At 63.5% G+C, this 57443-nt stretch carries 48 protein-coding genes and 1 riboswitch (1 of these 49 running past the window's edge); of the genes, 25 read left to right on the top strand and 23 right to left on the bottom strand.

Annotated features, from left to right (window positions below):
- On the bottom strand, positions 1 to 3774 hold the 5' portion of the coding sequence (locus IAE33_RS05420; protein ID WP_201162714.1) for an NAD-glutamate dehydrogenase. 1092 nt of this gene lie to the left of the window's left edge; 3774 of the gene's 4866 nt are visible here — the first part of the coding sequence; the start codon lies at positions 3772 to 3774; its stop codon lies beyond the left edge, outside the window.
- Between the two features lie 274 nt (positions 3775 to 4048).
- Between IAE33_RS05420 and IAE33_RS05415 the strand changes: the two genes are divergently transcribed.
- A complete protein-coding gene (locus IAE33_RS05415; protein ID WP_201162712.1) occupies positions 4049 to 4402 on the top strand; it encodes a hypothetical protein in 354 nt (117 codons plus the stop codon).
- A 3-nt stretch (positions 4403 to 4405) separates the two neighbouring features.
- Here the strand turns inward: IAE33_RS05415 and IAE33_RS05410 are convergent, their stop codons facing one another.
- Positions 4406 to 5311 carry a LysR family transcriptional regulator gene (locus IAE33_RS05410; RefSeq protein ID WP_201162710.1) on the bottom strand — a complete coding sequence of 302 codons (906 nt, stop codon included), beginning with the start codon at positions 5309 to 5311 and terminating at the stop codon, positions 4406 to 4408.
- 123 nt (positions 5312 to 5434) lie between these two features.
- Here IAE33_RS05410 and lysA point away from each other — a divergent pair, with 123 nt between their 5' ends.
- From lysA to IAE33_RS05385, 5 genes are all read left to right on the top strand, one after another.
- A complete protein-coding gene (gene lysA, locus IAE33_RS05405; RefSeq protein ID WP_201162708.1) occupies positions 5435 to 6670 on the top strand; it encodes a diaminopimelate decarboxylase in 1236 nt (411 codons plus the stop codon).
- A 189-nt stretch (positions 6671 to 6859) separates the two neighbouring features.
- Positions 6860 to 7582 (top strand): AraC family transcriptional regulator, encoded by a 723-nt coding sequence (locus tag IAE33_RS05400; protein WP_201162706.1) that lies wholly within the window; start codon positions 6860 to 6862, stop codon positions 7580 to 7582.
- Positions 7583 to 7663: 81 nt separating this feature from the next.
- On the top strand, positions 7664 to 9079 hold the full coding sequence (locus IAE33_RS05395) for a TolC family protein (RefSeq protein ID WP_201162704.1): 1416 nt from the start codon (positions 7664 to 7666) through the stop codon (positions 9077 to 9079).
- Between the two features lie 66 nt (positions 9080 to 9145).
- Positions 9146 to 10288, top strand: a complete 1143-nt coding sequence (locus IAE33_RS05390; RefSeq protein WP_201162702.1) for an HlyD family secretion protein — start codon at positions 9146 to 9148, stop codon at positions 10286 to 10288.
- Positions 10278 to 11792, top strand: coding sequence for a DHA2 family efflux MFS transporter permease subunit (locus IAE33_RS05385; protein ID WP_201162700.1), 1515 nt, complete (start codon positions 10278 to 10280; stop codon positions 11790 to 11792). The genes IAE33_RS05390 and IAE33_RS05385 overlap by 11 nt, the downstream gene beginning before the upstream one ends.
- 47 nt (positions 11793 to 11839) lie before the next feature.
- Here IAE33_RS05385 and IAE33_RS05380 read toward each other — a convergent pair whose 3' ends face one another.
- On the bottom strand, positions 11840 to 13141 hold the full coding sequence (locus IAE33_RS05380; RefSeq protein WP_201162698.1) for a cation:dicarboxylate symporter family transporter: 1302 nt from the start codon (positions 13139 to 13141) through the stop codon (positions 11840 to 11842).
- Positions 13142 to 13208: 67 nt separating this feature from the next.
- On the bottom strand, positions 13209 to 14564 hold the full coding sequence (locus IAE33_RS05375) for a class-II fumarase/aspartase family protein (RefSeq protein ID WP_201162696.1): 1356 nt from the start codon (positions 14562 to 14564) through the stop codon (positions 13209 to 13211).
- A gap of 118 nt (positions 14565 to 14682) precedes the next feature.
- Here IAE33_RS05375 and IAE33_RS05370 point away from each other — a divergent pair, with 118 nt between their 5' ends.
- From IAE33_RS05370 to IAE33_RS05360, 3 genes are all read left to right on the top strand, one after another.
- Positions 14683 to 15429 (top strand): GntR family transcriptional regulator, encoded by a 747-nt coding sequence (locus IAE33_RS05370; RefSeq protein ID WP_201162694.1) that lies wholly within the window; start codon positions 14683 to 14685, stop codon positions 15427 to 15429.
- A 17-nt stretch (positions 15430 to 15446) separates the two neighbouring features.
- Positions 15447 to 15902, top strand: a complete 456-nt coding sequence (soxR, locus tag IAE33_RS05365) for a redox-sensitive transcriptional activator SoxR (protein ID WP_201162692.1) — start codon at positions 15447 to 15449, stop codon at positions 15900 to 15902.
- Positions 15903 to 16015: 113 nt separating this feature from the next.
- On the top strand, positions 16016 to 16264 hold the full coding sequence (locus tag IAE33_RS05360; RefSeq protein ID WP_028632405.1) for a CsbD family protein: 249 nt from the start codon (positions 16016 to 16018) through the stop codon (positions 16262 to 16264).
- A 44-nt stretch (positions 16265 to 16308) separates the two neighbouring features.
- On the opposite strand, the gene IAE33_RS05355 is transcribed toward IAE33_RS05360, so the two are convergent.
- The 3 genes from IAE33_RS05355 to IAE33_RS05345 form a co-directional block, all read right to left on the bottom strand.
- Entirely contained in the window at positions 16309 to 16581 is a 273-nt protein-coding gene (locus tag IAE33_RS05355) for a PepSY domain-containing protein (RefSeq protein ID WP_028632404.1), read from the bottom strand.
- Positions 16582 to 16663: 82 nt separating this feature from the next.
- Complete coding sequence (locus IAE33_RS05350) at positions 16664 to 17890, bottom strand: MFS transporter (RefSeq protein WP_201162690.1); 1227 nt, start codon at positions 17888 to 17890, stop codon at positions 16664 to 16666.
- A gap of 171 nt (positions 17891 to 18061) precedes the next feature.
- Positions 18062 to 19363 carry a T6SS phospholipase effector Tle1-like catalytic domain-containing protein gene (locus IAE33_RS05345; protein WP_201162688.1) on the bottom strand — a complete coding sequence of 434 codons (1302 nt, stop codon included), beginning with the start codon at positions 19361 to 19363 and terminating at the stop codon, positions 18062 to 18064.
- 228 nt (positions 19364 to 19591) lie between these two features.
- Here IAE33_RS05345 and IAE33_RS05340 point away from each other — a divergent pair, with 228 nt between their 5' ends.
- From IAE33_RS05340 to IAE33_RS05305, 8 genes are all read left to right on the top strand, one after another.
- A complete protein-coding gene (locus IAE33_RS05340; RefSeq protein ID WP_003247242.1) occupies positions 19592 to 20551 on the top strand; it encodes an AAA family ATPase in 960 nt (319 codons plus the stop codon).
- Between the two features lie 3 nt (positions 20552 to 20554).
- Positions 20555 to 21499: a DUF58 domain-containing protein gene (locus IAE33_RS05335; RefSeq protein WP_201162686.1), complete on the top strand. Its 945-nt coding sequence runs from the start codon at positions 20555 to 20557 to the stop codon at positions 21497 to 21499.
- Positions 21496 to 21990: a DUF4381 domain-containing protein gene (locus IAE33_RS05330; RefSeq protein WP_060482136.1), complete on the top strand. Its 495-nt coding sequence runs from the start codon at positions 21496 to 21498 to the stop codon at positions 21988 to 21990. The genes IAE33_RS05335 and IAE33_RS05330 overlap by 4 nt, the downstream gene beginning before the upstream one ends.
- Positions 21983 to 23059, top strand: coding sequence for a vWA domain-containing protein (locus IAE33_RS05325; RefSeq protein ID WP_060482135.1), 1077 nt, complete (start codon positions 21983 to 21985; stop codon positions 23057 to 23059). The genes IAE33_RS05330 and IAE33_RS05325 overlap by 8 nt, the downstream gene beginning before the upstream one ends.
- Complete coding sequence (locus IAE33_RS05320; protein WP_201162684.1) at positions 23056 to 24777, top strand: tetratricopeptide repeat protein; 1722 nt, start codon at positions 23056 to 23058, stop codon at positions 24775 to 24777. The genes IAE33_RS05325 and IAE33_RS05320 overlap by 4 nt, the downstream gene beginning before the upstream one ends.
- Positions 24774 to 26402, top strand: coding sequence for a BatD family protein (locus IAE33_RS05315; RefSeq protein WP_201162682.1), 1629 nt, complete (start codon positions 24774 to 24776; stop codon positions 26400 to 26402). The genes IAE33_RS05320 and IAE33_RS05315 overlap by 4 nt, the downstream gene beginning before the upstream one ends.
- Positions 26403 to 26525: 123 nt before the next feature.
- Positions 26526 to 27764, top strand: coding sequence for an exonuclease SbcCD subunit D C-terminal domain-containing protein (locus IAE33_RS05310; RefSeq protein WP_060482133.1), 1239 nt, complete (start codon positions 26526 to 26528; stop codon positions 27762 to 27764).
- On the top strand, positions 27761 to 31405 hold the full coding sequence (locus IAE33_RS05305) for an AAA family ATPase (RefSeq protein ID WP_201162680.1): 3645 nt from the start codon (positions 27761 to 27763) through the stop codon (positions 31403 to 31405). Before IAE33_RS05310 ends, IAE33_RS05305 begins: the two co-directional genes overlap by 4 nt.
- 3 nt (positions 31406 to 31408) lie before the next feature.
- Here the strand turns inward: IAE33_RS05305 and IAE33_RS05300 are convergent, their stop codons facing one another.
- The 3 genes from IAE33_RS05300 to mntP all read right to left on the bottom strand — a co-directional run bounded on the left by IAE33_RS05300 (position 31409) and on the right by mntP (position 33457).
- Entirely contained in the window at positions 31409 to 32539 is a 1131-nt protein-coding gene (locus IAE33_RS05300; RefSeq protein WP_201162678.1) for a lactonase family protein, read from the bottom strand.
- Positions 32505 to 32795 (bottom strand): DUF5629 family protein, encoded by a 291-nt coding sequence (locus IAE33_RS05295; RefSeq protein ID WP_201162676.1) that lies wholly within the window; start codon positions 32793 to 32795, stop codon positions 32505 to 32507. The genes IAE33_RS05300 and IAE33_RS05295 overlap by 35 nt, the downstream gene beginning before the upstream one ends.
- A gap of 95 nt (positions 32796 to 32890) precedes the next feature.
- Entirely contained in the window at positions 32891 to 33457 is a 567-nt protein-coding gene (gene mntP, locus IAE33_RS05290) for a manganese efflux pump MntP (RefSeq protein WP_201162674.1), read from the bottom strand.
- A gap of 7 nt (positions 33458 to 33464) precedes the next feature.
- Positions 33465 to 33635: riboswitch (yybP-ykoY riboswitch) on the bottom strand.
- A 249-nt stretch (positions 33636 to 33884) separates the two neighbouring features.
- Between mntP and IAE33_RS05285 the strand changes: the two genes are divergently transcribed.
- Genes IAE33_RS05285 through IAE33_RS05270 form a run of 4 tightly spaced genes read left to right on the top strand, consistent with a single transcriptional unit; the run spans position 33885 to position 38122 of the window.
- Entirely contained in the window at positions 33885 to 34160 is a 276-nt protein-coding gene (locus IAE33_RS05285) for a PepSY domain-containing protein (RefSeq protein ID WP_201162672.1), read from the top strand.
- Between the two features lie 10 nt (positions 34161 to 34170).
- Positions 34171 to 35445 carry a sialidase family protein gene (locus IAE33_RS05280; RefSeq protein ID WP_201162670.1) on the top strand — a complete coding sequence of 425 codons (1275 nt, stop codon included), beginning with the start codon at positions 34171 to 34173 and terminating at the stop codon, positions 35443 to 35445.
- Complete coding sequence (locus tag IAE33_RS05275; protein WP_201162668.1) at positions 35442 to 36089, top strand: hypothetical protein; 648 nt, start codon at positions 35442 to 35444, stop codon at positions 36087 to 36089. Before IAE33_RS05280 ends, IAE33_RS05275 begins: the two co-directional genes overlap by 4 nt.
- Positions 36086 to 38122 carry an LTA synthase family protein gene (locus IAE33_RS05270; RefSeq protein WP_201162666.1) on the top strand — a complete coding sequence of 679 codons (2037 nt, stop codon included), beginning with the start codon at positions 36086 to 36088 and terminating at the stop codon, positions 38120 to 38122. The genes IAE33_RS05275 and IAE33_RS05270 overlap by 4 nt, the downstream gene beginning before the upstream one ends.
- Before the next feature lie 64 nt (positions 38123 to 38186).
- Here IAE33_RS05270 and IAE33_RS05265 read toward each other — a convergent pair whose 3' ends face one another.
- The 8 genes from IAE33_RS05265 to IAE33_RS05230 form a co-directional block, all read right to left on the bottom strand.
- Positions 38187 to 40562 (bottom strand): efflux RND transporter permease subunit, encoded by a 2376-nt coding sequence (locus tag IAE33_RS05265; protein ID WP_201162775.1) that lies wholly within the window; start codon positions 40560 to 40562, stop codon positions 38187 to 38189.
- 20 nt (positions 40563 to 40582) lie between these two features.
- The gene (locus IAE33_RS05260) at positions 40583 to 41551 is read right to left on the bottom strand and encodes a WD40/YVTN/BNR-like repeat-containing protein (protein WP_236403754.1); all 969 of its coding nucleotides are present in this window, start codon (positions 41549 to 41551) and stop codon (positions 40583 to 40585) included.
- A gap of 245 nt (positions 41552 to 41796) precedes the next feature.
- A complete protein-coding gene (pepN, locus tag IAE33_RS05255; RefSeq protein ID WP_201162662.1) occupies positions 41797 to 44454 on the bottom strand; it encodes an aminopeptidase N in 2658 nt (885 codons plus the stop codon).
- Between the two features lie 13 nt (positions 44455 to 44467).
- On the bottom strand, positions 44468 to 45298 hold the full coding sequence (locus IAE33_RS05250; protein WP_201162660.1) for a DUF2797 domain-containing protein: 831 nt from the start codon (positions 45296 to 45298) through the stop codon (positions 44468 to 44470).
- Positions 45295 to 45555 (bottom strand): YeaC family protein, encoded by a 261-nt coding sequence (locus tag IAE33_RS05245; RefSeq protein ID WP_028632388.1) that lies wholly within the window; start codon positions 45553 to 45555, stop codon positions 45295 to 45297. Before IAE33_RS05245 ends, IAE33_RS05250 begins: the two co-directional genes overlap by 4 nt.
- Before the next feature lie 13 nt (positions 45556 to 45568).
- The gene (locus IAE33_RS05240) at positions 45569 to 46456 is read right to left on the bottom strand and encodes a rhomboid family intramembrane serine protease (RefSeq protein WP_201162658.1); all 888 of its coding nucleotides are present in this window, start codon (positions 46454 to 46456) and stop codon (positions 45569 to 45571) included.
- On the bottom strand, positions 46453 to 47424 hold the full coding sequence (locus tag IAE33_RS05235) for a metallophosphoesterase (RefSeq protein WP_028632386.1): 972 nt from the start codon (positions 47422 to 47424) through the stop codon (positions 46453 to 46455). The genes IAE33_RS05240 and IAE33_RS05235 overlap by 4 nt, the downstream gene beginning before the upstream one ends.
- The gene (locus tag IAE33_RS05230; RefSeq protein ID WP_028632385.1) at positions 47424 to 48314 is read right to left on the bottom strand and encodes an NAD(+) kinase; all 891 of its coding nucleotides are present in this window, start codon (positions 48312 to 48314) and stop codon (positions 47424 to 47426) included. Before IAE33_RS05230 ends, IAE33_RS05235 begins: the two co-directional genes overlap by 1 nt.
- 43 nt (positions 48315 to 48357) lie before the next feature.
- On the opposite strand from IAE33_RS05230, the gene IAE33_RS05225 reads away from it, so the two are divergent.
- Together IAE33_RS05225 and IAE33_RS05220 are read left to right on the top strand one after the other, a co-directional pair.
- Positions 48358 to 49335: a DUF1853 family protein gene (locus IAE33_RS05225; protein ID WP_201162656.1), complete on the top strand. Its 978-nt coding sequence runs from the start codon at positions 48358 to 48360 to the stop codon at positions 49333 to 49335.
- A 123-nt stretch (positions 49336 to 49458) separates the two neighbouring features.
- The gene (locus IAE33_RS05220) at positions 49459 to 50004 is read left to right on the top strand and encodes a cytochrome b (RefSeq protein ID WP_028632383.1); all 546 of its coding nucleotides are present in this window, start codon (positions 49459 to 49461) and stop codon (positions 50002 to 50004) included.
- On the opposite strand, the gene IAE33_RS05215 is transcribed toward IAE33_RS05220, so the two are convergent.
- The 4 genes from IAE33_RS05215 to IAE33_RS05200 form a co-directional block, all read right to left on the bottom strand.
- Complete coding sequence (locus tag IAE33_RS05215; protein ID WP_201162654.1) at positions 49995 to 50885, bottom strand: 1-aminocyclopropane-1-carboxylate deaminase/D-cysteine desulfhydrase; 891 nt, start codon at positions 50883 to 50885, stop codon at positions 49995 to 49997. The two genes, IAE33_RS05220 and IAE33_RS05215, sit on opposite strands and share 10 nt — an antisense overlap.
- 39 nt (positions 50886 to 50924) lie before the next feature.
- Positions 50925 to 51236, bottom strand: a complete 312-nt coding sequence (locus tag IAE33_RS05210) for an XRE family transcriptional regulator (protein ID WP_201162652.1) — start codon at positions 51234 to 51236, stop codon at positions 50925 to 50927.
- Entirely contained in the window at positions 51233 to 51589 is a 357-nt protein-coding gene (locus tag IAE33_RS05205) for a type II toxin-antitoxin system RelE/ParE family toxin (RefSeq protein ID WP_201162649.1), read from the bottom strand. Before IAE33_RS05205 ends, IAE33_RS05210 begins: the two co-directional genes overlap by 4 nt.
- Before the next feature lie 129 nt (positions 51590 to 51718).
- On the bottom strand, positions 51719 to 53755 hold the full coding sequence (locus tag IAE33_RS05200; RefSeq protein ID WP_201162647.1) for an NADPH-dependent 2,4-dienoyl-CoA reductase: 2037 nt from the start codon (positions 53753 to 53755) through the stop codon (positions 51719 to 51721).
- Positions 53756 to 53938: 183 nt separating this feature from the next.
- On the opposite strand from IAE33_RS05200, the gene IAE33_RS05195 reads away from it, so the two are divergent.
- Positions 53939 to 55057 carry a nitrilase-related carbon-nitrogen hydrolase gene (locus IAE33_RS05195; RefSeq protein ID WP_201162645.1) on the top strand — a complete coding sequence of 373 codons (1119 nt, stop codon included), beginning with the start codon at positions 53939 to 53941 and terminating at the stop codon, positions 55055 to 55057.
- A gap of 4 nt (positions 55058 to 55061) precedes the next feature.
- Complete coding sequence (locus IAE33_RS05190; RefSeq protein WP_201162643.1) at positions 55062 to 56102, top strand: AraC family transcriptional regulator; 1041 nt, start codon at positions 55062 to 55064, stop codon at positions 56100 to 56102.
- 264 nt (positions 56103 to 56366) lie between these two features.
- On the opposite strand, the gene IAE33_RS05185 is transcribed toward IAE33_RS05190, so the two are convergent.
- The gene (locus tag IAE33_RS05185) at positions 56367 to 57197 is read right to left on the bottom strand and encodes a DUF2242 domain-containing protein (RefSeq protein ID WP_201162642.1); all 831 of its coding nucleotides are present in this window, start codon (positions 57195 to 57197) and stop codon (positions 56367 to 56369) included.
- Positions 57198 to 57443 lie beyond the last annotated feature (246 nt).

Raw genomic sequence — 57443 nt, 5'->3', positions numbered from 1 at the left:
CAGGAACTCGATGGCGCGGTCCAGCTTGCCCCGGGCTTCCAGGTCTGCCATCAGGCGCTTGTATTCGGCAATGCGCTCGCGCACCCGGCGGGCCGCCAGCGACAGCGCCTGGGTCTGCTTGTAGTTGTTGCCCAGCACCAGGGCGCCCACTTCGTCAGTCATGCTGCCCAGCAGCTGGTTGCGCTGCTTCTCGGTCATGTCGCCACCCTGCACCACTTCGTTGAGCAGGATCTTGATGTTGACCTCGTGGTCGGAGCAGTCCACGCCGCCGGCGTTGTCGATGAAGTCGGTGTTGGTAGCACCGCCGTGCAGGCCGAATTCCACCCGGCCAAGCTGGGTCATGCCCAGGTTGCCGCCCTCGCCTACTACCTTGCAGCGCAGCTCGTTACCGTTGACCCGCAGTGCATCGTTGGCTTTGTCGCCAACGTCGGCATGGCTTTCACTGCTGGCCTTGACGTAGGTGCCGATGCCGCCGTTCCACAGCAGGTCCACTGGCGCCTTGAGCAGGGCGTTCAGCAGCTCGGTGGGGGTCAGCCGGTCGGCTTCGATGGCGAAACGCTCCTTCATCTGCGGGCTGATGGCAATGCTCTTGGCACTGCGGGGGAAGATGCCGCCGCCTTCGGACATGATGCTGGTGTCGTAGTCGGTCCAGGCCGAGCGCGGCAGCTCGAACAGGCGCTTGCGCTCGACAAAGCTGGAGGCCGGCTCCGGGTTGGGGTCGATGAAGATATGCAGGTGGTTGAACGCGGCCACCAGTTGCAGCTTGTCAGACATCAGCAAACCGTTGCCGAACACGTCGCCGGCCATGTCGCCCACGCCGATGACAGTAACCGGGTCTTTCTGCACATCAATGCCGCGCTCACGGAAGTGGCGCTGCACACCCACCCAGGCACCCCGGGCGGTAATACCCATTTTCTTGTGGTCGTAGCCGGCCGAGCCGCCCGACGCAAAGGCGTCGCCGAGCCAGAAGCCGTAGTCGATGGCAATGCCGTTGGCGATGTCCGAGAAGGTGGCCGTGCCCTTGTCGGCCGCCACCACCAGGTAGGGGTCATCGTCGTCGTGGCGCACCACGTTGGCAGGCGGCACCACGCCACCGTCCTTGAGGTTGTCGGTGATGTCCAGCAGGCCGGAGATAAAGATGCGGTAGCACGCCACGCCTTCGGCGGCGATTTCGTCACGGCTGCCACCCAACGGCAGGCGCCGGGGCAGGAAGCCGCCTTTGGCACCCACCGGCACGATGACCGAGTTCTTCACCTGCTGCGCCTTCACCAGGCCCAGCACTTCGGTGCGGTAGTCTTCTTCACGGTCCGACCAGCGCAGGCCACCGCGGGCCACGTTGCCGAAGCGCAGGTGCACGCCTTCAACACGGGGGGAATAGACGAAAATCTCGAACTTGGGCACCGGTTTGGGCAACTCGGGCACCAGCCTCGGGTTGAACTTGAAGCTGAAGTAGGCCTTGTTCTGGCCGTTGGCGTCGGTCTGGTAGAAGTTGGTGCGCAAGGTGGCCTTGATCAGGTCCAGGTAGCGCCGCAGGATGCGGTCTTCGTTGAGCACCTGCACGTCATCCAGTGCGCTCAGGATGGCCTGCTCGAGGCGCTGCTGCTTGTCATCCAGGTCGTCCAGGGTGAGCTTGCGCGCCAGGTAGAAGCGCGTCTTGAACAGCCGGGTGAGCTCCCGCGCGATATCGGTGTGGTTATTCAGCGTGCTGGCGATGTAGCCCAGGTCGAAGCCCAGGCGAATCTGCTTCATGTAACGGGCGTAGGCACGCAGCAATGCCACGTCACGCCATGGCAGGCCGGCAGTCAGCACCAGGCGGTTGAAGGCGTCGTTCTCGGCATCGCCGCCAACGATGTGGATAAAGGCATCCTGGAAAGTATCGTTGAGCTGCTGGATATCCAGGCTCAGGCCTTCGCTGTAGGTGAAGGCAAAGTCGTGGATCCAGTACTCGCGGCCATTGGCATGGCGCAGGCGGTACGGGAATTCACCCAGCACGCGCAGGCCGAGGTTCTCCAGGATCGGCAGCACGTCGGACAGCGCCAGCGGGGTGTCCGCGTGGTACAGCTTGCAGTGCAAGGTGCGCTCGCCCACCCGGGTCAGCGGCTGGTAGAAGCTCATGGCCAGCGGCTTGCTTTCAGACAAGGCCAGCACGTGCTGCAGGTCGACCACTGCCGAATGCGCGGCGAAGCGTTCACGGTAACCCGCCGGGAACCCTTTGGGGAAATCGGCAAGGATGTTGGTGCCCTGGGCCTCGCCGAAGTTTTCCACCACCAGCGCAGAGAAGTCGTCCTGCCACGAACGGCAGGCCTGCACCACTTCGCGCTCAAGCTGCTGCGGGTCGATGTCGATGCGGTTTTTCGGGTCCACCCGCAGGATCAGCTGCACACGGGCCAGTACCGACTCGGAGAAGAACGTCCAGAACTCGCAGTCGCTGGCCTTCAGGCGCTCCATCAGCACCTGCTGGATCTTCTGCCGCACTTCGGTGGAGTACACCTCGCGGGGGACGTAGGCCAGGCAGTAACAGAAGCGCCCATAAGGGTCCTTGCGCAGGAACACGCGGATCTTGTTGCGCTCCTGGATCTGCACGATGGCCATGACCGTGCTGAACAGCTCATCGATCGGGGTCTGGAACAGGTCGTCACGGGGCAGCACTTCCAGTACCTGGGCCAGCTCCTTGCCCAGGTGTGCCTTGGCGTCGAAACCGGAACGGCGCTCCACTTCGGCAACCTTGCCGCGGATGTAGGGGATGGCATGCACGCTCTCGCCATACACCGACGAGGTGTACAGGCCCATGAAGCGGTGCTCCTTGAGCACCCGGCCGTCGGCGTTCAGCTGGCGGATGGACACATAGTCCGGGTACGCCGGGCGGTGCACACGGCTAGGCAGGGCAGCCTTGGCGAACGACAACAGCAACGGCTCGTTCAGGTAGGCTACCGCGTAGTCTTCAATGCGCAGCTCTTCGGCCGTGAGGCCCACCCGCAGGCGCCGGGGCAGGCCCAGGAACGACTGTTCGTCATACACCATCTGGCCGCCATCGGCGGTTTGCTGGACGGTGAACTCTTCGTAGCCCAGGAAGGTGAAGTGGTTGTCCAGCAGCCATTCGAGAAACGCCGTTACCTCGGCTTTTTCGTGCTGTGCAGGCCCGAACGCGGTCTGCTCGACCTGGGCAACCACCTCACGCAACTTGGCCTTCATCGGCTCGAAGTCGGCCACCGCAACGCGCACTTCAGCCAGCACCTGCTCTATCTCGCGGGCCAAGACATTCAGCTCGGCGGCGTTCGCGCAGCGGTCAATCTCCAGGTACATCAGCGACTCGTGGCCAACGCCTTCGCCCTGGCTGCCTTTTGGCAGCAGTTCGAGCAGTTCGCCCTTGGCGCCACGGCGCACGCTCAGCACGGTGGTTTGCAGGGTATGAATGCTGTAGCCGCGGCGGTTGAGCTCGGTGCGTACCGAATCCACCAGGAACGGCAGGTCGTCGTGCAACACCTCGACCACGGTATGGGTCGATTGCCAGCCATTGCGTTCGTATTCGGGGTTGTACACGCGCACCACGGGCTGGGCGGGGTCGAACCGCTCGATGACGCGCCAGGCCGAGAGGGTGCAGCCGGCCAGGTCGGAAAGCCTGCGCTGGGTGAGTTCGTCCAGTGAGATGATGCCGAAGAACTGCTCGGCGAACAGCGCCACTTGTGGCAGGGACTGTTCGCTGATGTGCTGCGCCAGGGCCGCTTGCAGTTGATGCTGGAAGTCGGCTTTGCTGGCTGCGGTGAAGAACGCCATCTGTGGTACTCCGCTTGGGCTTTGTAGTAGTTGAAGCGTCGCTGCGTGCGCCATGCACGGGTCTACCATAGCCAACCCGTGCCAAGGCGAACGGTGAAATCAGGCGTTGAACGTGCGCAGGCACGCCCAGGGCTGGGCGAAGCTTACCGACTGACCGGTCATCAAGGCTTGCAGCGCTGCGACAATTTCGTTCAAGGGGCGGTAACTTTACGTTTATGCCTACCAGCAAGACTGTCAGAATTCCCTTCCGTTTCCTTTGATCCGAGCCCTTGCCATGCAAATCGATACCGCCCTGCTGTTCGCTACCCCTTGCGATGACGAGGAAGACAACATGGCTACCCTGTGCTGCCACAGTGACAAGGGCCAGATGTTCCTGCTGACCCGCTACCCGGACGAAGACACGGTGGACCTCACCCTGGACGACGAGCCATCGACCCTCGATGGGCTGAAAGTGACCCTGAGCGCCCGACGCCTGCTGATCGAAGTGGCCGCCGGCGACCGCGATGCCCTGAAGGGCGATGAGGTGCTGCAGATCAACCTGACCAGTGAGTTGAGCGACCTGGATGAGGTCAGGCAGACCCTGGAAAACATCCTGGATGGCACCGGTACGTTTGTCTGCGACCTTTGATGCCTAGCGCAGGGCAAGCTGCATCTGCCGGGCCTGCTCGCGCAAGGCTTCGCAGAACGGCGCCACGGCTGTGGAGGCCGGGCGGTGGTCTGGCCGGATCAACATGACCTTGTAGGGCACTTGCACCTGTAACCTTCTGATCGGCAACCCAGCCTGCGCCGCCTCCAACCCGCTCAACGGGTTGATGATCGCCACGCCCAGGCCTTGCCTGACCATCGCGCACACGGATGCCGCACTGGTGGTTTCGATCACCGTACGCCGGTTTACCCCGGCCGCGCGGAACTGCTGGTCCAGGCGCTGGCGGTACGTGTCGAGGCTGGCCAGGTTGATGAAGTCGACCTCGTGGAAGTCACTGAGCGCGAGCTCGGCCTTGGCCTGCAGCGGGTGATGCTCGGGCAGCACGCACACCATGCTGGCGCTGAACAGCAACTCGCCATACGCGCCACGGGGCACCTGCTCGATTTCTGTCAGGCCAAGATCGTGCTGCTGGGCAACCAGTGACTCCTCCAGCAGCGGTGACTCCTGCGCCAGGATGCTCACGCTGACGCCCCGGTGCTGCTGATGAAAGCGCTGGCAGGCTCGGGGCAATAACGTTTGCGAGAACAGGGGCAGGCAAGTGATGGCCAGCCGGCCTTGCTCGAAGTTGCGGATGGCCTGGGCGAAGCGATCGATCCGCTCCAGCCCCACATACGCCCGCTCCACCTCCTGGATCAACAACAGCGCCTGGGCAGTGGCTACCAGCCGGCCACTTTCCCGCTCGAACAGGTGCAGCCCCGAAACCTGCTCCAGGCGAGCAAGCTCGCGGCTGACAGTAGGCTGCGACGTGAACAGCAGCCGCGCGGCGCCCGTGACGCTGCCGGCAGTCATGATGGCGCGAAACACTTCGATGTGGCGGGCATTGAGTGGCATGGCAATCCCGGGAGTAATAGACGGGCATATCCAAAATGAATGATTAACAAAAGAAAAGCTATTTTTATGAATTGAAGGTTTCGCCCATGCTGCTTACCTTTGCCACCTATGAAGAACCTGACCATGACTGCACCCTTCACCCTGCTTGCCGACGCCGTTCGCCAGCATGGCTCGCCGCTTTGGGCCTATGACGCCGCCGCCATCGCCGAGCGCGTCAACCAGTTGCAGGTGTTCGACACCGTGCGCTTTGCCCAAAAGGCCAACCCCAACCTGCATGTACTGCGCCTGATGCGTGCCCACGGGCTGGTGCTGGATGCCGTATCACTGGGTGAAATGGAACGCGCCTTTGCCGCGGGCGCTCGCGTGGATGGCGAACCTGCCGGGGTGGTGCTGACCTGCGATGCACTGGACCGGGCCACCCTCGAGCGCGTGGTGGCCGAGCACATCGAGGTGAATGCAGGCTCCATCGACATGCTGCGCCAGTTGGGGGAACGTTCCCCAGGGCACCGGGTGTGGATCCGCATCAACCCGGGTTACGGGCATGGGCACAGCCGCAAGACCAATACCGGCGGTGAGAACAGCAAGCACGGTATCTGGCACGAAGAACTGGACGAGGCACTGGCGTGTATCCGCGCCTACGGTTTGCACCTGGTGGGCGTGCACATGCACATCGGCTCCGGGGTGGATTACCAGCACCTGGAGCAGGTGGCCAGGTCGATGATCGAGCTCGTGGGCCGCCTGGGCACCGATATCGAGGCGTTTTCCATCGGCGGCGGGCTGTCCACGCCGTACCGCAGCACGGACAAACCGGTTGACCTGCAGCGCTATGCGCAAACCTGGGCCGTTGCCCGCAAGGAAGTCGAAGCCATGCTGGGCCACCCCGTGCGCATGGAAATAGAACCCGGGCGCTTTCTGGTAGCCGAGTCCGGTTACCTGGTGGCTGAGGTGCGCGCCGTGAAGCAGGTGGGGCGCAACACGTTCGTCATGATCGACGCCGGCTTCAACGACTTGATGCGCCCGGCCATGTACGGGGCCTACCACCGCATGACGCTGCTGGACGCAAACGGCCAGCCCGTGGAGCGCCCACGGCAACCGACGGTCGTCGCCGGGCCGCTCTGCGAATCGGGTGACGTATTCACCCAGGACGAGCACGAGCTGACGCCACAGGACCTGCCCCAGGCCCAGGTGGGCGACCTGCTGGTCATTCATGATGCCGGCGCTTACGGGGCGTCCATGTCGTCCAACTACAACAGCCGGCCGCTGCTGCCAGAGTTCCTGATCGAAGCCGGCACGTTGCGGATGATTCGACGCAGGCAGACCCTCGAGGATCTGCTCAAACTGGAATCTGAATGCCACTAAACGCTTTGGGCGAACGCGTAGGCGGTTCGCCCAGCCTTGCTTGAACAGTGCGCAGCCAAGCAATTGAACATCACTGATCGCTCCATTGAAGCGATATTTGATCAATAAACCCTACGTATCAGACATTCTGAGCAATCTTGAGCAGCTTTGACAGGCTTACAATTGGATCCATTATTGAGGATCCCCTGCATGCAAACGCTTGAAATGGACTACACCCACGGCGATGTCGTCGCCAGTCACTGCCACGCCCATGACCAGTTGATCTACGCGGCCAGTGGCGTGGTGCATGTCAGCAGCGAGCGCGGCAACTGGGTGATTCAGGGCGGCCATGCGCTATGGATGCCAGCCGGGGTCAGCCATGGCATTCGCACGGAGGGCGTGGTGTCCATGCGGTCCCTGTTGCTTGAAGCGCAGGTCGAAACCTGCCAAGTAATCGTGGTATCAGGCCTGCTGCGCGAACTGATACTCGCCGCCTCGCGCATGCTGGGCGTACAGGATGGCGACCACGTGCGGGCGCTGATCCTGGCCGAACTGGCCGGTGCCGTGCGCGTCGATACCTTCATCCCAATGCCCCGTCATGCACGCCTGCGCACCTGGTGCGAACGCTTCCTGCAGGCCCCCGCCCAGGACCTCACCCTGGAGCAGTGCGGCCAGCAGTTGAACATGAGTGCGCGCAACGTGGCCCGGCTGTTCCAGCGTGAACTGGGCATGTCCCATGGGCAATGGCGAGCCAGGGCGCGGGTAATGCTGAGCCAGCAACGCCTGGCGGCTGGCCAGCCCATTCTCGCTGTCGCCCTGGACCACGGCTACCAGAGCGCCAGCGCCTTCGCGGCGATGTTCAAGCGCATCCTTGGCTACGCCCCCAGCCAATGCCAGAACCCCCGCCCTGGCGAGCGCACATTGTCCTGCTGACGCGCAGGGTTGTCCCGCTTGCGGCAGCGCCGCCCGTTGCGCTCTCGCTAACCTCGCATCACACCTTCCGAGAGCGTCGTGATGCGTTTACTGCCAACCCTGCCCTCCCCCACACGGCTGTGCACCGTGATCGGCTTGAGCCTGCTGGCAGCCTGCGCCCGGCAGCCTGCACCCGACCTCACGTTCGCAGGCAGCCTGCCCAACCCGCTGACTGATACCTCGGCTAGCATCAGCCAGCAACCAGTGCCTGAGCGGTGGTGGCAGTTACTGCGCGCCCCGCAACTCGACCGCTGGGTCGAACAGGCCCTCGCCAACAACCAGGACCTGGCGCAGGCCAAGGCGAACCTGCAGGCCATGCTGGCAGGTATGGGTGAACTCCAGGCGCAGCGCCTGCCTGCCACCTCGCTGAACATAGCCGCCACCTACGGCAAAAGCACCGATGACCAGACCCTCGCCGAGGCGACCCATACCCATGCTGCGGCCCAATGGCAGTTCAGCCCCGGTGTCGAGCTGGCCTACCAGGTGGACGCCTGGGGCCAGGTGCAGGCCGCCATCGAGCGGGCCTCAGCGCACGCGCAGGCGAGCGCGGCGGCCCACGACCTGCTGCGGTTGCAGGTAGTCGCCCAGACCACCCGGGCGTACGTGCAACAGTGCGTCTACCAGGCCCGAATAGCAGCCGCGCACCAAGCCCTGAGCACGCTGGACAACAGCGTATGGCTCAGTGATCGTCAGCGCCAGGCTGGCGCCGCTACCGCACTGGACAGCGAACGGTTGCTCAGTCTGCGTGACCAGGTGCGGGCACGGCTGCCAGTGCTTGAGGCCGGGCGCGACATTGCGCAGTTCGAGCTGAGCATGCTGGGCGGGCAGGCAACCGTTCAGGCGCAGCCGCCCTGCACAGCCATCCCCAGGCTCACAGGCCCGTTGCCAGCCGGCGATGGCTGGCACCTGCTTGCGCGCCGGCCGGACGTGCGCCAGGCCGAACGTGAGTTGCAGGCCGCGAGCCTGCAAACGCAGATCGCCAAGGCCGACCTGTATCCCAAAGTCAGTTTCGGTGCCCAACTCAGCGCCTCAGACCACCGGCTGGGCAATCTGGGGGGCAGCCGGGCGATTACCTTCGGCATCGGCCCGTTGATCCACTGGGAATTCCCCAACCTCAAGGCCAACCGGGCCCGCCTGGGCAAGGCCCAGGCGCTGCAGCAAGCCCAGGTTGCCCATTACCAGAGCGTGGCGCTGGGGGCTCTGAAAGACGTCCGCCAGGCGCTGGCGCGCCATGACGCCACGCAGCAACGCCTGCAGGCACTGGCCAGTGCCCTGGCGCATAGCAAGCGCGGCTATGACCTGGCCCGCAGCAACCACCGTGCTGGCACCGTGGACGGCCTGGCACTGCTCGACAGTGAGCGCGAGCTGATCCGCCTGCAAGACCGCCACATCGCCGCCCAAGGCAGTGTTGCCAGTGCCCAGATCGAGTTGTTCCGCGCACTGGGCGGCGGCTGGTAAGCCTCGTCCCCGGACGGTAGTTCCGTGCAACACGCCCGCAACAGTCTCACCCAGGAAGCAACCACCATGAATGCTGCCGCACAAACCTCCACACCGGCGTCTACCGAGCCCCAGGCCCGCAGCCTGGCAAGCAGGCGCCTGATGTCAATGACTGCCGGTGCGGTGGGCCTGCTCGCCACGCTGGCGTTTACCTTTTACTGGGTGACCACAGGCCGCTACCTGGAAAGCACCGATGACGCCTATGTGCGTGCAGACTGGGTAGCACTCAGCCCGCGTGTGGCCGGTTATGTGGCCAAGGTGGAAGTGAACGACGACCAGCCGGTGAAAGCGGGCGATGTGCTGATACGCCTGCAGGCACGCGACTATCGCGCCCGCCTGGGCAGCGCCATGGCCGCCGTGGCAGAAGCCAAGGCGGCAGTCACGGCTGCCCGGGCCCATCAACAGGTGGCGGCCGAGCGCATCAACCAGCAACAACAGGCTGTGCTCCAGGCCGAAGCAGCCGTACGCAGCGCCCGGGCCGAACGCCAGCGAAGCCAGCTGGACCTGCAGCGCTACCGCGGCCTGGTGCGCGACGAAGCCGCCACCCGGCAACGGCTGGAAAGCGCCAGCGCCCAGGCCAGCCAGGCGCTGGCCACCGAGCAAGGCGCCAAAGCAGCCTGGCGTGAGCAGCGGGCGCAGCAGCGTGTGGCCAAGGCCCTTGCCGCTCAGGCCGATGCCACACTGGAGCAATGCCAGGCTGCCCTGGCCCGTGCCCGCGCAGAACAGCAGTTGGCCGAGCTTGACGAGCAGGACACCGTTATCCGCGCCCCGATCGACGGCGTCGTCGGCCAACGCCGAGCGCGTGCCGGCCAGTACGTGGTGCCCGGCCAGCCACTGCTGGCGGTTGTGCCGTTACAGCAGGCCTACGTGGTGGCCAACTACAAGGAAACCCAGTTGACCCGTATGCGCCCCGGGCAAGCAGTGCGCATTCAGGTGGACAGCTTCGCCGGTAAGCCACTGCAGGGGCACGTGGCGAGTTTCTCGCCTGCCTCGGGCAACGTCTTCGCCCTGCTGCCGTCCGATAACGCCACCGGCAACTTCACCAAGATCGTGCAGCGCTTTCCCGTGCGCATCCTGCTCGATTCACCGCTGCACGGCCCACTGCGGCCAGGCATGTCGGTGGTGGCCACCGTGGATACTCGCGATGCGGAGCCTGCCGATGCGCCCTGAACCTGCAGTGCCGTTGCGTGCCTGGGTGGCCGTGCTGGGGGGCCTGTTCGGCTGCTTCATGGCGGGCATGAACGTGCACGTCACCAGTGCTGCCCTGCCGGAAATTCGCGGCTCGCTGGGCGCCAGCTTCGAAGAAGGCTCATGGATTTCCACCGCCTACCTGGTGGCCGAGATCGTGATGATTCCGTTGACGGCATGGTTGGTGGAGGTGTTTTCGCTGCGCAGGGTGATGTGGACCGGCTCCCTGATCTTCCTGATCGCCTCGGTGGCCTGCTCTTGGGCGCCCAACCTGGAGGCAATGATTGCCATTCGGGTTATCCAGGGTGCCGCCGGGGCCGTGCTGATCACGTTGTCGTTCCAGCTGATCATCACCGAACTGCCACCCAGCCGCGTGGCCATGGGCATGGCGCTGTTCAGCCTGGCCAACAGTGTGGCACAGGCGGCAGGCCCGTCCATCGGCGGTTGGCTGACCGATGCCTACTCCTGGCGCTGGATCTTCTACCTGCAGCTGTTCCCCGGCATCGCCCTGCTGATGGCCATCGCCTGGTCGATCGACGCCAAACCCATGCAGTTGCAGTTGTTGCGCAAGGGTGACTGGCCTGGCATCGCGGCCATGGTGATCGGCCTGGGGGGCCTGCAGGTGGTGCTGGAGGAAGGTGGCCGGCTGGACTGGTTCGGCTCGCCCTTCATCACCGGCATGAGCGTGGTGTCGGCGGCCGCCCTGGTGGTGTTCGTGGCGACGCAGTTGCTTGGCCGCCGCGCCTTCATCAACCTGCGCTTGCTGGGCCGCTACAACTTCGGCGTGGCCAGCCTGGCGATGTTCATCTTCGGTGCCGCCACGTTTGGCCTGGTGTTTCTGGTGCCCAACTACCTGTCCCAGATACAGGGGTTCAGCGCCCACGATGTCGGGGTCACCCTGATTGCCTATGGGGTTGTGCAATTGGTGCTGGCGCCGCTGATGCCGCGGCTGATGGGCTGGACCAGTGCCAAATTCATGGTCGCCAGCGGCTTTCTGATCATGGCCCTGGGGTGCTGGCTGGGGGCCAGCCTGAGCGCGGACAGCGCCGACAACGTGATCATCCCATCCACGGTGGTGCGTGGCATCGGGCAGCCGTTCATCATGGTGGCCTTGTCGGTACTGGCCGTGGCCGGGCTGGACAAGCGGGAAGCCGGCTCGGCGTCTGCGGTGTTCTCGATGCTGCGCAACCTGGGCGGTGCCATTGGTACCGCAGGGCTGACCCAACTGGTGGCGAGCCGCGAGCGCTTTCACAGTGCGCGCATCCATGAGCACGTGACGGTATTCGAGCCCCAGGTGCAGGCCCGCCTCGGCCAAACGGTGCCCACCTGGCTGCCCCACCCGCAGCAGATGCTGGAAGGGCTGGCCGGGACCATTCGCCGCGAAGCCTACCTGATGGCCTACAGCGACGCGTTCTACCTGGCGTGCCTGGCACTGCTCGGCTGCGCGCTGGGGGCGTTGTTGCTCAGAACACGCCCGGCCAGCTGAATGCCTGGGGCGCAAGCGCCCCGGCACGTTTTGCTGGGTGAATCATGTCAAAGCACGGCACCTGGCGCTCGGCCCAGCACGCGGGTGTATTCCTCACGCGCCGACTGCTCTGTGAACTCCCCCGCCCACTTGGCCACCACTACGGTCGCCACGCTGTTGCCGATGGTGTTGCAGGCTGCCATGGCCATGGACATGAAGCGGTATACGCCAAACAGCAGTGCCAGCCCTTCCACCGGCAGTATACCGATGGCCGTCACCGTGGCGGCGAACACCACAAAGCTGCCACCGGACACGGCGGCGGCGCCCTTGGAGGTCACCAGCATGATGGCCAGAATACCCAGTTGTTGCTCCCAGCCCAGCGGCACACCGTAGGCGTTGGCGATAAACAGCACGCACATCGACATGTAGATGGACGTACCGTCGAGGTTGAACGCGTAACCGGTGGGCAACACCAGGCCAACGCTCTGCTTGGAGCAGCCGAAGCGCTCGAGCTTCTGCAGCAAGCGCGGCAATGCGCTTTCCGACGAGGCCGTGCCCAGCACGATCAGGATCTCGTCCTTGATATAGCGCAGGAAGCGCCACAGGCTGAAGCCCGAGAGCCGGCACACGGCGCCCAGCACCACAAACAGGAAGAACGCGATGGCCAGGTAGAACATCAGCACCAGGTTGGCCAGCGACATGAGTACGGCCGAGCCATTGCTGCCCACCGCATAGGCAACGGAGCCAAATGCACCGAGGGGGGCGAACTTCATGATCAGGTTGATGAACTCGAAGAAGCATTCCGATACCCGGTTCAGGCCGTCCTCGATCACCACCCGGCGCTCCTGCTTGAGCGCCAGCAACGCGAAGCCGAACAACACCGCAATCACCAGCACCTGCAACAACTGCCCGCCGGCGAAGGCACCGACGAAGTTGTCGGGGAAGATGCCGTAGATGAACTCGACCGTGGACGTGGGCGCATGCCCTTTGGCCACCGCTGCGCTGGCCGCCGCCGTGGCCGCCCCGCTGGCGTGGGCCCCGTGCATGCCGGAGCCGATGCCGATCAGGTTGCCCCACAGCAGCCCCAGCGCCAGGGCAAAGGTGGACAACAGCTCGAAGTACACCAACGCCCGCCAGCCCACCTTGCCGACCCGCTTGATGTCGCCGGCGGAGGCAATACCGTGCACCACGGTGAAGAACACCAGGGGTGCTACGGCCGTCTTGATCAACTTGAGAAAGATGTCCCCGAGCATCTTGAACTTGGCAGCGAGTTCGGGGGCGATGAAGCCGAAGGCAATACCGAGCAGCATTGCCGCCAGCACCTGGAATGTGAGGTCCTTGTACAGCGGCTTTTTCGAAGTGGAAGCCATGGTAGCGTTCTCATTGTTTTTGTAGGAAGTCACCCGTCATGGCCCGACCTGGCCGGGCAGCGGGCTTTCAGCGGGGTACGGCAGCGGGCCAGGCCAGTGCCTGGTCGACCATCTGTGGCGCCAGGCCCAGGTAGTTGCCCGGGTCGCACAGGTGCTCCAGCGTTGCCATGTCCAGGCGCGCAGTCGCTTCACCCTGGGCCTTGAGGGCTTCCAGCAGGCTGATGCCCTGGTCGTTGGCCAGGCGGCAGGCGGCATACACCACGTCATGCGCCACCTGGCGGCCCAAGGCCGGGGCAAGCCCCATCATCACGGCTTCGGCAACGATAAGGCCCTGGGTCATGTCCAGGTTCTTGCGCATGCGCTCGGTGCGCACGTCCAGCCCGGCCAGCATGAACCGCGCCTGGCCCAGGGAGGCGGCGGTCAGCGCGAACGCTTCGGGTATGGCGATCCATTCGGCCTGCCATGGGCCGGTGGAGCGCTCGAAGTCCTGGATCATGGCATCGAGCATCAGGCCGGCCTGCTGGCGCACGCCCTTGGCCGCGGCGTACATCAGCTCGCAGGAGATGGGGTTGCGCTTCTGCGGCATGGTGCTGCTGGCGCCGCGGCCCTTGACGAACGGCTCGTAGGCTTCGCCCAACTCGCTGGTCATCATCATCATGATGTCCAGCGCCACCTTGCCCAGCGAGGCGCTGACCAGGCCCAGGAAGTTCAGCGCTTCGGCCAGCCCGTCGCGCGCCACGTGCCAGGTAGCCTGCGGTATGCCCAGGCCCAGTTCGTCCATCAGCGCGGCCTGCACCTCCAGGCCTTTGTCACCCAGCGAAGCCAGGGTACCGGCGGCACCGGCGAACTGTCCCACTTCTACCCGTGGGCGCAGTTGCACCAGGCGCTCGGCATGGCGGTCAAACATGCTCAGCCACACGGCACACTTGTAGCCAAAGGTGATGGGCAGCGCGTGCTGCAGGTGCGTGCGGCCGGCCATCGGCGTGTCACGGTAACGCTGCGCCAGCTCCGCCAGCAGGCCGCGCACGGCCTGGATATCCCGGCCGACGATGGCCAGTGCAGCGCGTACTTGCAGCACCACGGCAGTGTCCATGATGTCCTGCGTGGTGGCGCCCCAGTGCACGTAGCGGCCAGCCTCGCCACACAGCTTGGACAGCTGCTCCACCAACGGCAGGATCGGGTAGCCGACAATCTCCGTTTCATGCTGCATCAGCGCCAGGTCCAGGTCTTCGTAGCGCGACAGCCGGGCGATCTGGGCGGCCGCTTCGGCAGGCACCACACCGCAGCGCGCTTGGGCCTTGGCCAGGGCTACCTCCACTTCGATGTACCGCTCGATCAGCGATTTGTCTGAGAACACGGCACGCATTTCGGCAGTGCCGAACATGTCGCGGAACAGGGTGGAGTCGAAAACAGTGGTGGACATGGGCTGGAATCCTGAAATGTTATTTTTTGACCGTACATATATTTAATGTACGTACATAATTCTTGCCTCGTCGCTGTTACACTGTCAACCAACGAAATTTGCGAGACAGACCAAAGGTATGAACAAGGCGCGCTATGCCATCGTGGCCAAGGATTTGATGGAGGCCATTGCCAGCGGCCGCTACCCGGTGGGCGGCTTGCTGCCCACCGAGTTCGAGCTGTGCGAGCTGTACAGCGTGAGCCGCCACACGGTGCGGGCGGCGATTGACCAGTTGCTGGGCCAGGGCATGGTGTCGCGGCGCAAGCGCGTGGGTACCCGGGTCGAGGCCAGCAGCCCGCGTGGTGGTTACTCCCACTCGCTGGCCAGCATTGCCGACCTCGCCCACCTTGCCGAGACCCAGCAGCGGGAAATCCAGAACGTGCGTCACTTTGTGGCGGACCTGAGCGAGGCGGCCCGGCTGGGCCTGGTGCCGGGCGAGCATTACTTCTGTGTGTCCAGCATCCGTGTAGACCACCAGCAGAACGCCGCGCCGCTGTGCTGGACGGATGTGTACGCGCAACGGGACTACGAACAGGTCATCGAGAAGGCTCAGGCAAACCCCGATCAGCTGATTGCAGGGCTCATCGAGCAGCACTATGGCCGGGTGATCGCGGTGGTGGACCAGCAGGTACGGGCTGTGGTGCTCAGCGCCGAGGTGGCCCGTGCCCTGAAAGCCGAGGTTGGGGCGCCCGGGCTTGAGATCATCCGCCACTACCGTGAAGAAAACGGTGATTTGATGGCAGTTTCCGAAACGGTCCACCCTGCCGACCGTTTTAGCCTGGTGACGCAGATGCGCCGGGACCGCTCCCCCTCACCTGCCCCCTGACTCTGGAGAAAAGACGCATGGCAGCGGATAAAACCCGGATGCTGACGGTGGGCGAAGTGGCCAGGCGCAGCGGCGTGGCCGTATCGGCGTTGCACTTCTACGAAAGCAAAGGCTTGATCGCCAGCACCCGCACGGCTGGCAACCAGCGCCGCTACCCGTCCCTGGTGCTGCGCACGCTGGCAATCATCAAGGTGGCCCAACGTACCGGCATCGCCCTGGAAGAAATCAAGCGCGCCCTGGGGCGCTATCCGCCCAACAGCAAGCTCACGGCCGCCCAGTGGAGCGAAATGTCCAGCGCCTGGCGCGAAGACCTGAACAGCCGCATTCGCATGCTCGAGGCCTTGCGCGACAACCTCGACAACTGCATAGGCTGCGGCTGCCTGTCACTCGATGAATGCCCGCTGCGTAACCCGCAGGACGTACTGGGCCAGCAAGGCAGCGGAGCGCGCCTGCTGGAAGACAAGGCACGCTGACGGCGAGATGGCCAAGGCTGCACCGATTACGCTGAGTTTGAACCATTCCACACCCTGGGCGCCCTAACCTTGTGCTGTTAACCCATGCCGTTCAGAGAAAGGATGACCAAACCATGAAGCGCGAACAGATCGAAGGTGTAGCAGAGAATCTTGCAGGCAAGGCACAGAGCGCTGTGGGCCGGCTGGTAGATGACCCGGCACTGGAAGCCGAAGGCGAAGGCCGCCAGGCGGCAGGCCAGGTGACCAAGAGCTACGGCGATGCCGTGGATTGCGTGTCGACCTTCGTCAAGGAAAAACCCATTGCCGCACTGGCAATTACCGCAGCCATCACCCTGGTGGTGTCGCGCCTGCTGCGCCGCTGATCGAACGCACCAGGCCCGCACGACTGCGCGGGCCTGGCACCTGATCAGTCGTCCAACTCATCCTTGACGATGCGCCCATCGCGAGGGTCGACCTTGAACTCATACTGCTTGCCATCGGCCTTGATGCCCTCACCTTCCCAGTGACCATCGTCTGCCTCGATCTTGGTGATCTGGGTGTAGCCAGCACCTTTCAGGGCCGCCTCGGCCTGGTCTTTGTTCACTTTCCAGTCAGCGCCAGGCTGATCAGCCCAGGCCGAAGCGGCGCCCAGGGTGCCAATCAGGGCAAGGCCAGTGAACAATTGCTTGATCGCTTTCATGACGCACATCCTTATCGAGTGGTGTAAAGATGCGACCGGGCAGCATTGCGCAACGTTCAGTTGGATGGGGCTGCCACTTCGATCAGCCAGGCTGCCCAGCCAACTCATTGCTGACACCACGCCCCAATACCAGCACGGTCACAAAGCCGCACCCTGCAAGGGCAGTGGCCATGCTCAGCAATACACCGGTGCCCAGGTGGTCGACCACCTGGCCGCCAAAGAACGACCCCACCGCGATAATCACCTGGAACATGGCCACGAACAGCGGCATGCCCCGCTCCACATCCTTGGGCGCGACCACGAACATCCAGATGTTGGCGCACGCGGGGAACGCGCCGAAGGCGAAGCCCCACAGGGCAATCAGCATCGCCGCACCGCTCATGCCGGTGGCGAAGTGCGGGAACAACGCGGTGCTCAGCGCAATCAGCAGCGCTACCAGCAACAGGCTGTGGCGCACGCTTCGGTTGGCAGCGAACCCTGCAAAGATATTGCCCATGAAGCCGGCCACCCCGTAGAGCAGCAACAGTGAACCGATCGTGGGCCCGTCGAAACCCGCACTTTGCTTGAAGAACGGCGCGACGTAGGTGTAGGCGGCAAAGTGCGCCATGCCTATCAGCAGCACCGCAATAAGGCCGACACGCGCCTGCGGGTTGATGAACAGCGCGGGCAAGTCACGCACGCGGATGGCCTGCTCCGGCATCAACCGTGGCAGCAGGAACACCTGGGCCAACAGCACCGGCACCCCGACCAGTGCGGTTACCAGAAAGGTCATGCGCCAGCCCATCAAGCCACTCAGCCAGGTACCTACCGGTACGCCCACCACCGTGGCCAGCGTGACACCGGCCATGATGATCGAGTTGGCCTTGGCCACGCCCATGCCATCAGGTGCCAGGCGGCCGCTCAGCGCGATGGCGGTTGCCCAGAAGCCGCCGATGCTCACGCCCAGCAGCACGCGGCCAAGCAGCAACAGGTGGAAGTTGCCGGCGAAGGCCACTATCGCGTTAGCCAGGATCATCACCAGCGTCAGGCCGATCAGCAGGTAACGACGATCCAGCCCGCCGACCCCTACGGAAATGGCCGGTGCCGCCAGGGCTCCCATGATACCGGGCAAGGTCACCATCAGCCCGGCAAGGCCGGCACTGATGCCCAGGTCGTTGGCCACATCGTTGAGTACCCCCACCGGCAGGAATTCACTGGTCACCAGGGCGAATGCGCCGACGGCGACCGAAAGAATCGCCAACCACTGTTGGGTCAGGCTCTGTTGATTGTGCTCGGGCAGACCGCGAGGGGCCGGGCTGGCGCTTGGCATTGGGCAAAATTCCATTACAGGGCGCCTGGAACAGGCGCAAGGCGGGTGACATCAGGGGGGTGATTGTAAAGGGCTGGGGGGCAGAGCCGGAGGCACGCCAGTCGATAGTATTCATCAACGTGATCGATAGGTGGCGCCAACCCCGGCGCTCAGCCGCGCCCCGAACAGCCGCTAGACCGGGTTGGCAAGTATTACCCGGCCCGCCGCCGCGGGCCGGTTGATGAACAACGCGTCGAGTGCACTGCTGCGCAGCCCTTTGAGGGCATTCCAGTGCGCCGATGTATGCACGTAGCGGGCTTGCAGCAGGCGGGCTTCGGCGGCGTCCAGCCCCAGCTGCTTCTGCTCGCCCAACGCGTAAGCATGCAGTTTGCGACTTATGGCATGCAAGTCTTCAGGCACCTGGTGATGCGGGTCATTGCCCAGCGGCGCGAGGGGTACGCCGGCCCGCAGCGCCAATGCATGCATGATGCTCAGGTACACCCGCGACAGATGCCCCGCCACGTCTCGTGCCCGGCTCAGCGCCACATAGACCTGTTTCTGTTCCTCGCCCCGCGCGCCGCCGGGGATGGGGTGCTCCCAGGTCACCAGTTCCGGGGCCGGATCGCCCAGTTTGCCAGCCAAGCCACCCTGCAAGGCGGCCACTCTGGCGTAGGCACCCGTGTTCTCGACACGCGCGGCCAACGGCACACGCTGTGACTCGGGTTTGCACAGCAATACCTGCTCATGGATCGTGTCCGGGTAGCCCCCGCCGATGTTCGAATGCACGCCCGGCAACCGGATGTCGTGGCCACTGAGTACCAACGGGAAGTTGTGCCGCTGCTCATCGGCAGCCACCAACTGCACCACCTGCCGGGCAATGCCGGCACTCAGGCCCAGGCGCAGGCCACCCAGGCGTTCGTCAGCCGGGTCGAAACCGCCTTGTAGCGGTGCGATGATGGCCGCCACCGTGTCGAACAGGCCGACGAAATTCACATTCACAGCGCAGTTCAGCGGTACCGCACCGCGATCGTGCAGCAGGTTGGCCAGGTGCCGCGCCGCTGCGGCGCCACGGCTGAAACCAAACAGGTCGAACGCCACGCACTGCACACTGGCGTGCGGGTGCTGCTGCCGCCACTGCGCCAACGCCCGGGCGATGTCGGCCAAGGTATCCTCCACCCGCGCCTGCACCCCGCTACGGCCGCGGCCGGTCGCCGACGAATACGCATCGTCCGCCTCCCCGGCCTGGGTGCCGATACCGGCCACGTAACGTTTGAAGCACACTTGCAATGGCTCGCCCCGCAACGAATGCACCGGGTAGAGCGCATGCAACAGGGCCACATTGGTCAGGGCGCTCTCGTAGCTCGCGCCTTTCCCGCCCTTGGGTGGTGGCGCCAGCACGTTGTGCTGGTTGTTACCCGTACCGTCGAAAAACACGCCAAAGCGCAGCGTGACTGGGCTGGTTGATTCAAAGGTGGGGCTATCGGCTTTCATCATGGTCGCTCCTGCTCGCCTGAAAAGCACAAGCAAGCGCCGCCCCGCACCGCCCCGCTATCAGCCGATGCACCACCCTGGGCCGGACATTTCTGCAGTTGCCGGCGCACGGCCGCAGATAAATTTCCAAGCCGCCATTGGTCGCCGCCCCCCCGGATGGATTAAAGTATCAGCCCTTGCCAGGGCTGCTGCTATCAGCAGCCCGTGGCCCCCTACCAGGAACCGCCATCGATGGAACACCGTGAAGCGCTGATCGCGCTGCGCACCTTTCTCTCCACCCAGATCCTGGGCCAGGAAAAGCTGGTCGAGCGGCTGCTGATCGTCCTGCTCGCCGATGGCCACATGCTGGTAGAGGGCGCGCCGGGCCTGGCCAAGACCAAGGCCATCAAGGAACTGGCAGAGGGCATCGAAGCGCAGTTTCATCGCATCCAGTTCACCCCTGACCTGCTGCCGGCCGACATCACCGGTACGGAGATCTATCGCCCCGAAACCGGCAGCTTCGTGTTCCAGCAGGGGCCAATCTTCCACAACCTGGTGCTGGCCGACGAAATCAACCGGGCGCCGGCCAAGGTGCAGTCCGCCCTGCTCGAGGCCATGGCCGAACGCCAGGTCAGCGTGGGCCGCAGCACCTACGACTTGTCGCCGCTGTTCCTGGTGATGGCCACGCAGAACCCGATCGAGCAGGAAGGCACCTACCCGCTGCCCGAAGCCCAGCTCGACCGGTTTCTGATGCACGTCAAGATCGGCTTTCCCGACGCTGCTGTAGAGCGCCGTATTCTGGCGCAGGCCCGCGGCGAAGCCCTGGGCGGCGAAACCAAGCCCGAGCGCCGGGTCAGCCAGCAGGCCATTTTTGCCGCACGCAAGGAAATCCTGGGCCTGTACATGGCTGATGCGGTGGAGGAATACCTGGTGCAGCTGGTGATGGCCACCCGCACCCCGGCCAAGTTCGACACCGAGCTGGCCGACTGGATTGCCTACGGGGCCAGCCCGCGTGGCTCCATCTCCCTGGACCGCTGCGCCCGTGCCCACGCCTGGCTGGCCGGGCGTGACTTTGTCAGCCCCGAGGACATCCAGGCGGTGCTGTTCGATGTGCTGCGCCACCGCATCATCCTCTCGTTCGAGGCCGAGGCAGCGGGGATCGACCAGGACCGGGTGGTCCAGCGCATCCTCGACGTCGTCGCCGTCGCCTGACCCATGCCGCCCTCCCAGCTGGCCGAACCCGGCATCCGCATCGGCCTTGCCGAGCTGATCGACATGCGCCACCGTGTGCGCGAGATCCAGCTGTTCTCCAAGCCAGGCCAACGCAGCCCGCTGGTGGGCCTGCACCACTCCAAGCTGCGTGGGCGCGGCGTGGACTTCGACCAGGTGCGGGTCTACCAGGCTGGCGACGACGTGCGCAACATCGACTGGCGGGTTACCGCACGTACCCAGGAACCGCATACCAAACTGTTCCATGAGGAGCGCGAGCGGCCCATCTTCATTCTGGTCGAGCAAAGCCAACGGTTGTTCTTTGGCTCGGGGCTGATGTTCAAGTCGGTGCTGGCGGCTCAGGCGGCGGCACTGTTCGGCTGGGCGGCCCTGGGCCACAACGACCGGATCGGCGGCCTGGTGTTCGGCGACAACGACCCGCACGAAGTCAAGCCCAGGCGCAGCAAGCAGAGCCTGCTGCAACTGCTCAACCGGCTGGCCAAGGTCAACCAGTCGCTGCACACCGAAGGCGTTGCCCAGCCCGACAGCATGGGCCTGGCCCTGCGCCGTGCGCGCGAGGTGCTGCGCCCCGGCAGCCTGGCCATCGTGATCTGTGACGAGCGCTCGCTGACCCCTCAGTGCGAGCAGCACCTGGCCATGCTGTCGCGGCATTGCGACCTGCTGCTGATGCCGGTGTCAGACCCGCTCGACCATGCCCTGCCGGCCGCTGGCCTGCTGCGCTTTGCCCAGCGTGGCGCGCAACTGGAGCTCGACACCCTGGACGATGGCCTGCGCCTGGCCTACCGACAGCAGGCAGAGGCCCGTGTCGAACGCTGGGAGCTGATGGCGCAGAAGCTGCGGGTGCTGCTGATGCCGCTGAGCACCCAGAGCGAGATGATCGAACAACTGCGTGAATACCTGAGCGCCCAGCGCGGGGGGAGCAACCCGTGAACCCCCTGGACCAGTTGCAGCCACTGATCGCACCGGCCGCTGTAAGCCTGTGGCCACCGGCACCGGGCTGGTGGGTGTTGCTGGCGTTGCTGCCACTGACAGGCTGGGGCCTGTGGCGGGTGCGCCACTGGCGGCCGCGCAAGCGCCGCGTGGTGCGTGCCGAGCAACCCTTGGACCCGGCCCGTGTTGCCGCCCTCGACGAGCTGGCCCGCCTGGCGCGCCCCTACGACAACGCCCCGGCCGGTGCCTGGCTGCAGCAGCTCAATGCATTGCTCAAGCGCTTGTGCCGCAGCCACTACCCCTTCGCCAACAGTCATACGCTCAATGGCCGGCAATGGCTGGCGTTTCTCGACAACCGCTGCCCAGCGGCTGGCCTGACGCGCTGGATGGTGCTGGTAGAAGGCGCCTACAAGCCTGAGTGTCGGCTCGACGACAAGGCAATCGTCGGGCTCAGCCAGGCCGTCGAAACCTGGATCCGCAAACATGTTTGAGCTGGCCTGGCCGTGGGTCTTCGTGTTGTTGCCGCTGCCTTGGCTGGCGCGGTTGCTGCTGCCGGCTGCCGACAGCGGCGAGCCGGTGCTGAAGGTGGGCTTCCTGCGCGAGCTGGAAGGCCTGGCCGGGCGCCGGGCGCGGCTGAACCTGCCCACCTGGCGCCACCAGGCACCCTTCATCATCATCTGGTCGCTGTTGCTGCTGGCGGCCGCACGCCCACAATGGCTGGGCGAACCCGTGCCAGTGGCGGCCAGCGGTCGCGACTTGCTAGTAGCGGTGGACGTGTCGGGGTCGATGGACTTCCCCGACATGCAGTGGAAAAACGACGATATCAGCCGGCTGGACCTGGTGAAGGCACTGATGGGCGACTTCTTGCAGGACCGCCGGGGCGATCGGGTTGGCCTGATTTTGTTTGGCAGCCAGGCGTACCTGCAAGCCCCGCTTACCTTCGACCGTCGCACCGTACGCACCTTTCTTGACGAAGCGCAAATCGGCATCGCCGGCAAGAACACCGCGCTGGGCGACGCCATTGGCCTGGCGGTCAAGCGCCTGCGCCAGCGCCCCGCGCAAAGCCGGGTGCTGGTGCTGATCACCGACGGTGCCAACAACGGCGGGCAGATCCACCCGCTCACTGCTGCCCGGCTGGCAGCGCAGGAGGCCGTGCGTATTTACACCATCGGTATCGGTGCCAACCCGGACGCCACCGGCACGCCTGGCCTGCTCGGCCTCAACCCAAGCCTGGACTTGGATGAAGCCTCGCTGCGGGAAATCGCCGAGATTACCCACGGCGCGTATTTCCGCGCCCACGATGGCGCCGAGCTGAGCGCCATCGGCGATACCCTTGACCGGTTGGAACCGGTGGCCCAGCAGCCCACCCAGGCGCGTACGGCCAAGGCCTTGTATGCCTGGCCACTGGCGTTGGCGCTGCTACTGAGCGTGCTGCTGGTGGTGGCAGTGCAATGGCCCGACAACCTGTTGCAACGCCAGTTACGCAAGCCGCGCTTCCTGCAGCCGCACCCCGAATGGCGCCAGCGCCTCAAGCGCCTGCGCCTGAGGAAACCGCGATGATCGAACTCTGGCCGCAATGGTTGCGCCCCCTGTGGCTGTTGACCGTGCCTGTGCTGGCCTGGCTGCTGTTCAAGCTCTGGCACCGGCGCAAGCGCGCCGGGCGCTGGCAGATGATCCTGCCAGCGGCGTTCCATGGTGTGCTGCTGGGGGGCGGCAGTGGCAGCACCAGCAAGCTGCCATGGGTGGCCCTGGGCCTGGCCTGGACACTGGCGGTGCTGGCCCTGCTGGGCCCCAGCTGGCAACGCGTGGAAGAGAGCCGCCAGCGCCCCGCCGACCCGTTGGTGATTCTGCTGGAACTCACCCCGCAAATGCTCGCCGAGGACAGCCCGCCCAACCGCCTGGAGCAGGCTCGGCGCAAGGTGCTCGACCTGCTTGAGCACCGCCGCGACAGCCAGACTGCGCTGGTGGTCTATGCAGGTTCTGCGCACACCCTGGTGCCGCTGTCCGACGACCTGGCGACCACCCGCAACCTGCTTGAGGCCATCGACCCCTCGATCATGCCCAAGCCCGGCCAACGCGCTGACCTGGCCGTGCAGAAAGGCCTGGCATTATTGGCCCAGAGCGGCCTGGGCCAGGGGCGGCTGCTGTTGGTCGGTTCGTCGCTCAGCGCGGCAGAGCGCCAAGGTATCAGCCAGGCGCTGGGCCGCCAGGGGCCAAGCCTGCTGATGCTGGGGATTGGCAGCCGCGACGGCGCGCCCGTGCGGCAGGCCAACGGTGAGTATCTCAAGGACGATCAGGGGGGCATTCTGCTGCCCCGGCTGGACAACGCCGCCCTCAAGGGTTTTATCAGCGGTACCGGCGGGCGCTACCGGCACGCCCGTATCGACGACCTCGACCTGCGTGGCCTGGGGCTGTTCGACAACCCGCGTACGGCACGCAACGAGGGGCAGACGTTGCAGTTGGACAGCTGGGCCGACCAGGGTTACTGGTTGCTGATCCCCCTGCTGCTGCTGGCGGCCTGCGCCGGGCGGCGCGGCTGGTTGTTCTGCCTGCCGTTGTTGCTGGCCGTGCCTCAGCCCAGCCACGCCTTCGAGTTCACCGACCTGTGGCTGCGGCCCGACCAGCAAGGCCAGCACCTGCTTGAGCAAAACCGCCCGGCCAGCGCCGCACGCCACTTCCAGAACCCGCAATGGCGCGGCATGGCGCTGTACCAGGCCGGTGACTATGCAGGGGCCGCCGAGGCATTTTCCCAGGGGGATACAGCTGCCGACCACTACAACCGCGGCAACGCCTTGGCACGCAGCGGTGAACTGGAAGCCGCCCTGGATGCCTATGAACAGGCACTGGACCGCCAGCCAGACTTGCAGGCAGCGCTGGCTAACCAGGCGCTGGTCGAGCAAATGCTGCAACAGCGCCAGGGCAAGGCCGAAGAACAGCCCGCCAGCGGCGAGGCCCAAGGCACGCCCGGCCGGGAAACCGACGGCAACAGCAGCTCGGCCAGCAGCCAGGCCGAAGGCACACCCGGCAACGACCCACAGGCAGGCGCAGACAACAGCGGGGACAGCAGCGACAATAGCCAGGCCAGCCCGGGCAACCAGGCCGGCGACGATGACAGCGTCGTCCAGCCCCCACAGCGCCCGGCATCCAATGCACTGGACGCCGAGCAGCGTCAGGCGCTGGAACAATGGCTGCGGGAAATCCCGGACAACCCGGCGCAGCTGCTGCGGCGCAAATTCTGGTATGAACAGCAATTGCATCAGGAAACCCCAACACAATGAGTCGCTACGGCGTCTTTCTCCTCAGTCTGCTGTGGGCCGTGCTGGCCCATGCCGAACCCTCGCTGACCGCCAGCGTCGACCGCACCCGCCTGGAGGCCGGCGAAAGCCTTGAGCTGACGCTGGAAAGCCAGGATGTGACCGAGTTCGGCAAACCGGACCTGCGTGCCCTTGAGGGCGACTTCGACGTGCGCAGCACCCGCCAGCTCAACAGCCTGCACAGCCTGGACGGTGAAACCCGTGCCAGCACCCGCTGGATCATCACGCTGCTGCCGCGGCGCAGCGGCAGCCTGCGCATCCCGGCTCTGCAGCTGGGCCAGTCGTACAGCCAACCCATCGACCTGCAGGTGCTGCAAGCCGATGCCAGCCGCCAGGACAACGCCCAGGTGTTCATCGAGGCCACGCTCGACACCCCCGAGGTGTACGTGCAGGCCCAAGCGGTACTGACGCTGCGCATCTACCACTCCGTAGCCCTGTACGACGACAGCAGCCTCAGCCCGCTGCAACTGGACAACGCCAAGGTGGAACCGCTGGGTGAGTCGCGCACCTACGAGAAGGAAATCAACGGCGTCAGGCACGGTGTGATCGAAACGCGCTACGCCGTGTACGCCCAGCAAAGCGGTACCCTGGCTATCCCGTCACTGACCTTCACCGCCACTGCAGCGGCCAGCAACGACGAGGCGCAGCCTACCACCGGTGCGCGCCCTGGCCGCCAGGTGCAGGTCAGTTCGCTGCCTCTGCGCCTGAATGTGCGGGCCATCCCGCCCGGCTGGCCTGCTGACAAGCCCTGGCTGCCGGCGCGCGGCCTGAGCCTGGAAGAGCGCTGGAGCCCGGACCCCGGCAACCAGCAGGTGCAGATTGGCGACTCGCTGACCCGCAACGTGACGCTGCGCGCCGAAGGGTTGTCCAGCACCCAACTGCCGCCCCTGCCGGCTACCGAAGCCCCTGGCCTGCGGCGCTACCCCGACCAGCCCCTGCTGCGCAACGAAGTCAGCGAGCGCGGCATGACGGCCACCCGGGAGGAGCGCGAAGCGTTGGTCCCCACCCACAGCGGCGCGCTGGCCCTGCCAGCACTGGAAGTCACCTGGTGGAATACCCGCGAGGATCACCTGGAGCACAGCAGCCTGCCGGCGCGGGCGATCACCGTGCTGGACAACCCGGCACTTACCGCCGAAACGCCGGTTGGCGACAACCGCAGCGCCAGCAACCCGTCGTGGCCCTGGCAACTGGCAACGATGGTGTTCGCCCTCACCACCCTGCTGGGCTTCACCCTGTGGTGGCGCGCCCGGTCGCAGCCCGCCGTGCTGCGCACCGCGCAGGCAGGCCCCAGCCCGCGTACCTTGCTGGACGACCTCAAGCGCGCGTGCCTTGCCAACGACCCCCAGGCCACCCGCCAGGCCCTGGATGCATGGGCCCGCCAACAGCCAGAAACCCTGGCCGAGATGGCCGCGCGCTTCGTGCCCCTGTCGGACGCGCTGGATGGCCTGAATGGCGCGTTGTACAGCGAAAGCGGCCAGCATTGGCAGGGTGAAGACTTGTGGCGCGCCATCGGCACCATACCGCCAGCCGAACACGTGTTGTTGCCAACAACCGACACCGGCAGCCTCCCGCCCCTCTACCCCAAATAACGCCCCACGCTCTGCCACGGGGCACCTGGCATGGCAGTCGGTAGCTCGCGATGGGTTACCATACACCCCACTCCCAAAGCCAAGCCCCCAACGCTTGCTCGACTCGACACCAACAGGTCATCCATGCGTCTGTTTCACACCTCCGACTGGCACCTGGGCCAAAGCCTGCACGGCCAGGAACGCGACTTCGAACACGCCTGCTTCCTTGACTGGCTGCTCGGCCAACTCCAACTGCGTCAGCCCGACGCGCTGCTGATTGCCGGCGATATCTTCGACACCGTCAACCCGCCGGTCAAAGCCCAGGAGCGGCTGTACGACTTCATCGTCAACGCCCACGAGCAACAGCCCAAACTGGACATCGTGATGATCGCCGGCAACCACGATTCCGGCTCGCGCATCGAGCTGCCTGCGGCGCTGATGCGCCGCCTGCGTACCCACGCCCTGGGCCGCGTGCACTGGCTGGATGAAGGCCAGCTGGATGCCGAGCGGCTACTCATCCCGTTGACCAACAGCCGTGGCAAGGTCACGGCATGGTGCCTGGCCCTGCCCTTCCTGCGCCCGGCCGAAGTCACCGGCCTGCAGTTGGGCGACGATTACCTGCAGGGCATCACCCAGGTGCACCAGCAACTGATCGCCGCAGCCCAGGCCAGGCGCCGCAAGGATCAGGCGCTCATCGCCATCAGCCATGCGCACATGGCCGGCGGCGCGGTGTCGGAAGACTCCGAACGCAGCCTGATCATCGGCAATGCCGAAGCACTGCCAGCCAGGCTGTTCGACAAAGCGATCAGCTACGTGGCGCTGGGCCATCTGCACAAACCACAAAAGGTCAACCGCGAAGACCGCATCCGCTACAGCGGCTCGCCCATCCCCTTGTCGTTTGCCGAGGTCAACTACCCCCATCAGGTGCTGGAAGTGGAGCTGGACGGTGCCGCGCTGGTCAGTGTAGAGCCGCGCCCGGTGCCACGTGCCGTGGCCTTGCAACGCCTGGGCCCGGCGCCGCTGGGCGAGGTGCTGGCGCAGTTGGCCGACCTGCCGGTGATCGACCTGCTGGATGACCCCAACCGCAAGCCCTGGCTTGAAGTACGCGTTGTGCTGGACGAGCCGCAACCCGACCTGCGCCAGCAGATAGAGGCCGCGCTTGAAGGCAAGGCTGTGCGGCTGATCCGCATCGGCGTCGAATACGCCGGGCGCCACCAGGCCGATGACGACGAACAGGCCTTTGTCGAACTGGCCCAGATGACCCCGCACGACCTGTTTGGCCGCGCCTGGGAACAGGCCTACGGCCAGCCTGCCGACGAGCAGGCGCTGGCCGACTTCGCCCTGTTGCTGCAAGACGTGCTGCAGGAAGAGGAACAGCCATGAAAATTCTCGCCATTCGTTTGAAGAACCTCGCCTCGCTGGCAGGCCCCGTGGACATCGACTTCACGCGCGAACCTTTGGCCAGCGCCGGCCTGTTCGCTATAACCGGGCCAACCGGCGCCGGCAAGAGCACCTTGCTCGATGCCCTGTGCCTGGCGTTGTTCGGCACGGTGCCACGTCTGAATGACATTGGCCGTGAAGCCAAGGTGCCCGATACAGACGGTGAAATACCCACCTCCGACCCGCGCAACCTGCTGCGCCGGGGCACCGGCAGCGGCTTTGCAGAGGTGGACTTCGTCGGCATCGACGGGCGTCGCTACCGCGCTCGCTGGGAAGCCAACCGCGCCCGCGACAAGGGCAACGGCAAGTTGCAACTCAGCCGCCAGAGCTTCTACGACCTCGACAGCGAGCAGGTGCTGGCCAGCGCCAAGAATGAGTACAAGGCCCTGGTAGAGGCACGCCTGGGGTTGAATTTCGAGCAGTTCACCCGGGCGGTGATGCTGGCCCAAAGCGAATTCGGCGCCTTCCTCAAAGCCGACGACCGTGAACGCAGCGAACTGCTGGAGAAGCTCACCAACACGGCTATTTATACTCGCCTGGGCCAACGCGCATTCAGCAAGGCACGCGAAGCCGGCGATGCCCACAATGCGCTGAAGGAGCGTGCCAGCCACCTCCTGCCTCTGGCTGCCGAAGCACGGGCAGCGCTCGACCAACACCTGCAGCAGGCGCAGCAACAGCTCAAGGCCGATCAAGCTGCCGAGCGGCAACTGGAACAGCAACGCACCTGGCTGCATGAGCAACAGCAGTTGCAAACGCAGTTGACTGAAGCCAGTAGCGCATTACAGGCCGCCGAGCAGCAATGGCAGCAACTGGCCGATGCCCGGCTGGACCTGCAGCGCCTGCAACACCTGGCCCCGCAACGCCATGCGTTCATCCGCCGGCAGGCCTTGAGCGCACAGGTGGCGTCGATGGCGTCGAAAATCGACCAGCAGCAGCAGCAGGATGCGCAACTCCAGCGTGATGCCGCTGCACTCGAACAAACACTCGCCGCAGCAGCCAAGGCCTTGGTCGATAGCCAGGCCCATTACAGCGAAAGCACCCCGCACTTGCGCCAGGCCTTTGCCGCCCAGGACACCGTGGCAAGGCTTGAACAAGAACTGGCAGCGCAGCATGCCGCCCAGCTGCAGGCCGACCAGGAAGTCACCCAGGGCCAGGCGCAGGTTCAGCAACTGCAGGCCAACCAGCAGCGCAGCGAGCAGAGTCTGGCGCAGATCGATACCGCGCTTTCCAGCAGCCAGCACCTGGCTGAGCTGGCACAAGCCTGGCAAGCCTACCTGCCACAGTTGAAGCAAGTGATGCTGGTAGGGGGCCGGTTGGCCAAGGGCCGCGAAGAGCTGCCGGGGCTGCAGGCCCAGGCCAGCCAGGCCACCGCCCAGTGGCAGGCCAAGCGTGATGCTTTCGAACTGCTGTTCCGCGAAGCCAATGCCGAACCCCACGCACTGGCCGAACAAGTGGACCTGTTGAGCGGCATGTTGCAGGACAACCGCAAGCAGCACCGCGCGGTCGAGGAGCTGTCACGCCTGCATGCCCGCGAGCACGAGCTGCGCCAGCAACTGGACACCACCCGCCAGCGCCAGCAGCAGGCCATGCAGCAGCGCCAGCAACTGATTGCCCAAGGCACCGCGGCCAAGGCTGAACTGGACGCCGCGCAACAGGCGCTTACCCTGACCCGCCAATTGCTGGAGCGCCAGCGCCTTGCCCGCAACACCAGCGTCGAGGAGCTGCGCAGCCAGTTGCACGAGGGCGAGCCGTGCCCCGTGTGTGGCAGCGCCGAGCACCCGTTCCACCAGCCCGACGCGTTGCTGCAGAGCCTGGACCTTAACGACCAGGCAGAGCAGCAAAGCGCGCAGCAGCAGGTCGATACCCTTGGCGCCCAACTGGTAGAGCTGCGCACCCAACTGGGCGTCATCAACGCCCAGCTCAAGGAGCTGCACCAGCAGCAACAGCAGCTGACCGAACACTTGCAGCCACTGCAGGCGCAGGTGCAGTCTCACAGCCTGTGGCACGCACTCGCCCCCCAGGACGATCAGGCCCGCAGCACCTGGCTCGACGGCCAACTGCGTCGCCTCACCGACGAGATTGACCGCGACGAAAAGCGCCAGCGTGCCCTGCTCGCCCTGCAAAAGGATGCAGCGCAGCTGACCCAGCAGCTACACGCCGCTCAAGAAGCCCAGCAGCAGGCACAGCGCCACCTGGCCGAGCAGCACCAGGCACTGGCCGCTGACCAGCAGCAGCTGGAGCAAGGGTTGAGCGACCTGGCCAGCGTGCTGCCTACCAGCACCGTGAAAGCCCTGCAGGAAGACCCCGCCAATGCCTTCCTCGCCCTCGACCAGCAGATTGCCCAGCGCCTGGAGCAGGTCGAACGGCGCAAGGACGAACAGCAGGACCTGCACACCCGTCAGGCCGAACTCGACAAGCTGAACGACCAGCAGCAAACGCGCATTGCGAGCCTGCAGCAGCAACAGCAGAAACTCGCCAGCCTGGATGCGCAGCGCCAGCAAGCCCAGGCATCGCTGAGTGAATTGCTAGCCTCCCACACCAGCGCTGAAGCCTGGCAGCAGCACATGGAAACCGCGGTGGAGCACGCCCGGGCGCTGGAGGCCGAAACCGCCCAGCGCCTGCAGGCCCTGTGCACCCAAGGCGTGCAGCTGGCCAGCGAACTCGGCGCCAACACCCAACAGCACCAGGCCCTCGAGGCGGAAACCCAGGCGTTGCAAACGCAGGTCGAGCAGTGGCGCGGTGCTCATCCCGAGTTGGACGACAGCGGGCTGGAACGGCTACTGGGGATGGACGATGGGCAAGTCGATGCCTTGCGCACCCGTTTGCAGGCCTCTGAGAAGGCCGTTGAGCAGGGCCGTGTGCTCCAGCAGGAACGCCAACAACGCCTGCAACAGCATGCCGCGCAGATGGCGGTGGACAGCTCTGCCGAGGCGCTTGAACAGGCCTTGAGCGACGTGCAACAGCGTTTGGCCAGCCACGAACAGCAGTGCGCCGAACTGCGCGGGCAACAGGCCGATGACCAACGCCGCCAAGAGGCCCACCAGGCGCTGGCCGGGCAGATCGAGCAGGCCCGCCAGCAGTGGCAACGCTGGGCCCGGCTCAGCAGCCTGATCGGCTCGGCGTCCGGCGACGTATTCCGCAAGATCGCCCAGGGCTACAACCTCGACCTGCTGCTGCACCATGCCAATGCCCAGTTACGTCAGTTGGCACGTCGCTACCGGCTCAAGCGTGGCGGCAGCGCGCTGGGCCTGCTGGTGCTGGATACCGAGATGGGTGATGAGCTGCGCTCGGTGCATTCGTTGTCAGGTGGGGAAACGTTCCTGGTGTCGCTGGCCCTGGCCCTGGGGCTGGCGTCGATGGCGTCCAGCACCTTGCGTATCGAATCGCTGTTCATCGACGAAGGCTTTGGCAGCCTCGACCCTGAGTCCCTGCAACTGGCCATGGATGCCCTCGATGGCCTGCAGGCCCAAGGCCGCAAGGTGGCGGTCATTTCCCATGTGCAGGAAATGCACGAGCGCATCCCGGTGCAGATCCAGGTTCGCCGCCAGGGCAATGGCCTCAGCGACGTAGAAGTGTGCGGCTAGCGGCTAGGGAATGAACTTCAGGTCCGAGGGCGCGGGCTGGTGCAGTGTCTGCACCGCCTCGCCCAGCTTGCCGCTGAGCGGGTCGCGGTGCAGCACCACGATCTCGTTGCTTTTCTGGTTGGCGACCAGCAGGAAATTGCCGCTGGGGTCCAGGGTGAATTCACGGGGGTGGTCACCCTCTACGGAGCGGCGCTGCACCAGCGCCAGCCGGCCATCCTCCTTGCCCACCGCAAACACCACAATCTGGTTCACCGTGCCGCGATTGCTGACGTACAGGAAGCGACCGTCGGCTGACAGGTGCAAACCGCCAGCGGCCTTGGCTGCTGCCTCAGGCCGCTCGGTCAATGGCAGGCGCTGGCGTTCCACCAGCGCGCCTTTTTGCACATCGAACACCACCACCTCGGCGCTCATCTCCAGCGTCAGGTAGGCATGGCTGCCCTTGGCATCGAATACCAGATGACGAGGGCCGCTGCCGGGTGGCAAGGCAACTGCCGGGGGAATGGCCGGGGACAAGGGGTGGCCCTGGCTGGCGCCGTCGTAGCGGTAGATGAACACCTTGTCTGCCCCCAGGTCACTGGCATACACATGCTGGCCATCCGGTGATGGCACCATGGCATGCACATGGGCACCGGCCTGGCGTTCGGGGTTGACGCCACTAGGCACGTGCCGCTCCTGCTGCACCGCAGGCCCGAGCTTGCCGTGCTTGTCTACAGGGAGCACCACCAGGCTGCCGCCGGTTTCGGCGCTGACCGAGTAATTGCCCACGAACAGGTAGCGCTGGTCCTGGCTGAGGCTGGCGTGGGTGGGCTCGTCACCCAGGCTGGAAACCTGGTTGATGAAGGTGATGGCGCCATCACTGCCAACGGCAAAACTGCTCACATGGCCTTTGGGGGTTTCGTTGACCGCGAACAGTTGCCGGTTGTCTTCCGAGAGCACCAGCCATGACGGGCTGACGCTCTCCACCACCTGCAGCGGCGCGGGGGTAATCCTGCCGGTGGTGGTATCGAATGCGTAGCGGTAGATGCCCTTGCTAGGGCTGTCGGTGTAGCTGCCCACCAGCAGCGTAGCCGCCTGGGCGTTGAGCACCATGGGCATGAGGCTAGCGGTCAGCAGTGTCTTCCAGGTCCGGTTCATGGTCGTCTTCATCCGGTGCGCGAAATGCATCCAGGCAGGTAAGCCGATGCTCAGTTTCGGCAGCAGCGATGCACCAGTCGTTCCCTTCACGGGAGGCTGCGGCCACCTGATCGGCGGTGAACACCCAGCGACGGAGCTGGCGGCCATCCATGCATTCGATGGTCAGGCCGTTTTCATCGCAGGTGAAGTCGAAGGCATGCAGCCCATCGATGAGAATCATGTCACAGGAGGTCAAGACGGTTGCGAGAGCAGACATGGGGGGCACCGGGGTAAAGGGGTCTGGATTATAGCGCCAGGGCGTTACTGTTTTCTCAACGGTCAGCTCTGGCGTTTCGGGGGTTTCGCCATGCGCTAGATCGCCGTCAAATGCTCGTACAGGATCGTCGCGCCGATCAGCATCAGTACAGCGCCGCCGATGACTTCAGCGCGCTTGCCCACAACCGCACCCAGTGCTCGCCCTAACATCACGCCAATGGTGACCATGGTGGTGGTCGCGAGGCCTATTGCAGCCGCCGCAACCAGGATGTTCACGTCAACGAAGGCAAGGCCAATACCCACAGCAAGGGCATCAATACTGGTAGCCAAAGCCGTCGCAGCCAACAACCAGAATGAATGCTGAACCGGCTTCTCAACTTCAGCCTCCTCCGGCTTCACGCCGTTATAAACCATATGTAGACCCAACGCGATCAACAGCCCGAACGCAATCCAGTGGTCCCAGGCCTCAACATAGGCACTGGCAGCTTGACCCAGAAACCAACCCACTACAGGCGTAACAGCTTCGATTGCGCCAAAAATAACGCCTGTCCGAAGTGCTTCTGAAAATTTAGGTTTCTGGAGGACGGACCCTTTGCCGATCGCCGCTGCAAAAGCATCCGTCGACATGGCAAAGGCAAGGAAAACGAGGGAGAGAGGGCTCAATGCAAACTCCAGCCGGGCATAAGACAAACGACATCGGCCCTGCGCGCCCGACTCACTACGCAGGGTTGTCGTTGGTCTCACCAGTCCGGATGGATGCCTTGACCACGGCGATTGCCGAGAATGTTGACCAAGGCGCCTTCGAAAGCTCGAAAGCAGGCTACTCCCCAAAGAAGCGAGAGAGGTTATGGATACATCTATGAAAATTTCGTGAAAAGACCGAAAAAAAAAGCCTCATTGCGGACGTTACGGCGGCACGTTGAAATTCGCACAGGGTAACCCTTTTCATTGCCTCCATAGAAACGATGCCGCTGGTCAACTTCCCTGCATTGAAGTGCGTTGTGAAGTGTGTAACCGCATATTAATTTTTACATATCCTTCACTTCCCCCTCTTTAGCCTCGCGCCTCAATCAATAACGGGGGGTTCACCGTGCGTAACCTGTGTCTATTTACTGCAGTTCTTGGCATTACCCAGGTCGCACAGGCAGACACTTTGTGTGCTACCGCCGAAAAATCCACCTGGAAGTCTGAGTCCGACTTTAGACGATCAATCAAGCAGAGCGGCTACCGCATCACTAAATTTCGCGTGACTGAGGGCAACTGTTACGAAATCTACGGGTTTGACACAGAGGGCAAACGGGTGGAGCTGTATTTCCACCCGATCACCTTTGCCTTGGTCAAGGCTGAGCCAGTTCCCCAGCGGTGAGATACACGCGATGAGCCTTCTAAAAAAAACCGTCTACCTGTCTGTAGTCGCCACCGTTTTTGGGTTCGCTTTGAGCAAGGCACCCACTGTCAAGGTCGCTGACTTCTCAGTGATTAACGCACACGCGACCAATGTCGAATCAGCCCCGGACGTGAAACACCGCTTCGCCTCGGCAGACATGACGGCCTTCGTCCACTCTGCCTCCATTACTGCACTGCCAAACGGCGGGGCAATTGCGGCATGGTTCGCAGGAAGCCGGGAAGGCGCAGCAGATGTGCAAATCCGTGCTTCCCAGTTCGACCCTCGCGCTGATGAGTGGAGCCAGGAGCGGGTACTGGCCACACGGATAGGTACGCAAACAGCCGTTCGCAAGCATGTTCGTAAACTCGGGAACCCGGTGATCGCGCTTTCACCAAACAATCGGTTGTGGCTTTTCTATGTCTCCGTTTCAGTCGGGGGTTGGGCCGGAAGCGCCGTTAACGTCATGTACTCCGACGATCTAGGCACGACCTGGACTGCACCTCGCCAACTGGTAACCACGCCCTTTTTCAACCTGAGCACCCTCGTGCGGAGTACACCGGTATTTCATACGGATGGCTCTATCGGCTTGCCGATCTATCACGAGTTCATGGGTAAATTCGCTGAATACCTGTACTTGAACTCGAATGGCGAAGTCGTCGACAAGTTTCGCATCAGCAAGGGCAAGCATTCGCTCCAGCCAACGATCGTGGCTCAAAATGGCCGCGAAGCCGTCGCTCTACTCCGCTACGCCGGGGAGCGATATCACCGTGTTCTCGCAAGCCGTACCACTGACTCGGGTCGCCATTGGACCGAGCCCCAGCCCGTTGAGCCAAGTAATCCCAACTCTTCACTTGCGGCTGTCGGCCGCGACAATGGCAAGCTCCTGGTAGCGATGAATGACCTGGAGGATGGGCGTTTCCGCCTCACACTTTATGAGACCGATAGGGAAATGCGTGACTGGACGCTCATTTCCCACGTTGACGAGTCCCCCGACCCTTGGGGTGATCCCATCGACCAAGCCACCTTCCACACAAAGATTGGTGAGGCCTGGGCGGCGCGGGGTTCAACATCACCCCAGACCCAACACGCCATGTTGTCACGTGTCAGCGAGCGTATGTGTGAGTCTGGAAAGTGCCGATTCGAGTATGAGTACCCGTATTTCACGCGCGACACATCAGGGCGCTACCACCTGGTGTATTCCTGGAACGACACATTCATCAAGCACGTCAGCTTTAGTGACGCCTGGGTGGAGGGCAAAAAATGATCATCGACCTGATTCAAGCACACGTGGCGCTGGCAGCCCTTCTATTTCTTGTGCTCGCCCCCTTTGGCACCGGCGTTTATTTACAAGGTTGTAAACTGGCGCTGGCCGTCACGCTCACCTTTGTGCCAGTGGGCGAACTAACACTCACCGAGGCCGTGCGGAGCCTTACGCATGACGTATCCGTCAGCTTCGTTGTGATGGTCTGTTTTTATTGCCTGAAAAAGCTCGGGCTCATTGATATTGCTCCAGCCGATCATCGCCACCTGCTCTGGGTTGTAGGCGCAGGGGCCATGCTGCTCTACCCAGCTTCTCTCGGCCTGAGCTACCTCGATCCCTATCGTTGGGGTTACGAGCCTGCAGGGCTGATGCTGGCGACGGGCGCAATTGCATTGTATTTCCTCCACAGGGGCAATACGTTTGGGGCCACGGTGTTGACGTTCCCTGCCTTGGTCTACTGCCTGGACTTGGACACGACAGAGAACTACTGGAACTATTTGATTGATCCAGCGCTGGTAATGCTTGCGCTACTGTACGGCTTACGCTCACTCGCACGCTTTTCAGTCCACCGTATCCGCACGCTCATCGCCACCCCAACACTTGCCACTCACACGCCCACCGCCGAATCTACCGAGACGCCTCGATGAACTGGACTCACTCAAGGCGACTCCGTTATCTAGCCGGTGTAGCCGCGGTTCTATTTACGCTCTTCATTGCCCTGCGCCTGGTGTTCCTACTGGGGTTCTCTGGCGTACCCCTGCAGGAAATACTGAGCCATAACGATATCTTGTTTACCACGGGCATCGGGTTGCGATTTGATCTTCGGCTTGCGTTGCTGGTGACTGCTCCACTGGCCCTGTTGGCGTGGGCCCCAAAAATAAACCTGGTGAGTAACAGCACCACAATCAAAATGTCCAACGTCTACCTGGCGCTGGCCGTTTCACTGGTACTGCTGGTTTACATTATTGATTTTGGTCATTACGCCTACCTTGGCGTCCGGATCAATGCCACCGTATTACGCTATTTCGAAGACTCAAAGACCGCTTCGGAGATGGTGTGGCAGACGTACCCTGTTGTATGGATTTGCCTCGGCTGGCTGTGCGCGATAATGGCCACGCTGGCGGCCGTCAAGTGGGTCGAAAGGCGCACCCTCCGCTCACCTTCAATCCCCATCTCCAAGGGGGCGATAGCGTTTGGAACCGCCATCGTTTTTAGTGTCACGCTCCTGGGGTTGGTGGGCCGTTTGGAGAACCTCAATATCAAAAACCCGGTGCCTCTACGCTGGAGCGATGCGTTTTACACGGGCAATGCTCAAATCGCTGCAACGGGATTGAACCCTGTTCTATTTCTGTACGATACCCTTCGGGTTGACCGTGTCTCATACGATGAAGAAGAGGCACGACGCCATTACCCAGCAATCGCAAACTATCTTGGGGTCACGAAACCTGACCCCATCGCGTTGAACTATCAACGCGAGCATTCAGCGCATCCCTCAGTTTTTACCACCCACAAAACACCCAACGTCGTATTTGTCATGCTTGAATCATTGGGCACCAGTGCGGTGGGTGCTTATGGCAACCCGCTCAACCCAACGCCAAACCTCGACCGCATCGCCAGCCAAGGTCTGTTTTTTCGCCATTTCTACGTCCCCGTGACAGGCACGGCAAAAACCGTGTGGGCGAGTATTACCGGCGTACCTGATGTGACAAGGGAGCAGACTGCAACCCGTAACCCGCTCATCTCCAAGCAGCACAGCCTGCTCAACGCACTGGAGGGTTACGAAAAATATTACATGATCGGTGGTAACGCAGGCTGGGCCAACATCAATGCTGTCGTACAACAGAGCGTGGACGGCATTCAACTCTATGACGAGCCCGACTGGCGGTCTCCGCGTATCGATGTATGGGGGATTTCCGACCTGAACTTCTTCAAAGAAAGCACAGCAATCCTTGGCGCGCACCGTGACGACCAGCCATTTTTCGCGTTCCTGCAAACCTCTGGGAACCACAGACCTTTTACGATCCCAAAAGAGAACGATGGCTTCGAGCCACTTGATCTTCCGCTTGAAGTGGTGCAACACGCAGGCTCACGGAGCGTAGCGCAGTTCAACGCGGTTCGTCTTCTGGACTTCAACATTGGCAAGTTGTTGGAGATGGCAGAAAACCAAGGGTTCTTGAAGAACACTATTTTTGTATTTTTCGGGGACCACAACACGCGCATCAGCCAGATTCCGCACATGGCACCGGCCTTCGAGCAACTTGGCCTTGAAAGCAACAATGTGCCGATGATCATCTACGCGCCCGGCCTCATTGAGCCTGGAAACGTCGACGAGGCCACCGGCCTGGTTGATTTGCTGCCCACCGTGCTGGGGATGCTTGGAAAACCGTACATGAACAACGGCATGGGGCGGGACTTGATGCAACCTGCCCCCGAAGGCGAGCGTGTGGTACCTCTGGTGCTTCAAGAGGGTACTTTCCCGGTTATCGGAGGCGTTACCAAGCGGTTTCTACTGCAAATGCAGCACGACGGCAGCTCACCGACACTTCACGACCTCTACTCACCAACGCCCTTAGACAACGTAGCCGGCCAACACCCAGAAGCGTTCAGCCGCCTCACTGAACTCACGCGTGCCATGCACGAAACCTCAAGGGTTATGCTCTACCGTAACGTCCGGCTATGAACTGGCCGGCACGCTGTTCGGCCAGTTGGCTACAGGAAGGCGCGACCTGAATCCATCCAGCACGTCAGTGAGCGAAGATTGACCCCCCGGCCTTGCCTGCCATTTTTTCCGGTTTTATCAGGAACCGTGCCAGGGCGGGCAGTAGCCAAAGGGCGCCAAACATGTTCCACAGCAACATGAAGGTCAGCATCAGGCCCATGTCTGCCTGGAACTTGATGGCAGAGAAGATCCAGGTACACACACCGATGGCCAGGCACAAACCGGTGAACAGCACCGCCTTGCCGGTGGAGCGCAGGGTCTGGTAGTACGCCTCCTGCAGCGGCAGGCCGGCCCGCAGGAAGCTCTCCAGGCGGCTGTAGATGTAGATGCCGTAGTCCACGCCAATACCTACACCCAGCGCCACCACCGGCAAGGTGGCGACTTTTACGCCAATGCCCATGTACGCCATCAACGCATTGCCCAGCACCGAGGTGAGTACCAGCGGCAACACGATGCACAAGGTGGCGGCAAACGAACGGAACGTGATCAGGCACATGATGGCCACGCAGATGTACACCAGCACCAGGATGGTCAGCTCGGCCGACTTGATCACCTCGTTGGTCGCGGCCTCGATGCCGGCATTGCCCGCCGCCAGCAGGAACTGCAGGCCCTCCTTGTCGTGGCTTTCTGCAAATGCCTTGGCGGCCGCGGTGACCCGTTCCAGGGTTTCGGCCTTGTGGTCGTTGAGGAACACCAGCACAGGCGCCAGCGAACAGTCGCCGTTGTACAACCCGTCGGCACGGGCAATGGAGTTGTTGAGCACATCCGGGTTGCGCGAGAGGGTTTCCCATTTCAGGCTGCCCTCGTTCATGCCCTTGATCACCTGCTTGGACACGGTCACCAGGGAGATGGCCGATTGCACACCCGGGGTGTTTTCCATCGTCCACATCAATTCGTCGATGGGCGCCAGGGTCGAGTGAACCGAGCAGTGCTCTGGCGGCGTCTTGACCATGACCACCAGCACGTCGGAACTGGTGGAATAGTTGCTGATGATGAAGTGGTTGTCCTGGTTGTAGCGCGAGTCGGGGCGCAGTTCTGGCGCGCCCTGGTCGAGGTCACCGATTTTCAGGTTCTGGCTGTACCACAGCCCGCCGGCGAAGGCCAACAGCGCCAGGCCCACGGACACCGGCGCCACCTTGGCGCTGGCGAAGTTCGACAACAGCCGCCAGAACGGGTGTTCACGGGTAGCGTCCCGTTTGCTGCGCTCGATGGCTTTCTTGCTGATACCCACGTAGGAGATAGCTACCGGCAGCAGGATCAGGTTGGTAAACACGATCACCGCCACCCCGATGGACGCGCCAATGGCCAGCTCGCGGATGACGCCGATATCGATGATCAGCAAGGTGATGAAGCCCACGGCATCGGCCAGAATGGCGATCATGCCGGGCAGGAACAGCTGCCGGAAGGTGCGCCGCGCCGCCGTCAGGGCGTTGTCGGCGTCGCTGGACTGCAGGGCGATGCCGTTGATTTTCTGCACCCCGTGAGAGATGCCGATGGCGAAGATCAGAAACGGCACCAGCATCGAATAAGGGTCCAGGCCAAAACCCACTGCATGCATCAGGCCCAGCTGCCAGACCACCGCCACCAAGGTAGTGACAAGCACGGCGATGGTGCTGCGGATGCACCAGGTGAACCAGTACAGCAGTACCCAGGTGATCGCCAACGCCACACCGAAGAACATGACCACCATCACCAACCCATCGATCAGGTCGCCGACTTTCTTGGCGAAGCCGACGATGTGAATCTTCACATTGGGGTTCTGGGCCTGGAACTTGTCGCGGATCTTTTCTTCAAGCTGGTGCGAGAACTGCTGGTAGTCGAGCTTGACCTGGCGGCCCGGGTCCTGCGGGTCCGGGTAGCTTTCGAGCAAGGGCACGTCGACGATACTCGACCTGAAGTTGTTGCCTACCAGCCGCCCAACCTGCCCGGAGCGCAGCACGTTGTCGCGCAGTGTATCGAGGCTGGCCTGCGAGCCGTCGTAGGTATTGGGGATCACTTCGCCACCGGAGAAGCCCTCTTCGGTGACCTCACTCCAGCGCACGCTGGGGCTCCACAAAGACTTGAGCCCGGCACGGTCGACACCCGGCAGGTAGAACACTTCGTCATGGATCTGCCGCAAGGTCTCCATGTAGGCCTTGTCAAAGATGTCACCCTCGACCGCCTCCACGGAAATCCGCACGGTGTTACCCAGGTTCGCCAGGTCGTTGCGGTGCTCCATCATCTGCTCGATGAATGGGTGCTGCAGCGGGATCATCTTTTCGAAACTGGTGGAAGGGCGGATCTGCGTGGCCTGCCAGAACAGCAGGATGCTGACCAGCACGCACAGGGTAATGACCACGGGCCGGTTGTTGAAGATCAGGCGCTCGAGCAGTGTGGCCTTGTCCTGATGGTGCGGCTGCATGGGCAGGCTCTCCTTGCTGGTCATGGGCGCACCTCGCGGGCAGCACGGTCGGCGCCTTCGGCATTGGCCAGGTGCACACCACCCTGCCCTACCAGCAGCAGCCCGCCCTCCCCCGCAGCGCTGACGCCAGACAGGGCGATACGGTCGGCTCGGTTGTAGACCGTGAAGCGCTGGCCATCGTCGGTGCTGCGCAGCACGCTGCCGCCATTGCCCACCAGCACCACGGTGCCGTCATCCAGCAGTGTGGCGCTGGCCAGGCCGAACTGCAGCTCGCCACGGGCGGCTTTCAGTTCGATGGGCTGCCAGGTGTCGCCGAAGTCGGTGGAGCGGAACAGGTTGCCGCGCAGGCCGAACGCCAGCAGGGTACGGGGTTGCGCCGTACCGATGACGCCAAACAGCGACCCCTCGTAAGGGCCCTGCACCTTCGCCCAGCGCTGGCCGTTGTCTGCCGAGCGGTACATGCCGCCCTGCTCGCCGACAATGAACAGGCCGGCTTCGCGCACCTGGGTGATCGCGTTCAGGTGCAACTGATCGGGGTTGTCGAGGCGCTCAGCCACATCCTGCCAGTGCTGGCCGCCATCGGTGGTTTCGAGGAATGCACCGTAGGCACCCACCGCGAACCCGTGCTGAGCATCGGTAAAGGCGACATCCAGCAGCGGGGCTTCGCGGGCCAGGTCTTCGAACTGCTTGCTCCAGGTGGCGCCGCCATCGGTACTGGCAAGAATCTGCGCATCGTGGCCTACCGCCCAGCCCCGCTTGTCATCGAGAAAAAACACGGCTGTGAGCAATTGCCGGGTCGGCACGCGGGCCTGGGTCCAGGTGTTGCCCTGGTCGTCCGAGAACAGGATATGGCCCCGATCACCGACCACCACCAGGCGCTTGCCGGCGTGCGTGGCATCGATCAGCAGGCCCTGAGTGGCCTGGGCCGACTCGGTGGAATATTCCTCGGCGGGGGCGGCAGTGACGGCGCCTGCCCCCCACAGCATCATCAACAGCGCACCCGCAATCGGCTTCAAGCTCATCCCTGCCCCCGTAGTTGTTATTGTTGGGTGGATCTGTGCGTTGCAGGCGCCGTGCAGCAGTTCGGGCCAAGGCCTGCAAGGGTTTGCGTGGATCGTAGGAGGGGTGGTGGCGGGGATGCAACGGGGGGGACGTTATGTTTTGTTAATTGCCCCCACACAAACCCCGTCATGCCCTGATTGGCATAAAAGGGTTTGCGCGGCGGGGGCACGGTTCAGGCCAGGCTCTTGCTCACCACTTCATACACATCACTGGACAGCTCACCAGAGGCGAGAATCCGCTGCAGCTCGGCCTTCATCAGCGCCTGGCGGGCGGCGTCGTACTTGCGCCAGCGGGTCAGCGGTGCCAATTGGCGCGAAGCAATCTGCGGGTTCAGCGCATTCAGCTCGATCACCAGATCCGACAGGAAGCGGTAACCGGAACCGTCGGCCGCATGGAAGTTGACCAGGTTCTGCCCGGCAAACGCCCCCACCAGCGCGCGCACCTTGTTCGGGTTCTTGAGCGTGAACGCCGGGTGCTGCATCAGGGCTTTCACGCGTGCCAGGCCACCTGGCAAGGTGCTGCCTGCCTGCACGCTGAACCACTGGTCCATGACCAGCGGGTTGTCCTTGAAGTGTTCGGCGAACGTTTCCAGCGCCTTGGCCCGCTCAGCCTCGAACGGTGAGTTGACCAGCACTGCCAGTGCCGTCAGGCGTTCCGTCATGTTGTCACAGTGCTCGAACTGCTCGAGCGTAGCCTGCAGCACCTCGGGCCGGCCAGTCTGCATCAGGTACGACAGGGCAATGTTCTGCAGGCTGCGGCGGGCGAAATGCTCGGCAGAGGCGACGTACGCCGTGCTCCGGGACACCTCGCGGTTAGCCTGGTAGCGCGCCCATAGGGCATCGAACAACTGCTCGGCGATCTGCTGGCGCGCATATTCGCGTGCGGCGTGGATGGCGTCCACATCTGCCACCTGACTGATCTCGGTCAGGTAGGCCTCACCGGGGAGCGACAGCATTTCAGCCACCATGGCCGGGTCCAGCGAGGCGTCGCCCAGCACGGTGCCCAAGGCAGTGATCAGCCGTGGGTCCAGCGTCAAGGCTTCACCACGCTGATGCTGGCCGATCAGTTCCTGCAGTACCTGCACCGACAACTGCTGGCCGGCCTCCCAGCGGTTGAAACCGTCGCTGTCGTGCTGCATCAGGAACATCAACTGGTTACGATCGTAGGGGTAGCTGAGCTTGACCGGCGCGCTGAAGCCTCGCAGCAACGACGGCAGCGGCTTGGCCTGCACGCCCTGGAAGGTGAAGGTCTGTTCGGCCTCGGTTACCGACAACACCCGCGTGGTGACGCCCGCCGCAGGTTCCCCGGCCAGTTGCAGGGGCAGGTCGTTACCCTGGGCATCCAGCAGGCCCAGCTCGACCGGGATCACGAACGGCAGCTTCTCGGCCTTGTCAGGCGTCTGCGGGCAGCTCTGGCGGAAGGTCAGGCTGTACGTCTGTGCAGCGGCATCGTAGGCGTCAGTGGCCTCCACCCGTGGCGTACCGGCCTGGCTGTACCAGCGCTTGAACTGGGCCAGGTCTACCGCGTTCGCGTCCTCCATCGCCTTGATGAAGTCGTCGGTGGTCACCGCCTGGCCATCGTGACGCTCGAAGTACAGGTCACTGCCCTTGCGGAAACCATCTGCCCCCAGCAAGGTACGCACCATGCGCACCACCTCCGCGCCCTTCTCGTACACCGTAAGGGTGTAGAAGTTGGAGATCTCGATGAAGCTGTCAGGGCGCACCGGGTGGGCCATGGGGCCTGCATCTTCGGCGAACTGATGAGTGCGCAGGTAGGCTACGTCCTCGATACGCTTGACCGTGCGCGAGTTCATGTCGGCACTGAACTCGGCATCGCGGAACACCGTGAAGCCTTCCTTGAGCGACAGCTGAAACCAGTCACGGCAGGTGACACGGTTGCCCGACCAGTTGTGGAAGTACTCGTGGGCAACCACCCCTTCAACCCGCTGGTGCGCAGCATCCGTGGCGGTTTCGGCACGGGCCAGCACGCAGCTGGAGTTGAAGATGTTCAGGCCCTTGTTTTCCATGGCGCCCATGTTGAAGTCGTTCACCGCGACGATCATGAAGATGTCCAGGTCGTACTCGCGGCCGTACACCTCTTCATCCCAGCGCATGGATTTCTTCAGGCTGACCATGGCATGGTCGCACTTGTCGATGTTCTCCGGCTCCACGTAGATGCGCAGGGTCACGTCGCGGCCCGACTGGCGGCTGAAACTGTCTTCCACGCACCACAGGTCACCTGCCACCAGCGCGAACAGGTAGGCCGGTTTCATGAACGGGTCTTCCCAGGTGGCCCAGTGGCGGCCATCTTCTGCCGGGCCGCTGCCCACCGGGTTGCCGTTGGACAGCAGCACGGGGTAGCGATGCTGCTCGGCAATCACCGTGGTGGTGAAGGTGCTCATGACATCGGGGCGGTCGAGGTAGTAGGTGATCTTGCGGAAGCCCTCGGCCTCGCACTGGGTGCAGAACATCTTGCCCGACTTGTACAGGCCTTCCAGCGCGGTATTGCTCTCGGGGTGGATCCTGACGCTGGTGTCGAGGGTGAAACGCTCGGCCTTGGGCTGCACGGTCAGGCTGTCGGCGGCCAGCTGGTAATCCCCTGGCTGCAACGCTTCGTCGTCCAGGGCGGCGCGCAGCAGTTCGATCTGCTGGCCATCGAGGCGCAAGGGCGGCAGGCCGGCGCCCTGCGCCGGGTTACGGCGCATCACCAGTTGCGCATGCACCAGGGTGTGGTCCTCGAACAGCTCGAAGGTCAGGTGCGTCTCGTCGATCAGGTAATCGGGCGCCTGGTAATCTTTGAGGTAGATCACTTGGGGTTGTTCGGTACGCATGTGCAGGTCCTTTTTACTGGAGCACGGCCAACTGATAGGCCGTGTACTTGCGAATATTGATCACGCCGTTATCAAAGATCAGGTACTGGCCCTTGATACCCAGCAGCGTGCCTTCAACGACCGGGTCTTTGTCCAGGTTGAAGCTCACGATCTTTTGCGGGTAAGCCTCTACCGGGTAGTTCATGTGCACCACTTCAGCATCGGTGAGCGGCTGAATGGCCTGCAAGCCGAAGCGCGCCTGCAGCTCGGCCAGGCCAGGCGCGCACGCCTCCAGCACCTGATCACGCACCGCCGGCAGGTCGAGCACCTCCGCATTGCCCTTGAGCAGTGCCCGCCAATTGGTGCGGTCAGGCACCTGGCTGCGCAGCAGGTCTTCGACCAGCCCGGACTGCTGGCGGGTCGCAACCCGCAGAATCGGCAGCGCCTGGCTGGCACCCTGGTCGAGCCAGCGGGTGGGCAGTTGAGTGGCCCGGGTGATGCCAACCTTGATCCCGGAGGAATTGGCCAGGTAGACCACGTGATCGGTCATGCAGAACTGCTCGCCCCAGGACGGTTCGCGGCAGGTGCCTGCATCGTAGTGGCAGCGTTCCGGCGCCATGATGCAGATATCGCACTGGGCCAGCTTGGTCATGCACGGGTAGCAGTAACCCTGGCTGAAGCTGGTCTTGGTACGCTTGCCACAGTGGCTGCAGTGAATGGCGCCCAGGTACTCAAGGCGCACCCGCTGACCGATCAGCGGGTTGACCGGTACCTGGGTATCGCCCAGGCGAAAGCTGTACTGCACAACAGGGGCTGCAAGGCTGACAGCCATCTTGCTCAACGAGCCACGAGCGAGTTCGATCAATGTACCGAGTCCGACTTGAACAGGATGTTAGGGACAGGCGCGGACTTGGACGCGCATTCCTGCGGGCCCATGTAACCGGTACGCTGGTCCTCGGGCAGGTTTTTAATCTCCCAGGCGATGACCGCCTGCAACGACAGTTCTTTCTGTTCGGCGGTCAGCTTGCGCCCGTCGGACCATTTGCCGATTTCCACGGCCAGCTTCAGGCTTTCGTAGATTTCCGGTGTGATGTTTTCGATCATTTGCGCGAAAGTGGACATAGTGTCTCCTGATTCAAGCCGACAGTTTACGCCGGGCCAGCGCCCCGCCCAAGAGCCCGGTCAGGCATCCGATGAGCAACCCGCCGACGTGTGCCGCGTTGGCGATCTGGCCGAGGCCGAGCGTGCCGACCACGCCGGTGAGGCATACCACCAGCCAGATGAGCATCATCACCAGAACGCCCTTGGGCAGGGCGAAGTAACGGTTGGGCGCCAGCCACTGGTACAACCAGATGTGCCCGAGCAGCCCGTACAGTACCCCTGACAAGCCGCCGAACAAGCCTGGCCCGCTGGTGAAGTGTTGCGCCAGGTTGGACACCACGCTGAACAGCAGGGTAAGGCCCAGCAGGGACCATGCCCCCTGGCGCAGCTCGATGCGTTTGCCCAGCTCCCAGAACCACAGGCTGTTCATGGCAAGGTGCAGCACACCGAAGTGCAGCAACATGGGCGACACCAGCCGCCACCACTGGCCTTGCGCAAGGCCTTCGGCCAGCGGGCGGAAATACAGGTAATCACCCTGCACCCGGAAATCGAGGAAGGTGAACCAGCGCAGGGTGGTGAAGTTCTCGCCAAGGCTGGTCAGCCCGGCCACCACCAGGCACAGCAGCAAGGTCAGGGCGGTGACCTTGCAGGCCTTGGCCTGGGCAGCCAGGGATGGCTGTGCGGGCGCTCGTTCGCCTGCATCTGGCCCGTCGGCAGGCTCGGCCAGTTGCAGATCGGCATCGCCGTCCGGGTAGCGCTGGTACAGCTGTTGCACTTGCTCGGCCAGGGTATCGGGCGCCCAGAGCACCTGGCTCTCACCCTCCTCGCTGACCCGGTGCGGCACCTGCAGACGCTGCAGCAACTGGATGAAGCCGCTGAGGTCCACCGCCAGCGGCAGGCGCATCACTTCGATAATGTTCATTGGCTTGCCTGTGGTCGGTCGACATCCACCCACACGAACTTGTGCGGGTCGATACGGGTTTCGTCATCCAGCCGGTAGGCGACCAGCTTGCCGTACAGCACGGCACTGTAGTCGAGGCAGGCCAGGTTGCTGCGAATCGGCGCCGGGCGCCCGCTGCGCCAGTAGTGGCCGACGAACAGCAACGGCTCGTCCTCGGCATACCGCAACAAGGCGTTTTTCTGGCTGTGGCTGAGCGGCGTGCTGGCCACTTCGGCGGGCAGGGCATCGGGCTGGAACACGATGTCGCCGTAGGTTTTCGGGTCTTCTTCCCAGAACTTGGTGCGGAAGAAGGCGCGGGTCAGGCCATCGCCCCCGGTCAGGGTAAGGCCGTCAGGCAGGCGCATGTCCGTACCGCGCAGCAGCCGGTTGCAGACATTGGCGGCAAAGCTGCCGCTCACCGCCGAGGCCTGGAGAAAGTGCTGGTCGATGCGACCATCCGGGTACTGCTGGCGCAGGGGGTCGATCAGGCTGGCGTCCCAACAGGCATGCACCAGGCGAAAACGGCCGGCGTCGATGAACAGGGGCAGCTGATAGAACCAGTTGACGAACGCGTGCCAGTCGCCAGGGTGCTGGGCAAACTGGGTGAGGGTTTCGTCGATGAGGCGCGCATGGCGTGGTGTGTGCTCACGCACGAACGCCTTGCCACTGCCCGGCAGCGCCGGGGTCACCCAGCCCAGGGCGCTGTATTCGTGGTTGCCCATGATGCAGAACGCCTGCCCCGCCTCGACCATGCCATGAACGATATGCAGGGCCTCGCGAATGCGTGGGCCGCGGTCGACGATGTCGCCCAAGAACAGCGCCTGGCGCCGCGGGTGGCGCCATACGCCGCCGATGCGCTGGTAACCGAGGGTATCGAGCAAGCGTTCCAGGGTGTGGGCACAGCCGTGAACGTCACCGATGATGTCGAAACTGCGCGCCGGATCGAGCATCAGTCGTCCCTGCCCCCCAGGCGGCTGCCCCAACCGAGCTTGGTACGGCAGACTTCGTAGTAATTGTGGCCCAGGGGGTGGATCAGACGCAGTTTCTGCGGCTTCTTGCTTACGGTGATGGTGTCACCCGGGGCACAGGTGAAGTGGTTTTGCCCGTCGCAGGACACCTGCGGGTAGATCTGCAGGTCCTTGGCCACCACAATCTTCAGTTCGCTGTTGCCATCCACCACGATGGGCCGCCCAGACAGGGTATGCGGGTACATGGGCACGATCACGATGGCATCGAGCTTGGGGTGCATGATCGGGCCGCCTGCCGACAGTGCATAGGCCGTGGAGCCGGTAGGCGTGGCGACGATCAGGCCATCGGCCTTCTGGCTGCAGACGAACTGGCCATCGATGTAGATCTCGAACTCGATCATGCGGGTGGACTTGCCAGGGTGCAGCACCACATCGTTCAGGGCATCGCCCTGGCCGATGGCTTCATGGTGCCGGCGCACCTCGGCCTGCAGCAGGAAGCGGTTTTCCACCAGGTAGTGGCCATCGAGCACTTCGGCCACCTTCTCTTCGAGCTCGTCGGGGCGGATGTCGGTGAGAAAGCCCAGGTTGCCACGGTTGATGCCCAGTACCGGGATGTTGTGGCGCGCCAGCGCGCGGGCCGCGCCTAGCAGGCTGCCATCACCACCCACCACGATCACCAGGTCGCAGACCTCACCCAGCAGCTTGCGGGTAGACGTTTGCAGGCCATGGCCGGGCAGCACTTCTGCAATGGTGTCTTCGAGGATCACGTGCAGGTGGCGCTCGAGGAGAAACTGCTTCAGCCGGCGGATAGTGTCGAGCACCTGCGAGCTGCCAAGGCGACCGATGATACCGATATTGCGAAATTGCTCCATGGGGCTCCTGCAAGGCTCTGCGACGGGTGACGATGCAGCGATTATGGGCGAAACCACAGGGCAGCAGCAAACCGGCTATGCTCGCAGCATGATGCCATTTGCCCAGCTTGAACACCTGCCACGCCAGTTACGCCGCCCCGCCGTCCGCGACCTGGCCTGGACGCTGGTGTCGCCGCCGCTACTCAGCGCCGCGCCTTGCCCCCAGCGCCATCCGCTGGCGGGCAGCCTGTGGGTGGACCATCCGCAGCAGCTCGCGCATTGGCTGCAGGCACTGGACGCCGACGATCGCCCTTTGCAGGCATGGCTGGCAACCCTGACCAGCCGCCGCCTGGGCATGTATTACGAGCGGCTCTGGCAGTTTGCCTTGCACCATGCGCCAGGGGTGGAGCTGCTGGGTGCCAACCTGGCCATTCGCGAAGGGGGGCGCACACTGGGCGAGCTGGATGCAGTAGTGCGCGACCGCGACGGGGTGCACCACCTGGAACTTGCCATCAAGCTGTACCTCGGCCCGGAGGGGGCCGGCACCGACCGTGATGGCTGGCTGGGGCCAGGCTGCCATGACCGGCTGGGGAACAAGCTCGCCCACCTCCGGCATCACCAGTTGCCCATGTCGGCCAGCGCCCAGGGCCGGGCCAGGCTGGACAGCTTCGATGTGGGCGCACTGCAGGCGCACGTGTGGATGGGCGGGTACCTGTTCTACCCATGGCCCGCCCACGCCGAGGCGCCTGAAGGGGCAAACCCGCACCATTTGCGCGGGCGCTGGGTGCGGCGCCCGGCGTGGTACACCCATGCAGGTGACTGTTGGCAGCCATTGCCACGCCACGCCTGGCTGGCACCTGCGCGGGCGGAGGCCACCGATGTCTGGGGTACGGCGCGCTTCGCGGCCTGGTTGCACCTGCTGCCTGTCCATGCACCCGCGCAATTGCTGGTGCGCTTGGTGCCGGACAGCAACGGCGCCTGGCAGGAGGCCGAGCGCGTGTTTGTGGTGCCAGAGGGTTGGCCGTGCGCGCCGGCCGCCTGAGGAGCGATGCCCGACTACACAATTTTCACGGATTTGAAGCAAAGATCTGCCTGAGGTTGCCGGTACACTGGCACCTGAGCGCCATCAAGAGCGCCACCCCCGACCTGACGATGAGGAACACGCATGGTTTCATCCACCCCGGCGCCCCATTACGCGCGCGCGTCCATACTCCTGCACTGGCTGATGCTGGTGCTGCTGGCTGCCGTCTATGCCTGCATCGAACTGCGCGGCCTGTTCCCGCGGGACAGCGCCGAACGCAACCTGATGAAAGACCTGCATTTCATGCTCGGCCTCAGCGTCTTCGTGCTGGTCTGGCTGCGCCTGGCCATGCGTCTGGTACACCCTACGCCGCCCATCCTGCCCAAGCCTCCAGCTTGGCAGACAGGCCTTGCACACCTGATGCACCTGTTGCTCTACGTGCTGATGATCGGCATGCCGCTGGCCGGCTGGCTCATCCTCAGCGCAGCCGACAAGCCTGTCCCCTTCTATGGGCTGGAACTGCCGCACCTGGTAGGCGCAGACCCCGACCAGGCCAAGTTCATCAAGGGCTGGCACGAACGTATCGGCACCTGGGGCTACTGGTTGATCGGCCTGCACGCCGTGGCCGGGCTATATCACCACTACATCAAGCGCGATAACACCCTGTTGCGCATGCTGCCCTACAAGTAACCCCGGCGCCCCTGCAGCCCCCCGGTATGCACGAAGACCAGCCGCGTGCCGGGGGCGAAGTAGCCGGCCTCTACCTTATCGCGCAACGCAAGCAACGCCTTGCCTGTGTAAAGGGCTTCGAGGGGTACGCCAGTGGCCTGTTCGCTGGCTTCGATAAAGGCCAGTAATTGGTCATCAAACTTGCCGAAGCCGCCACGGCACGCCTCATGCAACCGGTACCCATGGTCGCCAGCCAGAGCCTGAACTGCCTGCGGCACGCCATACCCCAAAGGTACCGCCAGTGCCCCATGCACGATGTGCCCGCCCGCCTCCGCCAGCACCAGGCCGGCCAGCGTGGTGCCCGTACCGGCAGCCAGCCACCAGGCGTCATAGCCGGCCCAGCCTATCGCCGAAAGCCCCGCATGTGCCTGCTGCATGATCAGTGCACAACCTTCGGCCCCCGCCAACCCACCGCCGCCCTCGGCAATGCAATGCCAGCCTGGGTACTGCGCCTGCCAAGGCGCCCAGAAACCAGGCTGGTGCCGTGCGCGGTAACCCTCGTAGCCCAGCCAGTGCAATTGCATACCCAGAGCCTGTAGATCGCGCACGGTGGGCGTGTCTTGCGGCTGGCCACGCAGCAGGCCAGCCGTGGCAAAACCGAAACGCCTGCCGGCAGCCGCCAAGGCGTGCAGGTGATTGGAGTGGTTGCCACCCAGGCTGATCAGCCCCGGGGCCGCGCTGGCGTCGGCGTGCGCCAAGTGATGGCGCAGCTTGAACCATTTATTGCCGCTGATCAGCGGGTCGATCAGGTCAAGGCGCAAGACAGCGACCTGCACCCTGGCACTGGCCAGCCAGGGCAGGTGCAGCGGTTGCAGGGGGGCTTGGGGGAGGTCAAAGCGCATGGGTCATCGCGGCTGGAAAGCGCTCCTAGATGGCTCGGCTCATCGGAATTGAGCGCGGACAGTCTCTTGCTCAGGTACAAGCCTCACCTCAACGCGCTGCCCAAGCGCACGTGCGGCGCTAGCCAAGGTTGCCAACGTCATGCCTGGGTCATCTTGATCAAGCGCCCGATCAACTGCGGTTCGGCTGGTATGCATGCGTTCAGCGAGTGCTTTTTTTGTGACCTTCTGCATTTTCATGGCTTCAGCAATCTGCCATGCAATGACGCGTTTTAGGGCAGCAGCAGACACTTCTTCTACAAGGCCTTGCTCTGAAAGGAAGTCGTCGAAATCCGAGCCAATATGCTGATTCATTGCGTGTTCCTCTCCAGTGTTGCCTTACGCTGCTTGGCAGTGTCCAAGTCAGAAGCCGGTGTTTTCTGACTCTTCTTTATAAAACCATGCAGTAGAACCATGGCGTTCCCGTGGATGGTAAAGAGGACACGAGCCACGGTGTCCACAAGATTCACCCTGACTTCCCATAGGCCTTTGTCAAGCTTCCTGACCACCGGCATCCCAATTGGCCAGCCAACTTGAACTGTTTTGATTTCGGTACCGATCATTCGTTTGTGCTCACGAGGGATCTGGGCCAGCCACTCTCGAACGGGTTCGTTGCCTACTTCTGTACGATAAAAATGAACATTCAGCGTCGGAGGGATCTGACTCATGCACAAGTGTACCAAAAAAGGTTCACAACTCAACCACAAACGGGGTAACGCAACACATTGCTGTTGAACGCCTTAGGGGCGAATTTGCAGATGCAAACGGGTGGCAGAAAGGGCGTGAGTTCCACCGTATCAAAGCCGCGCCGCCAACCTGGACCCCTGGTCGATCGCCCGCTTGGCATCCAGCTCTGCCGCCACGTCGGCGCCGCCAATCAGGTGTACCGACTGCCCTGCTGCCAGCAGCCCCGCCTGCAGTTCACGCAGTGGCTCCTGCCCGGCGCAGATCACGATGTTGTCCACCGCAAGCACCTGGGGCTCGCCGTCTGCTACCCGCACGTGCAAGCCGGCGTCGTCGATGGCCAGGTACTCGACACTGTTCAACATCTGAACGTGTTTGTTCTTCAACCCGGCACGGTGAATCCAGCCGGTGGTCTTGCCCAGGCCGTCCCCTACCTTGGTCTTTTTGCGTTGCAACAGATAGACCTGGCGCGCCGGGGCGTGAGGCTCGGGCTTGATGCCTGCCACGCCACCTCGCGCCTGCAGGTGCGTGTCGATGCCCCATTCCTTCCAGAAGGCCTCCCGGTCCTGACTGCTGGCCACACCTTGGTGCACCAGGTACTCGGATACGTCGAAGCCGATGCCCCCCGCACCGATGACCGCGACAGCCCTGCCCACCGGCTTGCGCTCCAGCAGCACGTCCAGGTAACTGAGCACCATGGGGTGCTCGATACCCGGGATGGCTGGCGTACGGGGTGCAATACCCGTGGCCAGGATGATTTCGTCGTAGCCGCCCGCCAGCAGCGTCGGTACATCAACGCGGGTGTTCAGCTGAAGGTCAACGCCTGTGCTACGCACCTTGTTGCCGAAGTACCGCAGCGTTTCGTAGAACTCTTCCTTGCCGGGCACCCGCTTGGCCACGTTGAATTGCCCGCCTATTTCACGGGCGGCGTCGTACAGCGTCACTGCATGCCCCCGCTCGGCGGCGACGGTGGCCGCTACCAGGCCGGCCGGGCCTGCGCCCACCACGGCAATACGTTTGGCCGTTTGCACCGGCAGGTAGTTGAGCTCGGTTTCGTGACAGGCACGCGGGTTGACCAGGCAGCTGGTCAGCTTGCCGCCAAACGTGTGGTCCAGGCACGCCTGGTTGCAGCCGATACAGGTGTTGATTTGGTCCGCACGGCCCGCGGCCGCCTTGTTGACGAATGCCGGGTCCGCCAGAAATGGCCGCGCCATGGACACCATGTCTGCGTCGCCGTCGGCCAGCACCCTTTCGGCCACTTCCGGGGTATTGATGCGGTTGGTGGTAATCAACGGGATGCCGACCGCACCCCGCAGTTTGGCGGTAACCTTGGTAAATGCAGCGCGTGGCACCTTGGTGGCAATCGTCGGAATGCGTGCCTCGTGCCAGCCAATACCGGTGTTGATCAACGTGGCGCCAGCCCGCTCGATGGCCTTGGCCAGTTGCTCGATTTCTTCCCAGCTGCTGCCGCCTTCGACCAGGTCGAGCATGGACAGGCGGAAGATGATGATAAAGTTCGGGCCCACCGCCGCCCTTACCCGCGTGACAATTTCCACCGCCAGGCGCATTCGGTTTTCGTAGCTGCCACCCCAGCGGTCAGTGCGGTGGTTGGTGTGGGCGGCCAGGAACTGGTTGATGAAGTAGCCCTCCGACCCCATCACCTCTACGCCGTCATACCCGGCACGCTGGGCCAGGACCGCGCAATTGACGAAGTCAGCGATCTGCTTCTCGATACCTGCCTCGTCCAGAGCTTGGGGTTTGAACGGGTTGATCGGCGCCTGGATCGCGCTGGGTGCCACCTGGCGCGGGCTGTAGGCATAGCGCCCGGCGTGCAGAATCTGCAGGCAGATCTTGCCGCCTGCAGCATGCACCGCCTCGGTCACGATGCGGTGGTTGTCGGCCTCTGCCTCGGTGCTCAGCTTGGCGGCACCGGCGTACACGCCGCCCTCATCGTTGGGCGCTATACCGCCGGTCACCATCAAACCGACGCCGCCCCGGGCACGCTCTGCGAAGTAGGCAGCCATACGCTCGAAGCCACCCGGGCGTTCCTCCAGGCCAGTGTGCATGGAACCCATCAATGCACGGTTGCGCAGCGTGGTGAAGCCCAGGTCCAGTGGAGCCAGCAGGTGCGGGTAAAGGTCGGTTGCCATGGTTCGATTCCCAGGTGATCACGGTATGCGGGTACTTCGCCTTCGGCGGCACCGCTGTTGTATGTCCCCGACATTAAACAGCCGTTTGAACAGGCTCAATGACTGAAACTGACAAGTTATTGATCCTGACGTACAGCAGGGCTAACCTAAGCCTCCCCTGCTCTGAAGGCACCTTACAGCTTCATGCGAAAAATTCTGGCAAGCGCCCTGGCGCTGGTGATGGTTGCCGCCCTGTGCGGGTACGGTTTCTGGACGCAACAACGCCCGGAAGGCCATTACCTCTCCGACCTGCGTATCGAGCTGGCAGTCGACCAAGGCGTGCCCGGTGACCGTGGCAACCTGCTTGGCGTTGAACCGCTGCTTTATCCGGGTGATTACCAGAACCTGCAACGCCTGCACCGCAAGCTTGCCGCCTATCTGGAGCAGGCACGCGCACTGGGGTTGGTGAATGCCAGAACGGTGGTGGTGCTGCCCGAGCACATTGGCACCTGGTTATGGGCACGGGGCGAGAAGAACGAGCTGTACCAGGTGACGCAAAGCCGTGAGGCCCTGCAATGGCTTGAACTGAGCAACCCGCTGCGCTACGGCCTGGCCATGCTTGCCGCCGAAGGCGATGACCGGCGCGCCGATGCCCACCTGCGCATGAAAGCAGAGCAAATGGCAACGGATTACCAGCAGCTGTTCGGCGGCCTGGCCAGGGAGTTCGGTGTCACCCTGGTGGCCGGGTCCATCGTGCTGCCAGCGCCCTATGTCAAACAGGGCGCTCTGCATGCCGGGCGCGGCCCGCTGTTCAACAACAGCGTCGTGTTCGCAAGCGATGGCTCCCTGCTGGGCGAGCCTCAGCGCCAGCAGTATCCAGACAGCGAGAGCCGCCGCTACATCCACAACGGTCGCCAACAGCCCCTGCACGTTGTACAAACCCCGGCCGGCCGCCTAGGGGTGCTGCTGGGCAGCGACAGCTGGTACCCGGAAACCCACCAACAATTGGCCAGCCAGGCCGTGGAGCTGGTGGTGAACCCGGTGTACCTGCCTGGCAAGGGCAGTTGGCAAGCACCGTGGCGCGGCAACCGTCATCAACCGGCGGCGACACACTTGCCGCTCAAGCGCGGGGAGGTCAGCGAGCAAGTGGCCTGGCATCGCCTCACCGACACCACGGGGCCGATGCTCGGCAGCATGAGCGTGTTCATGCGAGGTCAGTTCTGGGAGCAAGGGACGGATGGTCAGGGTTTTGCACGCCAGTCTGGGCAATTGTTCACCGGCGCTCCCAGTGCCGGCGCCCGTCTGCTGAATCTATGGCTGTAGGTGTATGGCCCGCCCTCGCGTGAGGCTTGGCGACCTGTCGGTAGGGTTCGTGCAGCCGCTGGCCGAAGCCGTCAGGGCGCTGGGCCATGACCCCGAACCACTCCTGCGCCGCTATGGCCTGGGGCCAGCCCGCCTGGCCGAAGCCGGTGCTCGTCTGTCGATCCCGCGCTATATGCACCTGGGTCACGCGGCCATAGAACTGTGCCAGGAGCCCGCACTGGGGCTGCATATGGGCTTGCGCAGCCGGCTGGCCCAGGCAGGGCTGGCCGGGGTGACTGCGGCCCAAGCCCCAACGCTGGGTGAGGCAGCACGCACGTTGCTGCGCTTCGAACCCCTGTATGCCGCCAATTACCGTGGCCACTCGAGTGTTCACGAAGACGCCAGCGGTGCATGGCTGCGTTTTTATTCCGTCAGCCCCTACAACGATTACAACCGCTTCGTGGTGGACTCACTGCTTGCGGGTTGGCTGGCTCAACTGGCTGACCTTGCCGGCAAGCCTGTGCAGGCGGAGCGGTTGGAAATCGAGTTTACCGCACCCGCCTACGCCGGCCAGTACCAGGTGTTGTCCAGCACACCGGTGCAATTCGGCGCAGCATACAACCAGCTGAGGCTTAGCCAGCAAACGTTGCACTCACCCAACCCTGGGCACTGCCCGAGCACCTGGCAGCATTTGCAGCAGTTGTGTGAAGCCCAATTGCTGCAACTGACACGCGTGCGCAGCCTGGGCGAGCGTATTACCCACCTGCTAGGGCCACTGCTCAGTGGGGGCCGTGAACCGGAGCTGGATGAGGTGGCCGTTGCGCTGCAACTGCCCACTTGGACGCTGCGCCGCAGGCTGGCCGAAGAAGGGACGCGTTTCAGGGACCTGCTGAATGAAACCCGCCGCGACCTGGCAGAAACCTACATACGCGACACAGAGCTGGCCTTTGGGGAGATTGCCTATCTGTTGGGGTTCGCGTCTGCCGAAGCCTTCCAGCGCGCATTCAAGCGCTGGACGCAGCTCACACCGGGAGAGTTTCGCCGCAATCAGCGGCGAGCCGTCTAAAGCTCGGTGGCGTCGTCTGCCGGTTCCGAGGTGTCCAGTTCGTACGCCTGAAATTCGAGAAGTTCTTCCTGATAGTCGTCCATAGCCCTGCGTCCTGTTCTCATGATGTCTGTGTCGGTGCTGTCTTCAACCTAAGCAGGTAGGATGAAAAAATGATGACAAGCATTTGAGAGATAAACGTAGCAGGTGTTCAAAAACTTATCGCAGGCCGTCTGTAACCAGGCATGTGCGCGGACTGCGTTGCTGAGCCACAACGAGCCGGCATCACTGGGCTGGCGTTGTCGCTTCGACTGGCTCGACCGCAGGCTGCACCTCGATGGGCGCGGTCTCAGCAGGCGGGGCTACCGGCTGCGACCCCTGGGTATCATCCACCGCAGGCACCGCTACCGGCGGGCTTACCGGCTCGCTAGCCGCCGCAGCAGGCGCAGGTGCTGTTTCCTGCAACGAAGTCGGCGCCGCGGCGGGCGCCGCAGGCTGCTCAGGCAGGCCCAGAACAACGGCTGGCTTTTCAGCCTTCACCGGCGCCTCCTCCACCTTGGCCTTGCTGACCTTGGCGGGCTTGGGCTTGGGTTTGGGCAGGTAGCTTTCTACCAAAGCAAAATAGCGGTCATAGAACTGCGCAGCCGTGACCGTCTCGCTTGCCACCTTCACCATCGAATCGTCACTGGAGCCGATCGGCATCGACACAGAACCCAATACCCCAACACCCAGGCTTGCGGAGGTATTGGACTTTTTCAGGGCATACCGGTCCTGCAGGGCGTTGGCGAACATGGTGGAGTGCTGGTCGTCAGTGGCATCCGGGGCACAGGTGACGTTGAAGCTGATCTGCAGGTGGTTATCGCTGTTCTGCTGAAAGCTCTTGTTGCCCACCACCTGGTTCGCGCCACTGCTGGTGATGATATAGCCCTGGCTCAGCAGCGCCCTTCGCGCAGCCTCGCACGAGCTGGCATCGCCTACCGGAAAGCTGCGCGAGAAGGTGCCCGAGTCGTCAAAGTTCTCATGCTCGTACACAGCAGCCTTTTTCGACGTGCAACCGGCCACACCGGCCAGCACAACGGCCAGCCCGAGCGCAGCAAAGACGGAAAATCTGGTCATTGCGGATTCCGGGTATCTCGAGAAGGTGCCTATTGTGCAACACAGCGGGCAGGCACTGGAACCGCTGAAGAGTGAAGACTTGGTCAGGTTTCGGTAAAGGTGCATAAAGCTTGCAGCCAGCCCCATAAACGAAAAAAGCGACCCAAAGGTCGCTTTCACGTTGCTTCGAGGCGTTCATGGGGCCTCTTGGCGAAGATGGCGCAGCGGACGGGACTCGAACCCGCGACCCCCGGCGTGACAGGCCGG

Source organism: Pseudomonas sp. S60 (assembly GCF_016647865.1).
GTDB classification, from domain to species: Bacteria; Pseudomonadota; Gammaproteobacteria; order Pseudomonadales; family Pseudomonadaceae; genus Aquipseudomonas; species Aquipseudomonas parafulva.
Note: the sequence above shows the minus strand (reverse complement) of the source record. Positions and strands in the feature narration are given on the sequence as shown.

Excerpts from the sequence above, each read along its gene's own strand:
- IAE33_RS05415 (WP_201162712.1), top strand. The coding sequence starts at position 4,049 with ATGCAAATCGATACCGCCCTGCTGTTCGCTACCCCTTGCGATGACGAG.
- IAE33_RS05410 (WP_201162710.1), bottom strand. The coding sequence starts at position 5,311 with ATGCCACTCAATGCCCGCCACATCGAAGTGTTTCGCGCCATCATGACT.
- lysA (WP_201162708.1), top strand. The coding sequence starts at position 5,435 with ATGACTGCACCCTTCACCCTGCTTGCCGACGCCGTTCGCCAGCATGGC.
- IAE33_RS05400 (WP_201162706.1), top strand. The coding sequence starts at position 6,860 with ATGCAAACGCTTGAAATGGACTACACCCACGGCGATGTCGTCGCCAGT.
- IAE33_RS05395 (WP_201162704.1), top strand. The coding sequence starts at position 7,664 with ATGCGTTTACTGCCAACCCTGCCCTCCCCCACACGGCTGTGCACCGTG.
- IAE33_RS05390 (WP_201162702.1), top strand. The coding sequence starts at position 9,146 with ATGAATGCTGCCGCACAAACCTCCACACCGGCGTCTACCGAGCCCCAG.
- IAE33_RS05385 (WP_201162700.1), top strand. The coding sequence starts at position 10,278 with ATGCGCCCTGAACCTGCAGTGCCGTTGCGTGCCTGGGTGGCCGTGCTG.
- IAE33_RS05380 (WP_201162698.1), bottom strand. The coding sequence starts at position 13,141 with ATGGCTTCCACTTCGAAAAAGCCGCTGTACAAGGACCTCACATTCCAG.
- IAE33_RS05375 (WP_201162696.1), bottom strand. The coding sequence starts at position 14,564 with ATGTCCACCACTGTTTTCGACTCCACCCTGTTCCGCGACATGTTCGGC.
- IAE33_RS05370 (WP_201162694.1), top strand. The coding sequence starts at position 14,683 with ATGAACAAGGCGCGCTATGCCATCGTGGCCAAGGATTTGATGGAGGCC.
- soxR (WP_201162692.1), top strand. The coding sequence starts at position 15,447 with ATGGCAGCGGATAAAACCCGGATGCTGACGGTGGGCGAAGTGGCCAGG.
- IAE33_RS05360 (WP_028632405.1), top strand. The coding sequence starts at position 16,016 with ATGAAGCGCGAACAGATCGAAGGTGTAGCAGAGAATCTTGCAGGCAAG.
- IAE33_RS05355 (WP_028632404.1), bottom strand. The coding sequence starts at position 16,581 with ATGAAAGCGATCAAGCAATTGTTCACTGGCCTTGCCCTGATTGGCACC.
- IAE33_RS05350 (WP_201162690.1), bottom strand. The coding sequence starts at position 17,890 with ATGCCAAGCGCCAGCCCGGCCCCTCGCGGTCTGCCCGAGCACAATCAA.
- IAE33_RS05345 (WP_201162688.1), bottom strand. The coding sequence starts at position 19,363 with ATGATGAAAGCCGATAGCCCCACCTTTGAATCAACCAGCCCAGTCACG.
- IAE33_RS05340 (WP_003247242.1), top strand. The coding sequence starts at position 19,592 with ATGGAACACCGTGAAGCGCTGATCGCGCTGCGCACCTTTCTCTCCACC.
- IAE33_RS05335 (WP_201162686.1), top strand. The coding sequence starts at position 20,555 with ATGCCGCCCTCCCAGCTGGCCGAACCCGGCATCCGCATCGGCCTTGCC.
- IAE33_RS05325 (WP_060482135.1), top strand. The coding sequence starts at position 21,983 with ATGTTTGAGCTGGCCTGGCCGTGGGTCTTCGTGTTGTTGCCGCTGCCT.
- IAE33_RS05320 (WP_201162684.1), top strand. The coding sequence starts at position 23,056 with ATGATCGAACTCTGGCCGCAATGGTTGCGCCCCCTGTGGCTGTTGACC.
- IAE33_RS05315 (WP_201162682.1), top strand. The coding sequence starts at position 24,774 with ATGAGTCGCTACGGCGTCTTTCTCCTCAGTCTGCTGTGGGCCGTGCTG.
- IAE33_RS05310 (WP_060482133.1), top strand. The coding sequence starts at position 26,526 with ATGCGTCTGTTTCACACCTCCGACTGGCACCTGGGCCAAAGCCTGCAC.
- IAE33_RS05305 (WP_201162680.1), top strand. The coding sequence starts at position 27,761 with ATGAAAATTCTCGCCATTCGTTTGAAGAACCTCGCCTCGCTGGCAGGC.
- IAE33_RS05300 (WP_201162678.1), bottom strand. The coding sequence starts at position 32,539 with ATGAACCGGACCTGGAAGACACTGCTGACCGCTAGCCTCATGCCCATG.
- IAE33_RS05295 (WP_201162676.1), bottom strand. The coding sequence starts at position 32,795 with ATGTCTGCTCTCGCAACCGTCTTGACCTCCTGTGACATGATTCTCATC.
- IAE33_RS05280 (WP_201162670.1), top strand. The coding sequence starts at position 34,171 with ATGAGCCTTCTAAAAAAAACCGTCTACCTGTCTGTAGTCGCCACCGTT.
- IAE33_RS05275 (WP_201162668.1), top strand. The coding sequence starts at position 35,442 with ATGATCATCGACCTGATTCAAGCACACGTGGCGCTGGCAGCCCTTCTA.
- IAE33_RS05270 (WP_201162666.1), top strand. The coding sequence starts at position 36,086 with ATGAACTGGACTCACTCAAGGCGACTCCGTTATCTAGCCGGTGTAGCC.
- IAE33_RS05265 (WP_201162775.1), bottom strand. The coding sequence starts at position 40,562 with ATGCAGCCGCACCATCAGGACAAGGCCACACTGCTCGAGCGCCTGATC.
- IAE33_RS05260 (WP_236403754.1), bottom strand. The coding sequence starts at position 41,551 with ATGATGCTGTGGGGGGCAGGCGCCGTCACTGCCGCCCCCGCCGAGGAA.
- pepN (WP_201162662.1), bottom strand. The coding sequence starts at position 44,454 with ATGCGTACCGAACAACCCCAAGTGATCTACCTCAAAGATTACCAGGCG.
- IAE33_RS05245 (WP_028632388.1), bottom strand. The coding sequence starts at position 45,555 with ATGTCCACTTTCGCGCAAATGATCGAAAACATCACACCGGAAATCTAC.
- IAE33_RS05240 (WP_201162658.1), bottom strand. The coding sequence starts at position 46,456 with ATGAACATTATCGAAGTGATGCGCCTGCCGCTGGCGGTGGACCTCAGC.
- IAE33_RS05235 (WP_028632386.1), bottom strand. The coding sequence starts at position 47,424 with ATGCTCGATCCGGCGCGCAGTTTCGACATCATCGGTGACGTTCACGGC.
- IAE33_RS05230 (WP_028632385.1), bottom strand. The coding sequence starts at position 48,314 with ATGGAGCAATTTCGCAATATCGGTATCATCGGTCGCCTTGGCAGCTCG.
- IAE33_RS05225 (WP_201162656.1), top strand. The coding sequence starts at position 48,358 with ATGGGCGAAACCACAGGGCAGCAGCAAACCGGCTATGCTCGCAGCATG.
- IAE33_RS05220 (WP_028632383.1), top strand. The coding sequence starts at position 49,459 with ATGGTTTCATCCACCCCGGCGCCCCATTACGCGCGCGCGTCCATACTC.
- IAE33_RS05215 (WP_201162654.1), bottom strand. The coding sequence starts at position 50,885 with ATGCGCTTTGACCTCCCCCAAGCCCCCCTGCAACCGCTGCACCTGCCC.
- IAE33_RS05210 (WP_201162652.1), bottom strand. The coding sequence starts at position 51,236 with ATGAATCAGCATATTGGCTCGGATTTCGACGACTTCCTTTCAGAGCAA.
- IAE33_RS05205 (WP_201162649.1), bottom strand. The coding sequence starts at position 51,589 with ATGAGTCAGATCCCTCCGACGCTGAATGTTCATTTTTATCGTACAGAA.
- IAE33_RS05200 (WP_201162647.1), bottom strand. The coding sequence starts at position 53,755 with ATGGCAACCGACCTTTACCCGCACCTGCTGGCTCCACTGGACCTGGGC.
- IAE33_RS05195 (WP_201162645.1), top strand. The coding sequence starts at position 53,939 with ATGCGAAAAATTCTGGCAAGCGCCCTGGCGCTGGTGATGGTTGCCGCC.
- IAE33_RS05190 (WP_201162643.1), top strand. The coding sequence starts at position 55,062 with ATGGCCCGCCCTCGCGTGAGGCTTGGCGACCTGTCGGTAGGGTTCGTG.
- IAE33_RS05185 (WP_201162642.1), bottom strand. The coding sequence starts at position 57,197 with ATGACCAGATTTTCCGTCTTTGCTGCGCTCGGGCTGGCCGTTGTGCTG.